This is a genomic window from Pseudomonas sp. NBRC 111124, assembly GCF_001320245.1.
Taxonomy (GTDB): domain Bacteria; phylum Pseudomonadota; class Gammaproteobacteria; order Pseudomonadales; family Pseudomonadaceae; genus Aquipseudomonas.
Genome location: NZ_BCBA01000018.1, coordinates 55,552 through 110,766 on the forward strand (window position 1 = coordinate 55,552; position 55,215 = coordinate 110,766).

The following is a 55,215-nucleotide window of genomic DNA, read 5'->3' on the forward strand; positions in this document are numbered from 1 at the left end:
CTGTCGATGGAGAAGCCCTGCGCACTGCTGGATGCCCAGGGCAAGGCCAGCGGCCTGCTGGTCAGGGACATTTCGTTCAAGGGTGCGTTGCTCGAAGTACGTGACCAAGCCAAGGCCCCGTCACGCTTCGACTTGCATTTCGCCCCGGACGGCATCAGCCCGATCGGCCTGCATGGCCGCCTGCGCCGGCGCATTGGCCCTGACCTGGCCGCCTACGACCTGAGCCGCAGCCCGGCAGGCGAAATTGATCGGCTGCGTGAGTACATCCTCCAAGCCCATCGCCAAGCCCATCCAGAGCTGCACGATCAGGTATCGAGCTGACCGGCCAGGTACTGTCGCAAGCGTCGCCGCATCAACCCAACCTCTGCGCCAAGGCAGGCCACCGGGCTCCCCGCCAGGCCATCCTGGGCACCTTCAGCCGCTTCGCCGGCCAGCAGCAACGGGCACTGAAGGCCTGCCGCCAGGCGCGACAGGCGCTTGCCCAGCCCGCCTCCCGGTGAGTGATTGGCGAACAGCACCAGCGCATCCGGCCTGAGCCGCTCACACACCAAAGGCAACTCATCCAGCACCTGCCCGGGCGTCAGCGTGCGTACGCCAACCTCATCGCTGGCCAACAGCAAGCCGGTCACCAGCAGCTCCAGCTCCAGGCATGGACCGGGCAACGGCGCCAGCAACACGTTGTGGCCACGTGGCAGACGAGAGAGTTGCAAGCGTGCGAACACCCGGCTGCGCAGGAACTGGTCGAGGAACAGCCATTCACTGGCCAGGCCGAACGCCCCCTGCCCTGCTGCAAGGTCATGCCAGACGGGCATGAACACTTCAGCGAACACCTGGTCCTGGGTAAGTGCCGAAAACACCTGGTCGAACAGGCTATCCAAGGCCACGGCATCGAAACGATGCACCGCCTCGCGCACCTGGGCTTGCCAGCGTGCAATGCAATCAGCCAAAACCGCACCTTGAGTGAGCATCTGGCCACGGGCCAGGATGCTGCCGACCTTGCTCACGGCCACGCCGCGCTCAAGCCAACCAAGAATGCGCCGGATGTCGTCGATATCTGATTGGGAATACAGCCGGTGACCGCTGTCGGTGCGCGTGGGCTGGATCAGCCCATAGCGGCGCTCCCAGGCGCGCAAGGTCACGGCGTTGACTCCGGTCAGGCGCGAAACCTCACGGATCGGGAACAAGTCCTGGTGTTGCAGGCCTGCCTCGATATCCGAAATGCGTCCCTGTTTGTTCATCTGCACTGAGTAACCTGTGTGCGGAAGTAGAACGGGCATTGTACTACGACATCATGCGCCCCAAGCCAGCAACCGTTTGCGAACAATTGTGAATGCGACAATGTCATCACGATAATGCTTCGCGCCCGATTCTTGCATACAGATTACCGTTGCCCACCACCCCGGGCCACGCAGACAAGGGGCCGGCTATCCGCCAGCCCCGTCGCCAGGAGATACACGATGTCTACCCCACCCGTCACCCTGATGGTGTCGCGCCGCGCCGCCCATGGCCGCTACCAGGACCTGTTGGCCTGGCTGCACGAAGGCGAACAGCTGGCCACCGACTTCCCCGGCTACCTTGGCTCGGGCATCCTCGCCCCGCCCCGCGACGGCGACGAATTCCAGATCATTTTCCGCTTCAGCGATGAGCCGACGCTGCACGCCTGGGAGCATTCCGCCTCGCGCCGGGCCTGGCTGGTTCGCGGCAACGGCCTGTTCGAGCGCCCCAAAGAGAGGCGCGTCAGCGGTATCGACGACTGGTTTGGCACCAACATGGTGCAAAAACCACCGCGCTGGAAGCAGGCCGTAGCCATCTGGTTAGCGTTCTTCCCGGTCTCGCTGCTATTCAATGCCCTGTTCGGTCATTGGCTCGCGACGCTCGAACTGGTGCCCCGGGTCATGCTCAGCACCCTGGCCCTGACGCCAGTCATGGTCTACCTGTTCATCCCGCTGTCCACCCGCTTGCTGGCCAACTGGCTGCACGCCACACCCTCCCCCTCCCCGGCATTGCGCAGCCGCTGAGGCGAGGTCATACAAGCGGGAACAGTTCGGGTATGCTGGGCGGCAACGACAGGACAGACAAAGTTGACCGCCCGCACATGAACAGCCCTATTCTCGTCACCGGCGCCAGCCAGCGCGTCGGGCTGGCCCTGGCCCTCGAACTGGCTCAGGCCGGCCATACGGTGGTCAGTGCCAGCCGAAGCCTGCAGCCGCAGTGCGCGCACCCGAACATTGTGCAGTTCCAGGCCGACCTCTGCCTCAAGGCCGACCGTGAAGCGTTGATCGACTACCTGCAGCGCAACTACGACGGCTTGCGCGCGATCATCCACAACGCCTCGCTGTGGCTCGACGACGACCTCGACAATCTCGAAACCATGTTCCGCTTGCACGTCGAAGCGCCGTACCACCTCAACTTGGCGCTCGGCGAGCTGCTGAACAAGGTCGAAAAGGCCGACATCATCCACATCTGCGACGAAACCTCCTCGCGCGGCAGCAAAGGCCACATCGGCTACGCCGCGACCAAGGCCGCGCTGCAGAACATGGTGCTGTCGTTCGCCGAAAAATACGCGCCCAAGGTGCACGTCAACGGTATCCTGCCGGGCCTGCTGATCCTCAAGGAAGGCGGTGACGAGGCCTACCGCCAGCAGACCCTGAAAAAGGCCCTGCTGGAATTCGAACCCGGCGCCGGGCCACTGATCGAGACGGTGAAATACCTGCTCGCCAGCCAGTACAGCACCGGCAGCCAGGTGGTCATCAACGGTGGCCGCCACCTGAAGAACCGCATGATCTGAGAGACTGCCATGACTGAGCAACAACAGCTCGAACTTGAAGCCGCCGCGTTCCGGCGCCTGGTCGACCACCTGCAGAAACGCACCGACGTGCAGAACATCGACCTGATGAACCTCTCCGGCTTCTGCCGCAACTGCCTGTCCAAGTGGTACAAGGCCGCCGCCGACGAGCGTCAGGTCGACATCAGCCTGGATGACGCCCGCGAAGCGGTGTACGGCATGCCCTACGCCGAGTGGAAAGCCCAATACCAGAAAGAAGCCAGCGCCGAGCAGCAAGCGGCGTTTGAACAAGGAAAACCTCGTGACTGATCTGAACACCCTGCGCAGCAGCCTGGCCAGCGGCCAACACGTCTTCGCCGACACCCTGGCATTCATCGCCGGCAACTACAGCTACCAGCCCCAGGCCTTCAACAACGGTGGCGTGGAAAATGCCGCCGGGCAGAACGAAGGTTCGTGCAAGACCCTAGGCCTGGCCCTGCTGGAAGGCCTGAGCGATCAGGAAGCGTTGCTGGCATTTGGTGAGCATTACCGTGATGTGCTGGCCACGCCTGAGGGCAGTGACCATGGTAATATCCGTGCGCTGATCAAGCATGGGCTGGCGGGTGTGAAGTTTGCCGAGCTGCCTCTTTCGCGCAACGCTTGAGAATGCCGGGGCTGCAGTGCGGCCCCCGCATTTCAACGGATAGTCGTCCCGGGCACACCCTCCCCCAGCCCGCCTTCCTGCAACCACTGCAACGCAATCGGCCACAGGCTTTGGCGAAACCGGTCATGGAAAAATGCGAAATGGCCAATCTCTTCGACCGAGATATCCACAGGCGCAATGCGCAAATGCCGCCGCTGCGCCGCTGGCAGATACCCCAGTAACCGTTCGGTCGCCGCCACCGTGCCAAATGGATCGTCCGCCAGGCTGATGGCCAAGATCGCGGCCTGCACCTGGGCAAAAGGTAAAGTCGCCAGGCCGCGTCCACTCGGTCGCTGTTCATAACGCGGCGTGCGCGTAGTCCAGTCATGCACCACGCCGGCAGGCGTATCTTCCAGCCAGCCCAGGCGTTTGCCCGGGAAGTAACCAAAGGCACGGGTCAGCAACGGCATCACCACATGCCATTTGCCAAACAGCCGCCAGCGCTGGTCCGCTGCATAGTCACGCCAATAGGCGAATTGCGCGCCGACCATCACCACCCGCCTTAGCTTCCCGGCCGACGGCGCCAGGCCCACGGCGCAACCACCGAAGCTGTGGCCCACCACATCCACCGGCTGACCGGGGAAATGCTCGGCGGCGTGCGCCAGCATGGCTTCGAAATCCAGCCTTCCCCAATCGCTCCACGAAGCCTCGAAGCCGCGCAGCGAATGCGGGCGTGATTCACCGATACCACGATAGTCGTAGGTCAGCACATCGCAGCCGTGGGCGAACAGGTAGTCGGCAAAGCGTGAGTAATAGCGGCAGCGTACCGAGGTGGCCGCATTGATGATCACCAGCGGTCGCTGGGAATCTGACTGGGCGTGGCGCCAGCAGAATCCGCCGAGGCTGTAGCCGTCGGCCGTGGCCTGGCGAAAGGCGGTGGCAGGTTGGGTGAGGCTGCTCATGGCGCACTTCCTGTTGTTGTGCGCCAAAACTAGCAAAAAAAATGGGGGCCTGTATCGGCCCCCATCTTTTTGCCTCGACTTACAGCTCGATGCAGTCGAACTTCACATCGGTCGCCACGTCTTCATCGTAGTTGACGTCAGCGCGCTCGAAGCCGAACAGGTTGAGGAACTGCTTCTTGTAACCGGCATAGTCGGTCAGCTCGAACAGGTTCTCGGTGGTGACCTGCGGCCACATGGCCTTGCACGCGTCCTGCACGTCGTCGCGCAGTTCCCAGTCGTCCAGGCGCAGGCGGGCCTTTTCGTCCACTTCAGCCGGAGCGCCATCGGCACGGTACAGGCGATCACGGAACATGCGGTCCAGCTGGTCCTGGGTGCCTTCGTGCACACCCTTTTCCTGCATGATCTTGAAGACCATCGACAGGTACAGCGGCATCACCGGGATGGCCGAGCTGGCCTGGGTGACCACCGATTTGAGCACCGCCACGTTGGCGCCGCCTTTCACTTCACCGGCCAGCTTCTTGTCCAGGCGCAGTGCGGTTTCGTCCAGATCCTGTTTGGCCTGGCCCAGGGCACCGTGCCAGTAGATCGGCCAGGTGATTTCGGTGCCGATGTAGCTGAAGGCCACGGTACGTGCGCCTTCGGCCAGCACGTCGGCGCCAGCCAGGGCGTCGATCCACAGCTGCCAGTCCTGGCCACCCATGACGGTGACGGTGTCGGCGATTTCCTGCTCGGTGGCCGGCTCGATGCTGGCCTCGATGATGGTGTCCTTGTTGGTGTCGATGGCAGTCGACTTGTACGGCTGGCCGATCGGCTTGAGTGCGGAACGGATCAGTTCACCGGTCTGCGGCAGCTTACGCACGGGCGAGGCCAGCGAGTAGATGACCAGGTCGACCTTGCCGCCCATTTCGTTCTTGATCAGTTCGATGACCTTGGCCCGGGCTTCGTCGGAGAAGGCGTCACCATTGATCGACTTGCTGTACAGGCCCTCGGCCTTGGCGAACTTGTCGAAGGCGGCAGCGTTGTACCAGCCGGCGGTACCGGGCTTGGTCTCGGTACCTGGCTTTTCGAAGAACACGCCCAAGGTGTCGGCCTTGAAGCCGAAGGCCGCGGTGATGCGGGCTGCCAGGCCGTAGCCGCTGGAAGCACCGATAACCAGGACCTTCTTCGGGCCATCCTCGCGCACGCCCAGCTTGCGGGTGGCTTCGATCTGGTCACGGACGTTGAGCTCGCAGCCCTTCGGGTGAGTCGTGGTGCAGATGAAACCGCGAACCTTAGGATGAATGATGGCCAATGTCTGTACCTCGTCAGGTTTATGCCGGGGGAAGCGCCACAGGGGGCGATCCCGATTGATCAGAGGGTGAGACTACCCCCGCAGGTTATCCGACACATATTACGGGGTGTTTGAGGGGATTCAAACGCCGGTCATGCCTGCAATTCACCCCGTAGCCAGTCCAGAAACTGCCGGGCCAGCGGATCATCCTGGCTGTCCCGGTGCACCAGGCAGGCCCAGGCTGGCCCCCGCACCCGCTGTGCAGACAGAGCCTGCAGGCGCCCTTCGCTCACGGCCCGCTGCGCCAGCAACTGGCTGACCAGGGCAACACCCAGCCCTTCGCTTGCGGCATCCAGCAGCAACCCTGGGTCGGAAAAATTCAGCCCCTGGCCCTGCTGCCCCACATTCTCGCCACCTTCCAGCTGCCAATGGCTCCAGTCCATTTCGCGCTCGCCATGCAAAGTGGTGCGCTGTTGTGCTGGGGATTGCAGCAACGCGGGGTGGCAGGCGGGATACAGCGTGTCCTGATGGAGCACGGCAAAGCTGCACTCGGCTTGGGCGCTGAGGTCGTCACGAATGGCCAGGTCGATGGTTTCGCTGGCCATGTCCGGCACTTCGAAACTGGTGAACAGCCAAAGGTCGACCTGCGGGCAGCGCTGATGGAAATCAGCCAGGCGCGGCAGCAGCCAGTGCCGGGCAAAGGCCGGGCTGGTATTGACCACCAGTTGATTCGGCTTGCGGTACTGCTCCAGGCGGCGGATACCGACGGCCAGGTGCTGCAGCATGGACTGGGTGGTGCTGAGCAGATCATGCCCGGCATCGGTCAGGCTGACGCTGCGGCCACTGCGGTGGAACAGCGGCTGTTCCAGGTAGTTTTCCAGGCTGCGGATCTGCTGGCTGATCGCCGACTGGGTGAGGTTCAGGGCCTCGGCGGCCTTATGGAAGCTGCCAAGCCGGGCGGCGGCTTCGAAGCCCCTGAGAGCATTGAGCGGTGGCCAGTGTTTAAGCATGATCGATAAGCTCCGCTAATCAGATATCGGCTAAATCTATCGTTTGTCGTCGCCACTTCATAGCCATAGCATGGACACCAACACCCGCGACGGCGGGCTTCGTTGATAAAAATCCTTAATAGATCGGAGTTCACTATGCACCTTTCCCTCGACAGCGGCTGGCGCATGCCTGCCGAATGGGCCCGCCACGCGGCGACCTGGATGGTCTGGCCACACAACCAGGCACTGTGGGAAAGCGGCTGGCGCGTCAGCCTGGCCGATGTGCAGCGCGACTACGCTCGAGTAGCAGCCGCCATCGCCCGTTTCGAGCCGGTAAAAATGGTCGTTGACCCTTCTGCCCTGCAGAGCGCCCGAGCCCTGTGCGGCGCGAACATCGAACTGATCGAGCTGGCCGTGGACGACAGCTGGTGCCGTGACAGCGGCCCAAGCTTCGTCTGCCACCCACAGCACGGCCTGGCCGGCTTGAGCTGGCGCTTCAATGCCTGGGGCGGCAAATCGCAACACAGCCTGGACCGCAGCCTCGGCCGCCGCATCCTCGACCAGCTGGGCCTGGACGGCTTCAGCACGTCCTTGTGCAACGAAGGTGGCGCGATTCATGTCGATGGCGAAGGCACGCTGATTACCACCGAATCGGTGCTGCTCAACCCCAACCGCAACCCCGGTATCGACAAGGCCGAATTCGAGGCCTGCTTCGCCCGCTACCTGGGCATCAGCAAGACCATCTGGCTGCCCGGCGACCCGCAGTACATCACGGGCGACATGACCGACGGCCATGTCGATGGCGTATGCGCCTTCGCCCGCCCAGGTGTGCTGCTGGTCGATGCGACCCACAATCACGGCTCGGTTTACGCCGAAGTGGTGAAGGAAAACCGCCGCGCCCTGGAGCTCGCCACCGATGCCCAAGGCCGCCACTTCGAACTGCTCGACCTCTATGAAGCCAGCGCCGCAGTCGATCAGGACGCGGAAGTGTTCTGCGCCTCCTACACCAACTTCTACATCGCCAACGGCGCGATCATCATGCCGGCCTACGGCATCGCCGCCGACCAGGACGCCGCCGATCAGCTCGCCCACGCCTTCCCAGGCCGCGAAATCGTGCCAGTGCGCATCGATGCCATCGCCCACGGCGGCGGCGGTATCCACTGCATCACCCAGCAACAACCTGAGGTGCAGCCATGAGCCTGCTGCGTATCGCCACCACCCAGATGCCTTGCAGCTGGAACCTGCCCGACAACCTCGACCGCGCCGAGCAACTGGTACGTCAGGCTGCCGCCGAGGGTGCGCGGGTGATCCTTCTGCAAGAGCTGTTCGCCACCCCCTATTTCTGCATTGAGCAGGACCACAAGCACCAGACGCTGGCCGAACCCTACCCGAGCAGCCCGATCCTCCAGCGTTTCGCCACCCTGGCCGGCGAGCTTGGCGTGGTGTTGCCGCTGAGCTGGTATGAACGGGCCGGCAATGCCTTCTTCAACTCACTGACCGTGGCCGATGCCGATGGCCAACTGCTTGGGGTGTACCGCAAAACCCACATCCCCAACGCCATCGGCTACCAGGAGAAAGAGTACTTCAGCCCCGGCGACACCGGTTTCAAGGTCTGGGACACCGCCGTCGGCCGCCTGGGCATCGGTATCTGCTGGGACCAGTGGTTCCCTGAAACCGCCCGCTGCCTGGCACTGATGGGCGCCGAGGTGCTGCTGTTCCCCACCGCCATCGGCTCCGAGCCCGGCTGCACCGAGCTGGACTCGCGCGACCATTGGCAGGTCGCCATGCGCGGTCATGCCGCCGCTAACCTGCTGCCCGTGGTGGCCGCCAACCGCGTCGGTGTGGAAGTGGCAGACAGCGACCAATCACTGAGCATGCGTTTCTACGGCTCGTCGTTCATCTGCGACCACAAGGGCGCCATGCTCGCCGAAGCCGACCGCGACGGCAGCGGCATCTGGCTGTACGACCTGGACTTGGCACGCATGCGTGAAGACCGCCTGAGCTGGGGCATCTACCGCGACCGCCGCCCAGAGATGTACGCCCCGCTGCTGACCCTGGACGGCAAGCACCCACACCACCTGAGGGCCTGAGCATGAAGCGTCACATGTTTGCCGCACTGGCCCTGGCCCTCTGCGCCAGCCAGGTCCAGGCCGACCAGCCGACCCTGCGTTTGTACAACTGGGCCGACTACTTCGCCGAGGACACACTCAAGCAGTTCACCGCAGAAACCGGTATCCAGGTGATCTACGACGTGATGGACGGCAGCGAGGTACTCGAAGCCAAGCTGATGTCCGGGCGCAGCGGCTATGACCTGGTGTTCCCCGGCGACACCGTGGCTGAACGGCTGATGCGTGCCGGCAGCCTGCAGCCACTCGACCACAGCCGCCTGGAAGCACTTGACGATATCGAACCTGGCCTGCGCAAGCTGCACGCCCAGTACCCCAAAGCCAGCCAGGCAACCGTGCCCTACACCTGGGGCACCATCGGCCTGACCGCGAATGCCGAGAAAGTCCGCCAGCGCATGCCCGATGCGCCACTGGACAACCTTGACCTATTGTTCAAGCCGGAGATGGCGGCCAAGTTCGCCGACTGCGGCATCTCGGTCATCGACTCGCCTGACGAAGTGCTGGCCGTGGTGCTCAATTACCTGGGCCGCGAACCGCGCAGCGCCAAGCGTGAAGATCTGGCCGCCGCCAGCGAACTGCTCAAGGCAGTGCGCCCGTACATCCGCAAGTTCCAGTCGCAACCGGTGACCGAACTGGTCAACGAGAACCTGTGCCTGTCGCTGGGCTACAGCGGCGACGTGATCCAGGCCCAACGCGCCGCCGAGTCTGCCGGCAAGCACCTTGATTTCCAATACCGCGTACCACGCCAAGGCACCACGGTGTGGATGGACACCATGGCCATCCCGGCCGATGCCCAGCACCCGGAATACGCCTATCGTTTCATCAACTTCGTCATGCGCCCGGCGAACATGGCCGCCATCAGCACCTTCACCGGCTACCCGACGGCCAGCGCCAAGGCGCGCGAAGCGGTAGACCCGCGCATGCGCGACAACCCCGACATCTACCTCGACGAAGCCACCTACGCCCGGCTGATCCCGGGCCGGGACATTCCACAAGCCGACATGCGTGCGCGCATGCGCGTGTGGACCCGCTTCAAGACTGCACAGGACTAAGCCATGCCCAGCCGTAGAACCTTCCTGCAACTGTCACTGGTCACGGGCCTCGGTGCCGGCCTCGGCCTGCCAATGGGCCTGGCCCGTGCCGAAGCGCCTGGGCGCTGGTTCATGCCCGACGAAGGCGAGCCGCAGCAGCGGGCGTTCATCGCCTTTGGTGCCCAGAAGGCGATCTGGGAAACCTTCACCGCCGACGTGCAAGCCGCCCTGGGCCGTATCGCCCAGGCCATCGCCCGCTATCAACCGGTAACCGTGTTCTGCCGCGCCAGTGAACGTGAGCTGGCCGAGCAGTACTGCGGTAACCCGAACACCCGCTTCGTCGAATGCGACCTGGACGACATCTGGATGCGCGACATCGGTGCCAACTTCGTCGTCGACGATGACGGTGCCCTGGCAGCGGTCGACTTCAACTTCAATGGCTGGGGCAACAAGCAACGCCACCAGAACGATGCGCAGCTGGCCAAGCGTGTGGCCACTCTGGCTGGCGCCCGCTACCAGCGCAGCGAGCTGGTGGGTGAAGGCGGTGCCATCGAAGTGGACGGCCACGGCACCGGCATCATGACCGAGAGCAGCTGGATCAATGCCAACCGCAACCCGGGCTGGAGCAAGGCCGACGTCGAGGCCGAACTCAAGGCGCGCCTGGGGTTGAGCAAGGTCATCTGGCTGCCGGGTATCGCCGGGGAAGACATCACCGACGGGCATGTGGATTTCTACGCCCGCTTCGTGCGCCCGGGGGTGGTGATCGCCAACCTGGACAACGACCCGGACGCCTACGACCACGCGGTGACCCGCAAGCACCTGGCGATTCTCAAGCAAGCCACCGATGCCGAAGGCAGGCGTTTGCAGGTACATGTGGTATCGCCACCCATGCGCGGGCGACGCAACAGGTTCAGCCAGGGCAATGACGACTTTGCGGCGGGGTACATCAACTACTTCGTGATCAACGGCGCGATCATCGCCCCGCAATTCGGGGATGCGCAGGCCGATGAAAAGGCCCGGGCACTATTGGCCGTGTTGTATCCGGGGCGGGATGTCGTGCAGCTGGATATCGATGCGATTGCGGCGGGCGGCGGCGGGATTCATTGCGTCACTCACCAGTGCCCCGCGGTTTGATCTGCGTTGCCTGCGGGATCGCTCTTGACCGCCTTGCCGGTGATTGATTGGCTTTTCGCATCAATCGCAAAGAAAAACAAACTTAACAAATCAACCGAACCCGTCGATGCTGGCTGCATTACGCCCATTGCACGGAGAACAACAACATGAACGACGTGGTCATCGTCGCCGCAACCCGTACCGCCATCGGCAGCTTCCAGGGCGCCTTGGCCACTGTGCCTGCCGTCGACCTCGGTGCGGCGGTGATCAAGCAACTGCTGGCACAGACCCAGCTGGACCCGGCGCAGGTCGATGAAGTGATCCTCGGCCAGGTACTCACCGCCGGTGCCGGGCAGAACCCCGCGCGCCAGGCGGCGATCAAGGCCGGCCTGCCCTACAGCGTGCCGGCATTGACCCTGAACAAAGTCTGCGGCTCGGGCCTGAAGGCCCTGCACCTGGCGGCCCAGGCGATCCGTTGCGGTGACGCCGAGGTGGTGATTGCCGGTGGCCAGGAGAACATGAGCCTGGCCCCGTACGTGATGCCTTCGGCACGGACCGGCCAGCGTATGGGCCATGGCCAGCTGATCGACAGCATGATCAGCGACGGCCTGTGGGATGCCTTCAACGACTACCACATGGGCATCACCGCCGAGAACCTGGTGGAAAAGTTCAGCCTCAGCCGTGAGCAGCAAGACGCCTTCGCCGCCGAGTCGCAGCGCAAGGCCGTGGCGGCGATCGAAGCAGGCCGCTTCCACGACGAGATCACCCCGATCGTGATGCCGCAGAAAAAGGGCGAGCCGAAAGTCTTCGATCGTGATGAACAACCACGCCCTGACACCACCGCCGAATCGCTGGCCAAACTGCGCCCGGCCTTCAAGAAGGACGGCAGCGTCACCGCCGGCAACGCCTCCAGCCTCAACGACGGTGCCGCCGCCGTGCTGCTGATGAGCGCCAGCAAGGCCCAGGCCCTGGGGTTGCCGGTGCTGGCGAAGATTGCCGGTTATGCCAGCGCGGGCGTGGACCCGGCGATCATGGGCATCGGCCCGGTGTCAGCCACCCAGCGCTGCCTGGACAAAGCCGGCTGGCAGCTGGCTGACCTTGACCTGATCGAAGCCAACGAAGCCTTTGCCGCGCAGGCACTGGCGGTGGGCAAGGCACTGGAGTGGGACGCCAGCAGGGTCAACGTCAACGGCGGCGCGATTGCCCTGGGGCATCCGATCGGTGCTTCCGGGTGCCGGGTGCTGGTGACCCTGCTGCACGAAATGATCAAGCGTGATGCCAAGAAGGGACTGGCCACTTTGTGCATCGGTGGTGGCCAGGGTGTCGCACTGGCGATCGAGCGTTGATCAGGCAGTAGCGCGCACCTCGCGGTCTGCCTCTTCATTGATGACCCTGGCCAGCAGCGCAACTTCCTGACACTTCTGCACGGCCTGGTCCACCGGGCTGTGCAGCAACGAACAGGCTGTCGCCACCCACAACCGCTCCCCCAGGCGATCGTGCGCATCGCGCAGCAGGTCCAAGGTCCTCTCCTGGTCGCAAGGCGAGGCGTTACCGGCGTCGACCAGGCCGAGCGACAGCACCTTGTAAGCCGGCAACCGGTCAAGGAGGGTCTGGTACTGGTCGGGGGCCTGCACCAGGTCGATGTGCAGGCCATCGACCGGCAGGTTGACGGCCAGGCCGAGGTTACCTTCCAGACCACCGTAATAGGTGGCGATCAGCTTCTTCAGCGGTGCACGCTGAAGAATGTTGTAGACACGTTCGAATGCGTTTTTCCAATCCTGTGGCAGCTCCTGGGCCAGGATCGGCTCGTCGATCTGCACCCACTCCGCCCCCAGGGCAGCCAGGCGGTTCAGGCCTTGGTCATACAGCGGCAGCAGGTGTTCGAGTTCGTCGAGGTCGGCGCTGTCTTGACTGGCCTGCCATAGGTAGGTCAACGGGCCGACCACCACCGGTTTGACTGCATGGCCCAAAGCCTTGGCTTCTGTCACTTCGTCGAACAGTTGCTCCCAGCCTTGGGCAAACGGCTGATCGCACCAGGCGAAATCGCCGACTGGCAGCAGCTCGATGCCGGCGTCTTTCTGCACTTGCCAATGGCGGGCACGCAACTCGCGGTCACTGCCAAAGCGTGGAAAGCCCAGGTTGTGTGCCAGTGCCATGTCTTGTCCCTCAGAGTCGAAAAAGAGTACCGAAATGAATAAGGGAATTTTCCAGTCAGCGCGCGCCTGAGACAAACTCATTAAATTTGAGATGAACTCAAGAAATACTCATGATGCCGACGAACCTGAATGTCTTGTTCAGAGCAGCAGCCTACGTATTCAGACATGAGCCCGACCGACAATCTGCCGCACAATGCCAACCTGAAAACGCCAGGTGCCCTCGAGCCATGAGCCTGCTGAAAGCCGCGCTGCGCGAAAACCACTTCGTCTGCGTCATGGAATTTGTCCCCAAGCCCTCGGCGGAACGCTTCGCCGCAATGGAGGCGATCATGGCCCGCGGGCAATTGTGCGGCTGGCCCATGACCGTCGCCATCGGCGACCGCGTGGGCAGCCCGCTGGACATGTCGCCGCTGGACGCCCTCGGCGCTTTCAGCACCCCGCTCCCTGCCCTGCCGCACTTCTCCGGCAAGGATCGCGAGCGCCACCACCTTTTGGCTCAGCTGCAGCGCATGGATGCCGCCGGCCACGACCAGTTGCTGCTGCTGACCGGCGACCGTTTGCCCGGCCACCAGCCCGGTGAACGCCCGGTGCGCTACCTGGAGTCGGTCGCGGCCTTGCTGATTGCGCGCCAGGCCTGCCCGCACTGGTTGCTCGGTGCGGCACTGAACCCGTTCAAGTACCACGAGGAAGAAGGCGGCGCACAGTACTTCAAGGCCGAGAAAAAGCTCGCCGCCGGCGCCGACTTTCTTACCCTGCAGCTAGGCTTCGACGCCAGCAAACACCAGGAAGCCATCCACTGGATGCAGCGCCAGGCAGCGCCCAAACCGATGCTGGCGTGCCTGATGAGCCTGACCCACGGCCGCGCGACGATGCTCGAGCATGTGGCGGGCGTCACCGTCACCCCCTCGATGCACGCGCTGCTCGAAGCCGAAAGCAAGGTGTCCAAGGCCTTTGCCCAGGCGCGCAGCGTCGATCGCCTGGCCCTGCAGATCATCGGTATAAAACTGATGGGTTACGCGGGCGTGCACCTGTCAGGGATTCACGAACTCAAGCCATTGCTTGCTCTGGAGGAGCGCTTGCAGCACTGGCAAGCGCAGATCCGCACCCTGGAGCATTGGGCGCCAGCCTGGGCCGACAGCTGGCAGATGCCGGGCCTGCCCCTCGTCACGTTCCATCCGCCACAGAGCAACTGGCGCCAGGGCGAATCGACCGTCAGTGCCTCAGGCAAGGAGAAAGCCCGCTACCACCTGCTGCACGCCGCCCATTCTTTGCTGTTCAGCCGCAGCAACTGGCTGAGCAAGGCGTTCGGGTGGGCCGTGCGCCAGCCACTTTGGGCAACAACGGGAGGAGCCCGTGTACTGCACGGACTGGAACGGGCGGTCAAACGTCCGCTGCTTGGCTGCGACACCTGCGGCCGCTGCCGTCTGGAAGACACCCTCTACACCTGCCCGGAAACCTGCCCCAAAGGCCTGGCCAACGGCCCTTGCGGTGGCACGTCGCTAAACCGCTGCGAGTTTGGCGACCGCGAGTGTATCCATAGCGTCAAATACCGCACCGCCAAGGCCGTGCGGCAGACCGCCGTGCTCAGCGAGCGACTGATCCCGTGCATCGAGGTCGAAACACGCCACCGCAGCTCTTGGCCGCAGTGGTTCGAGGCCCAGCCGCCACACCGGCTCAACCCGCAGCCAGCGCCTCGAACCCAGCCCGAATCTTAGCCTCGGGCAAGTCATCGGCAATGAACACCATCACGCTTTCACGGCGCTCGTCTGCCGCCCATTCGGCATCCCAGTCGAAGCCGTAAAGCTTGAGCACGCCCTGGAACACCAGGCGACGGTCCTCGCCGGCAATGTTGAGCACGCCCTTGTAGCGCAGCAATTGCTTGCCGTGCTCCTCCAGCAGCTCGTTCATGAAGTCGCTGAGCCGATCGATGTCCAGCGCGGTGTCGGTGCGCAGTACCAGGGTGGAAATGCGGTCCGGTGTGGCCGGCTTGAGCACCGGGCGCAGGCTCGGCTTGAGGTTGGCGCCCAAGTCCGGATTCAAGTTGAAGCCGCGCACATCGAGCAGCTCGGCCAGGTCGATGTGGCCATGCTCGACCACCCGGATGGCCGCCCGGCCATTGATCCGCGCCAAACGTTCTCGCAGGTCCTCAACCGCAGACGGCTCGACCAGGTCGGTCTTGCTCAGCAGTAGACGATCGGCAAAACCGACCTGTGCCTGGGCGATGGTCTGGGTCAGGTGCACCTCGGCGTGGGCGGCATCGACCAGGGTGATGATGCCGTCGAGGATATAGCGATCGCGCAATTCTTCGTCGACGAAAAAGGTCTGCGCTACGGGTGCCGGGTCGGCCAGGCCGGTGCATTCGATCACCAGGCGGTCGAAGGCGATCTCGCCGGCGTCCAGGCGCTCGAGCAGCAGGTACAGGGCACGGGTCAGGTCGCCGTGGATGCTGCAGCACACACAGCCGTTGGCCAGGGTCATGACCTGTACCGGCTCGTCGCCCAGCAGCTGGCTGTCGATACCGGCCTCGCTGAATTCGTTCTCGATCACGGCGATCTTCAGCCCGTGCTCGGCCTTGAGCATGTGCTTGAGCAGCGTGGTCTTGCCGGCACCGAGAAAGCCGGTGAGGACAGTAACGGGTATAGGCGTCTGCACGCAAAAATCTCCTGAAGCTGAAAATGATTGTGGGAGGCCGGTTGCCCGGCCTCCCACAGGTTCACGCACGTTGCAGGTTCAACAGCACTTGGGCCCGGACTTGCCACCGTATCGTGCTTCCTGACGTTCGCGGAAGAATGCCTCGTACGTCATCACCGGCTTGTCCGGGTGCTTGTTGCGCATGTGCTCGACGTAGTTGTCGTAGTCGGGCATGCCGACCATCAGGCGGGCTGCCTGCCCCAGGTATTTACCCAGTCGACCCAGGTCGTTGAACATCACTGCAGTCCTCTCAAGCGTCAGGCAGGGCCTGGAACGGGGTTTCCTTGTCGGTGCGCTCTTTGCGGCCGAGGGCGGCGTAGCCGACCTTGAGGGCGAAGAACAGCACGCTGAACACCACCAGCAGGAACAGAATGGTCAGGCCGGCGTTGGTGTAGGCGTTGAAGATCACGTGCTGCATCTGGTCGATGTTCTTGGCCGGGGCCAATACCTGGCCAGCGTCGAGCGCAGTGCTGTACTTTTTGGCCAGGGCCAGGAAGCCGACAGCCGGGTTCGGGTCGAACAGCTTGATCAGGCCCGCCGCGGTGGTGCAGATCAGCAGCCAGGCAGCCGGCAGCAGGGTGACCCAGATGTAGCGCTCGCGCTTCATCTTGATCAGTACCACGGTGCCGAGCATCAGGGCGATACCGGCCAGCATCTGGTTGGAGATACCGAACAGCGGCCACAGGGTGTTGATGCCGCCCAGCGGGTCGATCACGCCCTGGTACAGCAGGTAGCCCCACAGTGCCACGCAACCGGCGGTGCCGATCAGGTTGGCCGTCCACGACTCGGTGCGTTTGAGGGCCGGCACGAAGCTGCCCAGCAAGTCTTGCAGCATGAAGCGACCGGCACGGGTACCAGCGTCCACCGCAGTGAGGATGAACAGCGCCTCGAACAGGATCGCGAAGTGGTACCAGAAGGCCATGGTGTTCTCGCCCGGCAGCACCTGGTGCAGGATCTGCGCGATACCCACCGCCAGCGTCGGTGCACCACCGGCACGCGCGAGTACGGTGTGCTCGCCGATGTCGCGGGCCACCGCTTCAAGCTGCTCAGGGGTGATCATGAAGCCCCAGCTGCTGACCGTCTGCGCCACCGACGCTACGTCGGCGCCAACAACGGCGGCTGGGCTGTTCATGGCGAAGTACACGCCCGGCTCGATCACCGAGGCGGCAACCATGGCCATGATGGCAACGAACGACTCCATCAGCATGCCGCCGTAACCGATGTAGCGGGCGTTGGCTTCGTTGTCCAGCAGCTTCGGCGTGGTCCCCGAGGAGATCAGCGCATGGAAGCCGGACACCGCGCCGCAGGCGATGGTGATGAACAGGAATGGGAACAGAGTGCCCTTCCACACCGGACCGGTGCCGTCGGTGAACTGGGTCAGCGCCGGCATTTTCAGCTCGGGCATGGTCACCAGGATGCCGATGGCCAAGGCGATGATGGTACCGATCTTGAGGAAGGTCGACAGGTAGTCACGCGGCGCCAGTACCAGCCATACCGGCAGCACGGCTGCGACGAAGCCGTAACCCACCAGCATCCAGGTGATCTGCACGCCCGTGAAGGTGAACGCCGGGCCCCAGACCGGATCGGCAGCAATCTGGCCCCCCAGCCAGATCGACGCCAGCAGCAGCACCACGCCAACCACCGAGATCTCGCCGATGCGGCCCGGACGGATGTATCGCATGTAGACGCCCATGAACATCGCGATCGGGATGGTCGCCATCACCGTGAACATGCCCCATGGGCTCTCGGCCAGGGCCTTGACCACGATCAGCGCCAGCACCGCGAGGATGATGATCATGATCAGGAAGCAGCCAAACAGAGCGATGGTCCCCGGGATGCGGCCCATCTCCTCGCGCACCATGTCGCCCAGCGAGCGACCGTTACGGCGGGTGGAGAGGAACAGGACCATGAAGTCCTGCACCGCACCGGCCAGCACTACGCCGGCGATCAGCCACAGCGTGCCGGGCAGGTAGCCCATCTGCGCGGCGAGTACCGGGCCGACCAAGGGGCCGGCGCCAGCGATGGCGGCGAAGTGGTGACCGAAAAGGATGTGTTTGTTGGTCGGAACATAGTCCAGACCGTCGTTGTTGAGCACCGCTGGGGTGGCTCGGCGAGGATCGAGTTGCATCACCTTGGTGGCGATGAACAGGCTGTAGTAACGGTAGGCGACCAGGTAGATGGCCACCGCAGCGACCACGATCCACAAGGCATTGATCGCCTCGCCGCGACGCAGGGCAACCACACCCAGCGCGCAGGCTCCTATGACTGCCAGCGCCAGCCACGGAATGTGGCGTAGCAGGCTATTATTGTTGTTCATGGTTTGCTTCCAGCTGGTGGATTGGAAAAGACCGCCCATCGAGTCTAGGGCGAGTCATCGCGCATTGCCACACTTGCTTTGGTCTAGAGCCTCTGCGGCCAGATTGCAGTACCTGATGCACGTATCCCACTAACTATAGTCAGGATGTCACCCGAGGGCCCGCCCATGAGCGATCACGACGAACGCCGCCGCTTCCAGCGTATCGATTTCGATGCCCCCACCGAACTGCGCCAGGGCGACCGCCGCTGGCCGGTAAAACTATTGGATGTTTCGCTCAAGGGCATGCTGGTCGAATGCCCCGCCCCTTGGGACGCTGACCTGACCCAGGACTTCGATGCGGTCATCCACCTGAACCCCGGGGTGCGGGTACAGATGCAGGTGGAATTGCGTCACGAGGAGCCCACCCGCCTAGGCTTCATCTGCCTGTATATCGACGTCGAGTCGATGAGCCATTTGCACCGTCTTGTGGAACTGAACCTGGCTGATGGCACCGAAATGATGCGCGAACTGCGAGAACTCATCGAAGAATAGAATGTGTTAGCTCGCTAACAGCCTTCCCACCTTCTGTTTCTTGTCTACCCAGACAGCTTTCTGCCTGGGTAGCAGCGCTTTGTACACACCTCTCTAACACCGAATTTCCTGACTTGGTACGCGTTCTGCATTGAGGTTTTGCACACACCGCAAGGCCGGCTGTTCGCGCTCCAATCAAAAACTTGTATACAATTTATGTAGCAATGTTTTGTAGGAAATGTCTACAGTAGCGGCACAACAATAAACAGAGAGCCTGCTCCATGACTACGTCCCCTAGCACGTCTCCCGCCCAGCGCCCCGAGGACGAAAACCTCGGGCTGGGTGCCAACCTGGCCTATGGTCTGCAGCATGTGCTGACCATGTATGGCGGGATCGTCGCGGTACCGCTGATCCTGGGCCAGGCAGCCGGCCTCAATGGTGCAGAGATTGGCATGCTGATCGCCGCTTCGCTGTTTGCCGGTGGCCTGGCGACCTTGCTGCAAACGCTGGGTATCCCGTTCTTCGGTTGCCAGCTGCCGCTGGTGCAAGGCGTGTCGTTCGCCGGTGTGGCGACCATGGGCGCCATCCTCAGCAGCGAGGGCGGTGGTGGCCTGCCGGGCGTGCTGGGCGCGGTGATGGCAGCGTCGGTGATCGGCTTCCTGATCACCCCGGTGTTCTCGCGGATTACCAAGTTCTTCCCGCCGCTGGTGACCGGTATCGTCATCACCACCATCGGCCTGACCCTGATGCCGGTTGCCGCGCGCTGGGTGATGGGCGGCAACAGCGCTTCGCCGGAGTTCGGCAGCGTGGCCAACATCGGCCTGGCGGCACTGACCTTCGCCATCGTCCTGGTGCTGAGCAAACTCGGTAGCGCGACCATTTCGCGGCTGTCGATCCTGCTGGCCATGGTGGTCGGCACGCTGATCGCCTGGGCGCTGGGCATGACCGACTTCAGCAAGGTCAGCCAAGGCCCGATGTTCGCCTTCCCTACCCCTTTCCACTTCGGCATGCCGGAATTCCACATCGCCGCGATCCTGTCGATGTGCATCGTGATCATGGTGACCCTAGTGGAAACCTCGGCCGATATCCTCGCCGTGGGTGAGATCATCGACACCAAGGTCGACTCCAAGCGCCTGGGCAACGGCCTGCGCGCCGACATGGCGTCGAGCATCCTGGCGCCGATCTTCGGTTCGTTCACCCAGAGCGCCTTTGCCCAGAACGTCGGCCTTGTGGCCGTGACCGGGGTCAGGAGCCGCTACGTGGTGGCCACCGGTGGCGTGATCCTGGTGGTGCTCGGCCTGCTGCCAGTGATGGGCCGGGTCATTGCCGCAGTGCCTACCCCTGTGCTGGGCGGCGCAGGCATCGTGCTGTTCGGCACCGTGGCCGCCAGCGGTATCCGCACCCTGTCGAAGGTCAATTACAAGAACAACGTCAACCTGATCATCGTGGCGGCCTCGCTGGGCTTTGGCATGATCCCGATCGCTGCGCCGACCTTCTACCACAACTTCCCGAACTGGTTCGAGACCATCTTCCACTCGGGGATCAGCTCGGCGGCAATCATGGCCATCCTGCTGAACCTGCTGTTCAACCACTTCAAGACGGGCAACTCGGAGAACCAGTCGGTATTTGCCGCAGCCTACGAGCGCACCATCCAGTATTCGGACATCTCGTGCCTGCGTGATGGTGACTACTTCAAGGACGGCAAGCTGTTCGATGCCGATGGCAACGAAGTGCCGGTGATGGAGATGGACGAGCACGGCAACCAGGCGCCCAGGCGCAGTGCGGTTGCCGAACATTGACCGCTGACTGAGCGGTGAGGTGGGGGGAGTCGATGCGCATCATCGGCTCCCCTTTTTCGTTTACTCGAACAAGGCATCAAGGGCCTGCTCCAGGCGGGTCACGGCAATCACCTGCAACCCCGCTGGCGGCTCCTTCGGCGCATTGCCCTTGGGCACGATGGCGCGCTTGAAGCCATGCTTGGCCGCCTCTTTCAGACGCTCTTGCCCACTGGGCACAGGCCGCACCTCGCCCGACAAGCCGATCTCGCCAAACACCAGCAACCCATGGGCCAGCGGCCGGTTGCGCAGGCTCGACATCACCGCTGCCAGCAATGCCAGGTCCGAGGCTGTTTCGAGTACCTTCACCCCCCCCACCACGTTGAGGAACACGTCCTGGTCATGGGTGGGAATGCCACCATGCCGGTGCAGTACCGCCAGCAGCATGGCCAGGCGGTTCTGGTCCAGGCCCAGGGTGACCCGCCGCGGGTTGGCCAGGTGGCTGTCATCGACCAGCGCCTGCACCTCGACCAGCATCGGCCGGGTACCTTCCCAAGTGGCCATGACTACGCTGCCGGGCACTTCTTCCTGGGTACGGTTGAGGAAGATCGCCGACGGGTTGGACACCTCTTTCAGGCCACGGTCGGTCATGCCGAACACGCCCAGTTCGTTGACCGCGCCAAAGCGGTTCTTCACCGCCCGCAACAGGCGCAGGCGGCCATCGGATTCGCCCTCGAAATACAGCACGGTATCGACCATGTGCTCCAGCACCCGCGGCCCGGCCAGCGAGCCTTCCTTGGTGACGTGGCCGACCAGGAAGATCGCCGTGCCACTCTGCTTGGCATAACGCACCAGCAACGCCGTGCTCTCGCGCACCTGAGCCACGCCACCGGGGGCGGACTGCAACTGCTCGGTGAAGATGGTCTGGATCGAGTCGATCACCATGACCCGCGGCTTTTCCACCCGCGCCGTGGCAATGATGGTTTCGATACAGGTCTCGGTCATCACCTTGAGCTGGTCCTGGGGCAGGCCCAGGCGCCGCGAGCGCATGGCCACCTGCTGCTGCGACTCTTCGCCAGTGACGTACAACGCAGGCATTGCCGTGGCGATGTTGCACAGGGTCTGCAGCAGAATGGTCGACTTGCCAATCCCCGGGTCACCGCCGATCAGCACCACCGAGCCATCGACCAGACCACCACCAAGCACGCGGTCGAGTTCGGTGCTGCTGGTGGTGAAGCGCGGGATCTCTTCGACGCTGACCTCGGCCAGTGTCTTGATCTGCGCCTGCTGCCCGGTCCAGCCGGCGCGGCCGCTGGGGGCCGCCGCGCCGCCGCTTTCGATCATGGTTTCGACCAGGGTATTCCAGGCCCCGCAATCGGCGCACTGGCCGGCCCATTTGGGGAAGGTCGCGCCGCACTCGGTGCAGCCATACAAACGCTTGGCCTTGGCCATGTGCAGGGTCTCCTGGAAAAAAACCGCCATGATAGCTGAGGCCGACGTGTCTCGAACGCGTCGAGATGCGACAAAACTATTCGTTCTAACCGCAGTCACTACACCTTAAGCCAACGCATGAAGCGCTCGGGTGGCTTACACTGCGTTAACCTCACCATTTGTTACAAGGAATCAAACATGGGCATGCTCAGTGAGTTCAAGGCCTTCGCGGTCAAAGGTAATGTCGTCGACATGGCGGTCGGTATCATCATCGGCGCGGCCTTCGGCAAGATCGTCTCCTCGTTCGTCGGGGACGTGGTCATGCCACCACTGGGGCTGCTGATTGGCGGCGTCGACTTCAGCGACCTGGCAATCACCCTGAAGGCTGCCGAAGGCGATGTACCGGCCGTGGTGCTGGCCTACGGCAAGTTCATCCAGACCGTGATCGACTTCATCATCGTCGCCTTCGCCATCTTCATGGGCGTGAAAGCGATCAACAAGCTCAAGCGTGAAGAAGCAGTGGCGCCGAGCACGCCGCCGGTTCCAACGCCGCAGGAAACCCTGCTGACCGAGATCCGCGACCTGCTCAAGGCGCAGAGCCAGAACCGGTTGCCATGAAATAGCGGGGGCCGCATTGCGGCCCCTTGCATCACCAGTAGTTTTCCACCGCCACCTGCCCCGGCCGTTTGCTCAGGCTCAGCTGCAGGTCACGCGCCTTGAGCACCTTGCGCGTCTCGTCGATCATCTCGGGGTTGCCACACAGCATGATCCGCGAATGCTCAGGCGACAGCTCCAGCCCCGCCGTCTTTTCCAGCTCGCCGTTCTCGATGAGCGTAGTGATACGCGCATTCAATGCCCCTGGATGCTGCTCACGTGTCACCACAGGAATGAACTGCAACTTGCCAGCGAACTCAGCCAGGTAGTCACGCTGCTCCAGCCCGGCGATGTCATCTACATACGCCAGCTCTTTCGCCTCGCGCACCGAATACACCAGCTTGATGTTGTCGAAACGCTCCCAGGCTTCGAAGTCCTGCAGGATCGACATGAAGGGCGCAATGCCAGTACCGGTCGCCAGCAACCACAGGTCGCGGCCGCCGACAAAACGGTCGAGGGTCAGGAAGCCGAACGCCTGACGGTCGATCAACAAGGCATCGCCCTCGCCCAGGCGGCTCAACTCGCTGGTGAATTCGCCACCCGGCACCACAATTGAAAAGAAGTCGAGGTATTCATCGTGGGGGGCGCTGACCATCGAATAGGCACGCCACACCACGCTGCCATCGGCCTTGGTCACGCCCAGCCGGGCAAACTGGCCGGCCCGGAAGCGAAACCCTGGATCGCGCGTAACCCGCAGGCTGAACAGGTTCGGCGTCAGCGGCTGAACGTCTAGCAGGGTCTGGCGGGTAAATTTGTCGGCACTGGCGGTCATGACGGGCTCCGTGAATGGCGTGCGCCCAGTGTCGCGCAAAGCGGCCTGGATAAAAACCGCCGGAAAGTAGGGGCACAGCAAGACAAGCGTGTCGGGCTACATGAAAAATGCGGCCTCTATAACAAAAAATCCCAACATGACAGTCGGTCTTTTCCTACAATCATTCCGTTATGCAAACGGATTGGATCGGTAACCGCCGAGGGAGTGAGCCAGATGCTTCAATGGAATCATGAGCATCTCCATCAACTGATCAACGAAAGTACACCACAAAAGGTGTTCGACCTTGCAGTGCACCTGGCGCAAGACCTGGACATGGCGTTTCTCGGGTTGAAGCTTCGTATTCAACTGGCTGCACAGTCGCCCAGGCTGTATCTCTACAGCAACTATCCAGAGGCGTGGATCGAGCGCTACCAGCGCGACGAATTCTACAAACAGGACGCTGCCGCAACCCGCAGCCATAGCTCGACGATGCCGATACTGTGGACCGATGAGCTGTACAAAGAAGTGCCCGAGTTTCGTGAGCAGGCCTGCGCGCACGGCCTGCGCCATGGCTGGACACAGTCCCTGCACGACCTTCAGCACAATGAAAGCCAGGTCAGCGTGTGCAGGCCGAGCAATACGGTAGACATCACCGAGTTGTATGACAAAGCCGGCAAAGTCCAGTGGCTGTGCCACACCCTGCACGCAATTGTCAGCGAGCATCACCTGGCCCTGCTCAGCAAGCCCATGAAAATGAGCGACCGCGAAATCGAAGTGCTCAAATGGTCAGCCGCTGGCAAGACTGCAGCGGACGTGGCCTGCATCCTGTCGCTGTCGCAGAGCACGGTGAACTTTCATATCCGCAGCGTCATCACCAAGACCAACGCCGCCAACAAGGCAGGCGCCATCGCCATTGCCATGATGCGTGGCCTGATCGAAGAATAGCCAGGCCTGCGGCCTCGGGCAAAGCCCTGTAGAATCGCGCAGCTAAGCTCGTGGCGAACCGCCATGGGCAGATCCGTACCCGAGCCAGACGCCATGCCCCTGTTGACCACCCCCTACGCCGAACTCGACCTGATCCGCCAGCCGGACCAGGCCAACGACCCGCTGCAGGCCTTCGATGCCGCCGATGAATACCTGCTCGAGCAGCTGTATGCTCAGGGCCTGCAGCCAGGTAGCCGCGTGCTGGTGCTCAACGACAGCTTCGGCGCCCTGGCTGTCAGCCTGGCCGGGCACCTGCAGGTGGTCAGCAGTGGCGACTCGCACCTGGCGCGCATGGCCCTGGAGAAGAACCTTGCACGCAATGACATGGCCTTCGACAGCGTGCCGTTCGTGCCGGCCAGCGAACACTGGCAAGGCCCGTTCGACCGGGTATTGGTGCGCGTGCCTAAAACCCTGGCACTGCTCGAAGAACAACTGATCCGCCTGCAAGGCCACCTGGCACCTGGCGCCCAGGTGATTGCCGGCGCCATGATCAAACACCTGCCACGCGCGGCCGGCGATCTGCTGGAAAAGTACATCGGCCCGGTACACGCCTCACTGGCACAGAAAAAGGCACGCTTGCTGACCGCGACCGTTACCGAGCGCCCGGTCACTGTTTCGCCCTACCCTAGCCGCTACAAGCTCGATGCTCCAGCGCTCGAACTGGTCAACCATGCCAACGTGTTCTGCCGCGAAGGCCTGGACATCGGCACCCGCGCCTTCCTGCCCCACTTGCCCCGCGACCTGGGCAACGCCCGCGTAGCCGACCTGGGCTGCGGCAACGGGGTGCTGGCCATTGCCAGCGCGCTGGCCAACCCGGACGCGCAGTTCACCCTGGTCGATGAATCGTACATGGCGGTGCAGTCGGCGCTGGAGAACTGGCAGGCTGCCCTGGGGGATCGGCCGGTCACGGTCATGCCGGGGGATGGCTTGGCCGGGGTGGAAAAACAGTCGCTGGATGTGGTGCTGTGCAACCCACCCTTCCATCAACAGCAGGTGGTGGGTGACTTCCTCGCCTGGCGCATGTTCCAGCAGGCGCGCGAGGCGCTGGTGGTGGGCGGCGCACTGTATATCGTCGGCAACCGCCACCTGGGCTACCACAGCAAGCTGGCGCGATTGTTCCGTGGGGTGGAGCAGGTAGCCGCAACGCCGAAGTTCGTGATCCTCAAAGCCCGCAAGTAAAGAAAAGGGGGCGCCAGGCGCCCCCTTTCACTCAATGGGTGGTCAGGCCTGCGGCGCCCATGAACAGCCGCATTACCCAAGCGGCCACACCCAGGGCCGCCACGCTCATCGCCCAGATCAGCACCAGCCAACCCAGCCGCTGCCACAGCGGTTTCTTGTCCTCCAGGCCATGTTTACCGGTCATCATGCGGCCCTCCTAGTGATAGCCGTCTTCATGGGTCACCTTGCCCCGGAACACGTAGTAGCTCCAGAAGGTATACATGAGGATGAACGGCAGGATGAACAACGTGCCCACCAGCATGAAGCCCTGGCTCTGCGGCGGCGCAGCGGCGTCCCAGATCGAGATCGACGGCGGGATGATGTTCGGCCACAGGCTGATGCCCAGCCCGCTGTAACCCAGGAAGATTAGCACCAGGGTCAGCAGGAATGGCGTGTAGTGCGCATTGCGCGCCACCGCCTTGAACAAGCCGTAAAAGGTCACCAGCACCAGCAGCGGCACCGGCATGAACCAGATCAAGTTAGGCATGCTGAACCAGCGGTCGGCAATCTGTGGATAGGCAATCGGGGTCCACAGGCTGACGATGCCGATCACCGCCAGCAGCACCAGCGCCAAGGGCCGGGCGAGGTCGTGCATCCTCACTTGCAGATCGCCCTCGGTCTTCATGATCAACCAGGTACAGCCCAGCAACGTGTAGGCGACGATCAGCCCAAGGCCGCAGAACAGGCTGAACGGTGTCAACCAGTCGAGGGTGCCACCGGCAAAGTGCCGGTCAACGACCTTGAAGCCTTCGAGGAAGGCGCCCAGCGCCACGCCCTGGAAGAAGGTGGCGACCAACGAACCTCCGATGAACGCCTTGTCCCAGATATGACGCTTCTCGGCTGTGGCCTTGAAGCGAAACTCGAAGGCCACACCGCGAAAGATCAAACCGATCAGCATCAGGATCAATGGCAAGTACAGTGCCTCAAGCACCACCGCGTAGGCCATCGGGAATGCCCCGAACAAACCGGCACCGCCCAATACCAGCCAGGTTTCGTTGCCGTCCCACACGGGGGCCACGGTATTCATCATCACGTCACGGTCACGCTCGCCCTTGACGAAGGGGAAAAGCATCCCGATCCCTAGATCGAAGCCATCCATCACCACGTACATCATGACGCCGAAGATGATGATCACGGCCCAGATCAGCGGAAGGTCGATACCCATGGCTCAGTTCCCCTTGCTCAGGTTGGCGGAGATGGCATCACTGCCCTCGTCAGCGGCCGACAACGGCCGTGCCGGGGTACGTTTCTGGCCTGGGCCACCTGGCCGCTGATTATCGCCTTCGCCGGTATGTGGCCCTTTGCGGACCAGGCGCATCATGTAGGCAAAGCCGGTACCGAACAGCGCGAAGTACACCACCACGAACGCGATCAGGGTAAACCCGAGCTGGCTGTAACTGTGGTTGGAGACGCCGTCGGCCGTGCGCATCAGGCCGTAGACCACCCACGGTTGGCGGCCCACCTCAGTGGTGATCCATCCCGCCAGAATGGCCAGCAGGCCAGAGGGCCCCATCCACATCACGAAATACAGGAACGGGCGTGAACTGTAGAGTTTGCCGCCCTTGCGCAACAGCAGGCTCCAAAGCCCTGCGGCGATCATCAACAGCCCCATGGCGACCATGATCCTGAAGGACCAGAAGATAATGGTGGAATTAGGCCTGTCTTCGGCGGGGAATTCCTTCATGGCAGGGACCTGCTTGTCCAGGCTATGGGTGAGAATCAGGCTGCCGAGTACAGGGATCTCGACCTTGAAATGGGTAGTTTCGGCTTTCATGTCGGGAATACCGAACAGAATCAGCGGAGTCGGCTCACCCGGTTCGTTTTCCCAGTGGCCTTCAATGGCAGCGATCTTGACCGGCTGATGCTCGAGCGTGTTCAGGCCATGGAAGTCGCCAATCACAGCCTGGACCGGCGCGACGACCAGTGCCATCCACATGGCCATCGACAACATCTTGCGCACGGCAGGGTTGTCCCGCCCACGCAGCAAGTGCCAGGCCGCCGAGGCGCCGACGAAAAACGCCGTGGCCACGAAAGCGGCAGTGGCCATGTGCATCAGGCGGAAGGGGAATGACGGGTTGAACACAATCGCGAACCAGTCCATCGGCACCACCCTGCCGTCGATGATCGCGTGTCCCTGCGGGGTCTGCATCCAGCTATTGGAAGCGAGGATCCAGAAGGTCGACACCAGCGTGCCCAGCGCCACCATGCAGGTGGAAAAGAAATGCAAGCCACGACCAACACGGTTCCAGCCGAACAGCATCACGCCCAGGAAGCCCGCCTCCAGGAAGAACGCCGTCAGCACTTCGTACGTCAACAAGGGGCCGGTTACCGAACCTGCAAACTCCGAAAAGCGGCTCCAGTTGGTCCCGAACTGATAGGCCATGACCAGGCCAGAGACAACGCCCATGCCGAAGTTGACGGCGAAGATCTTCGACCAGAAGTGATAGAGATCACGGTAGACCTGCTTGTCAGTCCGCAGCCAGAGGCCTTCGAGGACAGCCAGGTAGCTGGCAAGGCCAATGGTGATGGCCGGGAACAGGATATGGAACGACACAGTAAAGGCAAACTGCATTCGGGCGAGCTCTAAGGCCTCTATTCCGAACATGGTGCTTCCTCTTCAGATAATCCGGCGTCCGGGCTTGTGGCCCTGTCGCCCACTGCCCCCACGGTAGTCGAGTGCGGCGTATTGGATTTGTTCTATTCGATCGCAGGGATTCCGGCCCGAGGGCCAATTCGTTGCCTGTTCGTTGCAAAAGCAACGATTGATCCAGATCAACGATTACCAAGAAGCATAGTCCCGAACAGCCCGCTGGGCCGTGTGGTTGTTTGCCGCGTGACCCGTTGCCCCACCCTCTTTCGCAGGCCGTGAAAAAGTGCCAATTACGGCAAACAGTAACCGTTTGTTACAAACAGATGATACGCTGCGGGCCCCTCTACTGCGCCGAGGCCAACAGGTTTCCGATGTCCGATTCCACACCGCAGTTGTTGCGCCACCACCGCCCATTCATCGCCTTCTGGCTGGCCCGGGTGTTCACCGCCAGCGGCTTCCAGATGCTCACCGTGGCCATTGGCTGGCACCTCTACCAGCTGACCGGCAATGTGCTCGACCTGGGCCTGGTCGGCCTGGTCGAATTCGCCCCGCGGGTGCTGTTCATGCTGCACACTGGGCACGTTGCCGACCGCTATGATCGGCGCAAGGTCGCGGCGCTGTGCCAGACCTTGCAAGGGCTGATCGCCCTGGCACTGGCCGTTGGCAGCGCCACCGACAACGTCAGCCGCGAACTGATTTTCGTCCTGGCCTTCCTGCTCGGTGCCACTCGTTCGTTCGAAATGCCGGCGACCCAGGCACTGCTGCCCAATGTGGTGCCGCCGGGGCTGTTCCCGCGGGCGGTGGCGGCCTCGGCTTCGGCGACCCAGGCGGCCACCATCGTCGCCCCGGCGGTGGGTGGCTTCCTGTACGCCTTCGGCAGCATTTGGGTGTACGGCCCAACCGTGGCCCTGTACGCCATCGCCTGCCTGTTGATGCTCAGCCTCGACTCGCGCCAGCAGGTGCCGCAAAAAGGCCGCGCCAGTATCGAATCGCTGATGGCCGGGATCCGCTTCATCCGCAGCCGGCCGGACATCCTGGGGGCTATCTCGCTAGACCTCTTCGCCGTGCTGCTCGGTGGTGCTACCGCCCTGCTGCCCGTGTTCGCCAAGGACATCCTGCTGACCGGCCCGTGGGGCCTGGGCCTGCTGCGCTCGGCGCCAGCAGTGGGAGCATTGCTGATGTCACTGTGGCTGGCCCGGTTCCCGGTCGAGCGCAAGGTTGGGCGGACCATGTTCACTGCCGTCGGGGTGTTCGGCGTGGCGACCATCGCCTTCGGCCTGTCGACCTCGTTCTGGTTCTCGCTGGCGGTGCTGGTGGTGCTTGGCGCGGCAGACATGATCAGCATGGTGATCCGCGGCGCCTTCGTGCAGTTGGAGACGCCGGACGAGATGCGCGGGCGGGTGAGCGCGGTGAACGGGTTGTTCATTGGCGCTTCGAACCAACTGGGTGAGTTCGAGTCCGGCGTCACAGCACACTGGTTTGGCACGGTGCCAGCCGTGGTGCTGGGGGGTGTGGGTACGTTGGTGGTGACCGGGGTGTGGATAAAGTTGTTCCCGACGCTGGCCAAACGCGACCGCTTGCACAACGGTTGATCGCAGGCCTGCTCCCAACGGCGATAGGCCCCCGCCGAGCATGCTGGTATGATGCGCGGCTTTTTTCCGCCCCACACAAACCACGGCATCCGCTACGGTCTGTGCTTTGCTGATGGGGTCGATACATTCACGGCGCGTGGGCGCCCTGGGAGCGGGCATGCTGGAAAGGCTGTTTCAACTGAAAGCACACAACACCAATGTGCGCACCGAGATTCTTGCGGGCGTCACCACCTTCCTGGCCATGGCCTACATCCTGTTCGTCAACCCGAGCATCCTCGGCGAGACCGGCATGGACAAAGGCGCGATCTTCGTCGCCACCTGCCTGGCAGCCGCCATCGGCTCGACCACCATGGGCCTGATCGCCAACTACCCGATCGCCCTGGCGCCGGGCATGGGCCTGAACGCGTTCTTCACCTACACGGTGGTCCTGCACATGGGCCACACCTGGCAGGTGGCACTGGGCGCGGTGTTCCTCTCGGCGGTGATGTTCTTCCTGCTGTCGATCTTCCGCATCCGCGAATGGATCGTGAACAGCATCCCGCTGCCGCTGCGTTCGGCGATTGCTGCAGGTATCGGCTTGTTCCTGGCATTCATCGCGCTCCATAACGCCGGCATCGTCGTCGATAACCCGGCAACCCTGGTGGGCCTGGGCGACCTCAAGCAGCCGGCACCGATCCTCGCCACCTTGGGCTTCTTCCTGATCGTCGGCCTCGAATCGCTGAAAGTCCGTGGCGCGGTGCTGATCGGTATTCTGGCGGTGACAATCGCCGCGATCCTGATGGGCGTGACGCCGTTCGGTGGCGTGGTCTCGATGCCGCCATCGCTGGCCCCGACCTTCCTGCAACTGGACATCAAAGGCGCCCTCGATGTAGGCCTGGTGAGCGTGATCTTCGCCTTCCTGTTCGTCGACCTGTTCGACAACTCCGGCACCCTGATCGGCGTGGCCAAGCGCGCCGGCCTGATGGGCAAGGACGGCCACATGCCGAAAATGGGCCGTGCCCTGATCGCCGACAGCACCGCGGCCATGGCCGGTTCCCTGCTAGGCACCTCGACTACCACCAGCTACATCGAATCCGCAGCTGGCGTGAGCGCCGGGGGCCGTACCGGCCTGACCGCCATCGTGGTTGCCATCCTGTTCCTGCTGGCCCTGTTCTTCGCCCCGCTGGCCGGTAGCGTGCCGGCCTTCGCCACTGCCCCGGCGCTGCTGTTCGTCGCCGTGCTGATGGCCTCGGGCCTGGCGGAAATCAACTGGGACGACGTCACCGAGGCCGCCCCGGTGGTGGTGACTGCCCTGGCCATGCCGCTGACCTACTCGATTGCCAACGGCATCGCCTTCGGCTTCATCTCCTGGACCGCCGTCAAGCTGATCTCTGGCCGCCACCGCGACCTGAACCCGGCCCTGGTGATCCTTTCCATCCTGTTCGTCATCAAGCTGGGCTGGTTCAACGCATGAGTGCTGTTTTCGATCGTTCCGCCTACGACACCCAGCTTGAAGGCAAAGTCGCCCGCTTGCGCGAGCTGTTGGCGCCCTTTGGCGCACCGGAACCGGCCGTGTTCGACTCGCCGCGCGAGCATTATCGCCTGCGCGCCGAGTTCCGCCTGTGGCGCGAAGACGGCCAGCGGCACTATGCGATGTTCGCACCAGGCGACAAGCACAAGGCGATCCTGATCGACGAATTCCCCATCGCCAGCCAGCGCATCAATGAACTGATGCCGCGTTTGAAGGCCGCCTGGCAGGCCAGCGAAGAACTGGGCAATCGCCTGTTCCAGGTCGAGTTCCTCACCACCCTGGCTGGCGACGCGATGGTCACCCTGTGTTACCACCGCCCGCTGGACGAAGCCTGGGAAGTGGCTGCACGCCAGCTCGCCGCCGATCTGGGCGTGAGCGTGATCGGCCGTTCGAAGGGCAAGCGCCTGGTGATCGGCCGCGACTACGCGGTGGAAAAACTTGATGTCGCCGGCCGAGTGTTCAGCTACCGCCAGCCGGAAGGCGCGTTCACCCAGCCCAACGGCGCAGTGAACCAAAAGATGCTGAGCTGGGCCTTCGAGGCCATCGGCGAGCGTGAGGATGATTTGCTGGAGCTGTATTGCGGCAACGGCAACTTCACCCTGCCGCTGGCCACCCGCGTGCGCCAGGTGCTGGCCACCGAGATCAGCAAGACCTCGGTCAATGCCGCGCTGAGCAACCTCGACGAAAACGCTGTGGATAACGTGCGGCTGGTGCGCCTGTCGGCGGAAGAGCTGACCCAGGCGCTGAACGAGGTGCGGCCGTTCCGCCGGCTGGAAGGGATCGACCTGAAAAGCTATGAGTTCGGCACGGTGTTCGTCGACCCGCCGCGTGCGGGGATGGACCCGGACACCTGCGAGCTGACCCGGCGTTTTGAAAGGATTTTGTATATCTCGTGCAATCCCGAAACGCTGGCGGCAAACATTGCCCAGCTGCAGGACACACACCGCATCGAGCGCTGTGCGCTGTTCGACCAGTTCCCCTATACCCACCACATGGAGAGCGGCGTCCTGCTGGTTCGCCGTTAAAGCATTCGCGGGGCAAGCCCGCTCCTACAGAATCTGCACGACTCTGTAGGAGCGGGCTTGCCCCGCGAATGGGCCGCAAAGCGGGCCCAGGGTTCAACTCAGAAGTCGAAGAAGACCGTCTCCCCTTCCCCCTGAATACGGATATCGAAACGATACGCCGTCTTCCCGTCCACCTCACAACGCTTGGCAATCAAGGTCTCGCGGCGCTGCGGCTGCTCGATCAGGTTGAGCACCGGGCACTTGGCGTTGGCCTCGGCCTCGTCATCGAAATACAGGCGCGTGTGCAGGTGGATGTTGATCCCCCGGGCAAACAGGCTGATGTTGATGTGCGGCGCCATCGGCACGCCCGCTGCATTGTTCACCACACCCGGCTTGACCGTGTGCGCGGTCCACTCGCCGGCATCGAAGGTAGTGGCAGTGCGGCCGAAGCTGTTGAAGGCGTTTTCCAGGTTGTAGGCATCCTGATACTGGCCGTTGGCGTCGGCCTGCCACAGTTCCAGGAATGAATCACGCACCAGGTGGCCGTTGCCGTCATACACGTGGCCGATCAGCAGGATGTGCTCGCCCGGGGCATCCGGCTTGGCCAGGCGGTTCCAGATTTCCTGGTCGCGGGTCGGGTTGCCGGCCGCTTCCAGGGCCAGGCCGATGTGCACGTAGGGGCCGGCGGTCTGCGAGGGGGTTTCCGGCAGCAGTTCGATTGGCATGGCGGGGTCCTCAGCAGTTTTCGAAGTGGGTCTTGCGCTGGCCGCGCAGCACGATGTCGAAGCGGTACGCCAGGCAGTCCATCGGGTTGGCGTTGCTCATGTCGAGCTTGGCGATCAACTGCTGCACGGCTTCGGGGTTGGCGATCGACTTGACGATCGGGCACATCGGGATCAGCGGGTCACCTTCGAAATACAGCTGGGTGATCAGCTTGGTGGCGATCGACGGGCCGCTGATGCCAAAGTGGATGTGCGCCGGGCGCCAGTCGTTCGGGCCGTTGCGCCAAGGGTACGGGCCCGGCTTGATGGTGCGGAAGCTGTAGTAACCGTCGCGGTCGGTCAGGCAACGGCCGACGCCACCGAAGTTCGGGTCCAGCGGTGCCAGGTAGCGGTCGTTCTTGTGGCGGTAGCGGCCGCCAGCGTTGGCTTGCCACATTTCCACCAGGGTGTTCGGCACAGGCTTGCCGTACTGGTCGACGACGCGGCCGGCAACGATGATGCGCTCGCCGATCGGCAGGCCACCGTTGTTGAAGTTCAGCAGCAGGTCATGGTCGTGGGCACCGAAGCCCAGGTGGGAAAAGTCCGGGCCGGTGGTTTCGCTGATCGACTGCGGAATGCTGACCAGTGCCTGGCGCGGCGAGCGGGCAATGGACGTCTTGTAGTCGGGCGTCAGGGCCTTGGGGTGCCAGTTGCGATCACGGATCACGAAGCGGCTGTTGTCCTGGGCGGGCATGCCGGATTCCTCTCTTGGAATTATGAAAACGCCTGTCACGGCAGGCGGACTTGCAGTTTCAGATAGGTCGCGTCAGCTGAATATTGAAATCAGCCGCCCCATCCATAACCAAATGGTTATGCATTAGTGCCTTTGCCCGGGGTGGACTAATATTTATCCCCATGTTTCACGCTTTGGAGAGCATTTCATGGAATGGCGAAAAGGCCGGCGCAGCGACAACGTGGTCGATGCCCGTGGCGAAGGTGGCGGTGGCGGCGGTATGCGCTTTGGCGGCGGCAAAGGCCTGGGGCTTGGCGCGATACTGCTGATCGTCGGCATTGGCTGGCTCACCGGGCAGGACCCCCTGCAGATCCTCGGCCAGCTCGCCGGGCAGATGGATCAGCAGCAACAGCAGGCTGCGCCGAGTGGCGCTGGTGGCAAGGCGCCGCCGGCCAATGACGAACAGGCGCAGTTCGTCGCCTCAATCCTGGGTGATACCGAAGACACCTGGAAGGCCCTGTTCGCCCAGGGTGGCAAGCAATACCGCGATCCCAAGCTGGTGCTGTTCAATGGCCAGGTGAATTCGGCCTGCGGCTTTGCCTCTGCGGCGGTCGGGCCGTTCTACTGCCCGGCGGACCAGCGGGTCTACCTGGACATGTCGTTCTTCCGCGAGATGGAAACCCGCTTTGCCGCAGCGGGTGATTTTGCCCAGGCCTACGTGATCGCACATGAGATCGGCCACCACGTGCAGACCTTGCTAGGTGTGTCGGCCAAGGTCGATGCCGCGCGGCGCAGCGGCCAGCGCATGGAAGGCGACAATGGCCTGCTGGTGCGCCAGGAGCTGCAGGCGGACTGCCTGGCCGGCGTGTGGGCCTATCAGGCGCAGAAGCGGCTGAACTGGCTTGAGCCTGGCGACGTTGAAGAGGCGCTGAATGCGGCCAATGCCATTGGTGACGACCGGCTGCAACAGCAAGGCCAGGGGCGCGTGGTGCCCGACTCGTTCACCCATGGCACCTCGGCGCAGCGAGTGCGCTGGTTCAAGGCTGGGTTTGCCCAAGGCAATGTGAACAGTTGCGATACCTTCAGCGCGCGTAGCCTTTGAGCGTTTGGGGCCGCTCTGCGGCCCCTGCAATTACAAATCAGTTGAAAAAGCGATTCAGCTTTCCCTCCTCGTGCCGATAACACCTGCACGAATCAGCAGGCCCCAGAACAACAACGCCCTGCGATCGACGATCAAGTGAGCGAATGAATTTCTGGAGAGCGTGCATGAACAGCTGGTTTGCCAATATCAGCGTCAACCTCAAACTCGGCCTGGGCTTCGGCCTGGTGCTGTTTCTAACCGGCCTGCTGGCCTTGACCGGCTGGACCAGCCTGGGCAGCCTGATTGACCGCAGCAACTGGATGGGCGACATCGGCCAGCTCAACAAGGACCTGACCGACCTGCGCATCGCGCGCCTGCAGTACATGATCGCCAACGGCGATGATGCCGCCGCTGCCAACACCCAGGCCAAGCTCGACGCTTTCGGCAAGCAGCAGGAATACCTGGTCACCACCTTCACCAGCCCGGCCAACGTCGTGCTGCTCAAGGAGCTGGGGCAGACCATCAGTGAGTACAAGGTGTCGCTGAACAAGATGCGCGCCGGCTACAAGAGCTCGCTGGCCGCCCGTGACGCCATGAATGTGTCAGCGGCCAAGGCCGATGACGCCATGGAGTCGCTCAGCCAGGACGTCATGTCCCGCCCCGAGACCGACAGCGTGCGCCTGGCTCAGTATCAGCTGATCAGCAAGGCGCGCCAGCAACTGCTGCAGGTACGCATCGATGTGCGCGGCTACATTGCCGACAACACTGCCGCTAACGAGCAGGCCGCCCTGCGCCAGCTGGAAGGTGCGCTGGGCGACATCGACAACCTCAAGCGCCAGCTGCCAGCCGAAGCCACCCGCGTGCAGCAGTTCGAGCAATCGGTCCAGGCCTACCGCGATGCCGTGCGCCAGTTCCGCGATGCAGTGGCTGCCATCACCGTGGCCCGTGCGGAAATGACCGTACAGGGTGCCGACATCGTCAAACGCAGCGACGCGCTGTACAACATCCAGATCGAGCGCCGCGACGCCGAGAGCGCCCAAGCGCGTAGCCTGCAAATCATCGCCACGCTGCTGGCGCTGCTCGCGGGCGTGATTGCCGCCGTGGTCATCACCCGGCAGATCACCCGCCCACTGCGCGAGACCCTGCAGGCCGTGGAGCGCATCGCCGCTGGCGACCTGACCCACGACCTGCGCGTGACCCGCCGCGACGAAATTGGCGTGCTGCAGCAAGGCATCGCGCGCATGGGCACCACCCTGCGCGAGCTGATCAGCGGCATCCGTGACGGCGTTACCCAGATCGCCAGCGCCGCCGAAGAACTGTCGGCAGTGACCGAGCAGACCAGCGCCGGCGCCAACAGCCAGAAGGTCGAAACCGACCAGGTGGCCACCGCCATGCACGAAATGGCCGCCACCGTTCAGGAAGTGGCGCGTAACGCCGAACAGGCTTCGCACGCGGCCACCGGAGCCGACGACGAGGCCCGTGCCGGTGACCGTGTGGTGGGTGAGGCGATCAGCCAGATCGAACGCCTGGCCGAGGAAGTGCACCGCTCCACCGAGGCCATGAACCTGCTGCAGCAGGAAAGCCAGAAGATCGGCAGCGTGATGGACGTGATCAAGTCGGTGGCCGAGCAGACCAACCTGCTGGCGCTCAACGCCGCGATCGAGGCGGCCCGCGCCGGTGAAGCCGGCCGTGGTTTTGCCGTGGTCGCAGACGAAGTGCGTGGCCTGGCCCAGCGTACGCAGAAGTCCACCGAAGAGATCGAAGAACTGGTGGCCAGCCTGCAGCACGGTACCCAGCAGGTGGCCAACGCCATGCAGGGCAGCCGCACGCTGACCGACAGCAGTGTCGAGTTGGCGCGCAAGGCCGGTGCTTCGCTGGAGAACATCACCGGTACGGTGTCGAGCATCCAGTCGATGAACCAGCAGATTGCTGCGGCGGCCGAGCAGCAGAGCGCGGTGGCTGAAGAGATCAGCCGCAGCATCCTGAATGTGCGGGATGTGTCGGAGCAGACGGCGGCAGCCAGTGATGAGACGGCGGCGTCCAGCGTAGAGCTGGCGCGCCTGGGTGGTCACTTGCAGATGCTGGTCAGCCAGTTCCGCGTCTGACCTCAAGATCGCTTTCGCGGGGCAAGCCCGCTCCTACAGATCAATGCGGGACCTGTAGGAGCGGGCTTGCCCCGCGAATGGAGGGCAACGCCCTCCTGCGGTTTACTTGACGATCATCCCCACCCCGCGCCCACGCGGATCCGAAGCGGTCTCCAGCTGCGCTCCGTTCACCCGGATCGCCTGGATATCGCCCATCTCCCAGCCCTGATCCTCCAGCACATAGCCCATCTTCTTCAGCTCATCGGCCACCGGCCCGGTCAGCGGCGCGTAGGCGTCAAAGAAGATGGTGTCCTTGGGCAGCAACTGATGGTGCACCCGTTGCGCCGCCACGGCCTTCTCCAGCGGCATGCCGTAGTCGTACAGGTTGTTCATCACCTGGAAGATCGAGGTGAAAATCCGCGAACCGCCCGGGGTACCGATCACCAGCTCCACCTTGCCATCGCGGGTCATCAGGCTCGGGCTCATCGACGACAGCATGCGCTTGCCCGGTTCGATCGCGTTGGCATCACCGCCGACCACACCGAATGCATTGGCGGCGCCCGGCTTGGCGCTGAAGTCGTCCATCTCGTCGTTGAGCAGGAAGCCCGCGCCCTTGACCACCACACCGCTGCCGTAATCGAGGTTGAGGGTGTAGGTGTTGCTGACCGCGTTACCCTGCTTGTCGACGATCGAGAAGTGCGTGGTCTGGTGCGGCTCCAGGCCTGGCTTGACTTTGTCGGTCGCGGAAATGGCTTTCGGGTTGACCTGGGCGGCGCGCTTGGCCAGGTAGTCCTTGGCCACCAGCTGGTCGACCGGCACCTTGGTGAACGCCGGGTCGCCGAGGTAGTCGGCACGGTCCGCGAATACGCGCTTTTCAATCTCTGCCAGCAGATGGATGTATTGCGCCGAGTTGTGCGCCACGCCCTTGAAGTCCGCCGCGCGATCCTCCTTGATGCCCAGCAGCTGGGCCAGGGCCACGCCACCGGAGCTTGGCGGCGGCGCGGTATAGACCACATTGCCGCGCCAGCTCAGGGCCATCGGCTCGCGCCACACGGCTTTGTAATCCTTGAGGTCCTCTTTGGTGATCAGGCCCTTGTCGGCCTGCATCTGCGCCACCAGCAGGTCGGCGGTCTTGCCCTGATAGAACTCGCTCACGCCCTTGTCGGCAATGCGTTCGAGGGTCTGGGCCATTTCCGGCTGCTTGAACAGTTCACCGACCTTCATGTTGCCGAAATAGTCGTTGAAGTTGGTCGCAGTCTTGAACATGCCCTGGGCATCGTTGCGGTACTGATACTGCTTCTCGGCGACCTTGAAGCCATTTTTCGCATAGCCGATGGCCGGGGTCAGCAATTCGCTCCAGGGCAACTTGCCGAACTTCTGGTGGGCTTCCCACAGGCCCATCACCGTGCCAGGTACGCCTGCGGCGCGCACGCCGACCAGGCTCAGGTTCTCGATGACCTCACCCTTGTCGTCCAGGTACATATTGCGCGAGGCAGCCTTGGGCGCCACTTCGCGGTAATCGAGGAAATACGGCTTGCCGTCGACGAACAGGGTCATGAAGCCACCGCCACCGATGTTGCCTGCCTCGGGGTAGGTCACCGCCAGCGTGAAGGCCGTGGCTACAGCTGCGTCCACCGCATTGCCGCCCTTCTTGAGAATGTCGGCCGCTACCTGTGCACCATATTGATCGGGGGCCGCTACAGCGCCGCCTTCCAACGTGGCGGCATATGTCGAGGAACAGCTCAGGAGCGCGGCTGCCAGAGCCAGGTACTGGAACGGGACAATACGCATGACACTTCCTTGGTGTTGTTTTTGTTGAGCAGTCAGTAAGGCCGAAGCGCTCTGACTGTGCAATCAAACCAAGGAAGTTTCGCCGCCTGTGGACAGGAACTGTCGCGTTCAGGCAACTCAGCAGGCGTACATGGCCAACTTGCGCTGGATGAAATCAAGGAAGCACTGGATACGCAGGGCCAGCTGCGTGTTGCGGTAGTACACCGCGTGGATCGGCTGGCGATAGCCGTTGTTGGCCTCGCTCAGCAGCACCTTGAGGCGGCCGGCGCGGATGTCTTCGTGGGTCATGAAGTGCGACAAGGCGACGATACCCTCCCCGGCCAGCGCCAGCTGACGCAGGGTCTCGCCGCTGGAGGCGATCAAGGCCGGGCGGATGCCCCAGCGGTCGCCCTGGGCGTGGCGCAACGGCCAATGGTTGAGCGACTCGGGTTGGCTGAAGCCGAGCAGGCAATGGTTGTTCAGGTCTTCGACCTTTTCCGGCGTGCCGTGTTGCGCCAGATAGTCGGGGCTGGCCAGTACCTGGACCGGGCTGCAGCCGAGCGATCGGGCATGCAGGCTGGAATCGGCAAGGTCACCGATGCGGATGGCCACGTCGGTGCTCTGCTCCAGCAGGTCGATGATCAGGTCGTCGGTGTTGAGTTCCAGCTCGATGCCAGGGTACTGACGGCGGAACTCGCCGATCCACGGCAGGATGGCATGCAGCATGAACGGCGCCGCGGCGTTGATGCGCAGGCGCCCGGACGGGGTCTGGCGGTTCATCGACAGGCGCTCTTCCATCTCGTCCATCTGCTCCAGCACCAGGCGCGCTCGTTCAAGGAAGAAGCGGCCTTCTTCGGTGAGGTCCATGCGCCGGGTGGTGCGGTTGACCAGAGTAGTACCGAGCTTGGCCTCCAGGCGCGACAGTGTGCGGCTGACGGCCGACGGGGTCTGGCCCATCTGCTCGGCAGCGGCGGAAATTGAGCCGCAGTCGATGACGGCAACGAATACCTGAAGTTCTTCGGATCGGGTTTTCACGTGAGCGCCTGTGCTTGGTCCGTGCAGTGATTAGATAGCCTTGCCGAACACCTTGTCCAGATGAGCTTCATAAGCCGCCAACGCCGCCGGTACATCCGGGCGCTTCATCACATCCACCGCGAGGAAGGTCGGCAGACCGGTCATGCCAAGGAACTGGTTGGCCTTGTGGAACGGGAAGTACACAGCATCCACACCTTTACCTTCGAAGAAGTCGCTCGGGTCATCGAACGCTTGCTGTGGCGCGTTCCAGGTCAACGACAGCATGTACTGCTTGCCGTGCACCAGGCCACCGCTGCCGTACTTCTGCGAGTGGTCGGAACGGGTACGGCCATCGTTGGCGTAGAGGCTGCCGTGGCCAGCAGTGAAGACATCGTCGATGTACTTTTTCACGGTCCACGGCGCGCCCATCCACCAGCCCGGCATCTGATAGATGATCACATCGGCCCAGAGGAATTTCTCGACCTCAGCCTGAGCATCGTAGCCACCGTCGATGAAGGTCTGCTGCACATCGAAACCGGCACGGTCCAGGTGGGCCAGGGCGGCATCGTGCAAGGTTTGGTTGAGACGGCCATCGGAGTGGGCGAACTGCTTGCCGCCATTGAGCAGAAGGATCTTTTTCATGCTGGGCCTCGGGTCATAATTGAATGACCGGCACAGTAATGGCTCGCGGGCGCGGGATACAGCAGCTACCGGGCAAAATACAATTGACCTGAAGTCACGAATTCGCACTGTATTATTGCCGTAGAATCGATTCACCCTTCATCTATGAGTAATGATCAATGAGCGAGCAGCACGCATTCATCCTCAAGGCCAAGACCCGTCCGGAAATGGCTGAAGCCTTCGAAACCCTGTTCCGCGCCTACGTTGAGCCAAGCCGCCAGGAACCGGGCTGCATCGAATACCACATGCTGCGCGACCAGCAAGACCCGAGCCTGTTCGTGTTCTACGAGGTGTGGGCCGACAAGGCAGCGCTGGACGTGCACTCGGCACTGCCGCACATGGTCGAGTTCTTCGAAAAGCGCATGGACTACCTGCAGCGCGACTTCGACATCCAGCCGATCGTGATGCTCAGCGCCTCGTCCGCTAACCGTTGATCAGCAGATGGCCGCCCAGCGCGGCCAGGCCGATGAAGAAGCAGCGCTTGAACAGCGCAGCACTGATGCGCTGGCGCAGCCACTGCCCGGCGAGCATGCCCAGCAGCGCCGGCGCCAGCATCAGCAACGAAGCACCCAAAGCTTGCCCACCCAGGGCATCCTGCCCGGCCAGGCCAACGGCCAGCGCCAGGGTCGAGACCGTGAACGACAGGCCCAGCGCCTGAATCATCTCGTCGCGGCCAAGGCCCAGGCTCTGCAGGTAAGGCACCGCTGGCATCACGAACACCCCAGTGGCCGCCGTGACCACACCGGTCACCAACCCGCAGACCGGCCCCAACCACCCTTCCCGCTCCGGCGCCACGCGCAAGGCAGGGCCTGCCAGCCCATACAGCGCATAGATCACCAACGCCGCCCCCAGCGCGTGCACTGCCCACTGCCCGCTGTTGATGCCCAACCAGGCACTGCCGAGCAAGGTCCCGAAAAAAATCATCGTCAGCATCGGCCCAAGCCTGCGCAGCAACGCCGGCAGATGCCCACCGGCTGCGAGCTGCCATAGGTTGGTGAGCGTCGAAGGCACGATCAATAGCGCCGCAGCCTGCGCTGGAGGCATAGCCAGCCCCAGCAGTCCCATGGCAATGGTTGGCAGGCCGAGGCCAATCACACCTTTGACGGCACCGGCCAGCAGAAAGGTGATGACCACCAGCAGCGTCAATGCCGGGCCGATGTTCTGGTAGAAAGCAATCAAGGTATTCATGGGCGCCATCATGGCGCGCAGCGGCTGGGCTGAAAATCTGCCATATACTCAGCCAGACTCTCGCCAGGACAGAGGCAGATGCATTTCGACCTGATCGACCTCAGGCTTTTCCAGCACACCGCCGATTGCGGCAACATCACCGCCGGCGCCCGCCGCAGCCATCTGTCGCTGCCAGCGGCCAGCGCACGTATCCGCGCCATGGAGGCCTCGCTTGGCACACCTTTGCTCGAGCGCAATCGCCGCGGCGTGCAGCTAACACTCGCCGGGCAGGCGCTGTTGCAGCATGCGCGGCTGATTGGCCAGCAGGTGGAACGGCTGCAATTCGACCTGGCCCTTTATGCACGTGGCCAACAAGGGCAGGTGCGGCTGCTGTGCAACACGGCGGCGCTGACCGAATACCTGCCGGAACTGCTGGCCAGTTACCTCGCCGACAACCCTGGCATCAGTGTCGATGTGCAGGAACTGCCGAGTCTGCGCATCGTGCAAGCGATCACCCAGGGCATGGCTGACCTGGGCATCATTTCCACCGCAGCGCCCAGCGCGCACCTGCAGACCCTGCCGTTTCGCGAAGACCCGCTGGTGCTGGTGACACCGCTGGATCATCCCCTCGCCACAGAACCCGCCCCGAGCTTTGTCGACTGCCTTGCCCATGGCCATGTCGGGCTGGGGCCGAACAGCGCCCTGGCGCTTTACCTGGAGGAACAGGCCCTGCGCGAAGGCCATCGCATGCAGGTAAGGGTGCGGGCCGAAGGGTTTGACGGGGTGATCCGCATGGTCGCCGGAGGCGCCGGTATCGGCGTGGTGCCGCTGGCGTCGGTGCAGCGCTGGAAGGGCGTGTTGCCGATGCACTGGGTGGCGCTGCGAGAGGATTGGGCCAACCGGCGTTTGCTGTTGTGCGCGCGGGACTTTGCCGGGTTACCCGGCTATGCGGCGGGGTTGGTTGAGCGGTTGATTCAGGCCTGAACGTTCATCGTTGCCTGAAGGACCGCACTGACCTTGAGCCTTGAATACTCAGTTCGCGAGCGCCAGTTCTCGCAGAGCGGCCGACGCGAGAAACCCGGAACGAGAGGCGTAACGATGGTCACGCTTCACTTTTTCGTCGATCCGCTGCAGCAGGTTTTCAGGCAGTGTTGCATTGAACCGCACGGCCTTCCCCAAATACGGTGTGACATCAAAATCTACGACAGCCCAGACCCCACCTGCATAATCGGGATTCGTCACATGGACGTCGACTTCCTGCGCTTGAGGAAGCGCTTCGTTATCAGCAACCAAGCCTTCGAAATGAAGCGCCAGCGCCTCCTGAACGTTCTCCAGCGCTTGAGCGACATTCGCACCGGCAGAGAAGCAACCTGGCACATCGGGAACGGTCACACCGTAGTCCGAATCGGCGTCCTTGTGCAATACGACCGGAAATTTCATTGTGCGTCTCCACTGATGTTCGAGCTGTCGAAGCCACTGGACTGCTTCAAGCCAGCTTGCTTCAGGATGCTGTGTAGGGTGCCTTTAGGCAGATCGCTCTTGGGGTGAGGAACTGTCACCCTCCCCTTCTTGAACGGATGCCTGAACTGGTGATGACTGCCCTTCACCTCAACTTCGTACCACCCATCCGCCTCAATGAGCTGGATCACTTCACGACTGCGCATTCACCTTTCCTTCGGCAGTCGATGTGTATGATACACACCGAATTAACCAAAACGAAGCGCAGTACACACTATGCACACTTCCGGCGACCAGCGGATGGTTCAGATCGCCATGTAGGATTTGACTTACAGCCCCGTGGGAAATCTACAGTCCCACAGCATACCCCCCGGGGGTATCACTTCAGATAGGACCGCAACAACGCCGCCACCTTGTCCGCCTCATCCTGCCGTTCTTCAGCGCTCAGCCCTTCTGCCACAAGGTGTTCGCGGATGTGCCCTTCCATCACCTCGGTCATCAGCCCGTTCACCGCGCCGCGCACGGCGGCGATCTGCTGGAGGATCGCCAGGCAGTCCTTGTCCTGCTCCAGCGCGGTTTCCAGGGCGGCGGCCTGGCCTTTGATCTTGCGCACGCGGGTGAGCAGTTGTTTCTTGCTCTTGATCGTATGTGCCATTCGCTTTCACACCATGCTAGGTATACTGGGGTATAGTATATTTCTCGACTTTCCGGGAGCATGATAAACCATGGCGACACAAACCTCAGGCCGCTGGCAGCACAGCCACCAGTTCCACACCAGCAACCTCGGCGCCGAGCGCAAGACACGCCTGGCCGTGTGGCTGACGGCGATCATGATGGTGGCGGAAATCGCCGGTGGCTGGTTCTTCAACTCCATGGCGCTGCTCGCTGACGGTTGGCACATGAGCTCGCATGCCCTGGCGCTGGGCCTGTCGCTGCTGGCCTACGCTGCCGCACGTCGTTATGCCAAGGACCAGCGTTTCGCCTTCGGCACCTGGAAGATCGAGATTCTCGGCGGCTACTCCAGCGCCTTGTTGCTGCTCGGCGTGGCCGGGCTGATGGCCTTCCAGTCGGCCGAGCGCCTGCTGACACCGGGGCCGATCCACTATGACGAGGCGATCTTCATTGCCGTGATCGGCCTGGCCGTGAACCTGGTCTGCGCCTGGCTGCTGCGCGATGATCACGACCATCATCACCATGACCATCATCACCATGACCATCATCACGACCACGGCCATCATCACCACGACTTGAACCTGCGCTCGGCCTACCTGCACGTGATCGCCGACGCTGCTACCTCGGTGCTGGCGATCGTCGCCCTGCTGGCCGGCAAGTTCTGGGGCGCAAGCTGGCTCGACCCGGTAATGGGCCTGGTCGGTGCGGTGCTGGTGGCGCTCTGGGCCCGCGGCCTGCTGCGCGATACCGGCCGCGTTTTGCTGGATGCCGAGATGGATGCGCCAGTGGTCGAGGAAATCCGCGAGGTAGTCGCTGAACTGCCGGTGCCCGCCACCATCACCGACCTGCACGTGTGGCGCGTGGGCAAGGACCAGTACGCCTGCATCCTCAGCCTGGCCACCCAGGCCGTATTGAGCGCCGACAGCGTGCGCCAGGCCTTGAGCGTGCACGAGGAGCTGGCCCACATCACCGTCGAGGTCAATGCCCTGGGATAGCGCGGGCAGGCACCTGGACGTCGAGCCCAGGCAACTGCAGCTTGGCGGATGGCCCTATGGTGACGGGTCATTCAGCCAGTCACCAGGAGTTGTGCCATGTCCGATTTCATCACCGTCCTGCGCGAAACCTGCCCGACGCCGGTCGTGGACGCCACCAAGTGGAAGCGCATCGGCGGCGATCCGCACACCGTCAACCTCAACGCCTACCTGTCGGCCGACGGCAGCAAGATCATGGGCACCTGGATCTGCACCCCGGGCAAGTTCGAGGTCAACTACGAGAAGTGGGAGTTCTGCCACTTCCTCGATGGCTACTGCATCATCACCCCGGAAGGCGAAGAGCCGAAGCACCTGAAAGCGGGTGATGTGTTCGTGATCGAACCGGGGATGAAAGGTACCTGGGAAGTGGTCGAGACAGTGCGCAAGTACTTCGTCTTCGCCTGATAAAAAACATCGCGGGGCAAGTGGCCCTCCCTCTGGTGCGCAGTTACAGAGGGAAGGCCGCCCGGCCCGCGATGAAGTCCTCGCTCGTCAATCCTTCTTGCGGTACCCCTCGACGATCGCCGAGAAGTCCTTTCCGCCTTCACCGCGCAGGCTCATCGCCTGATACAGCTGCTGGGCCACGGCACCGAGGATCACCGGCTGGTGCGCCTGGCGTGCGGCTTCAGTAGCCAGCCCTAGATCCTTGAGCATCAGTTCGGCGCCAAACCCCCCGGTATACCCCCGCGAGGCAGGTGCAGTCTCGATGATGCCCGGCCACGGGTTGTAGGTATCGGAGCTCCAGCAACGCCCGGTCGAGCTGTTGATGATCCCCGCCAGCACCTTGGTGTCGATGCCCAGCGCGTTGCCCAGAGCCATGGCCTCGGACACGCCGATCATCGAGATGCCCAGCAGCAGGTTGTTGCAGATCTTGGCGATCTGCCCGGTACCCACTTCACCGCAGTGCACGATGTTGCGGCCCATCTGCTCCAGCACCGGCTTGAAGGTGGCAAACAGCTCGTCGCTGGCACCGACCATGAAGGTCAGTGTGCCCGCCGCTGCGCCGCCGGTACCACCGGACACTGGCGCATCGCCCATGTCCACACCCTTGGCCGCAGCGGCCTTGGACACTTCACGCGCGGTCTGCGGGTCGATGGTGCTGCAGTCCAGTGTCGGCGTGCCTGGTCGGATACCGGCCAGCACACCCTCGTCTTCGTTGAGGTACACGGCGCGCACATGAGCCGCCGCCGGTAGCATGGTGATCACCAGTTCGCTACTGGCGGCCGCGTCCTTTGGCGAGGCGCTGACCTGGCCGCCCAGTTCGGCGAGCTCGGCCAGCACGGTCTTGTTCAGGTCGAACAGGTTCAGCTGGTGCCCGGCCTTGATCAGGTTGCGGGCCATGGGCGCGCCCATGTTGCCGAGACCGATGAATGCGATACGCATGATTTCTCCTTAGCGCAGGCTGATGGTGGTGTTCACACCGTCGTTGACGCTGTCGTCATCGAACCAACGGGCGGTGACGGTCTTGGTCTGAGTGTAGAACTGCACCACTTGCTTGCCGTACGGACCGAGGTCGCCGAGCTTGGAGCCGCGCGAGCCGGTGAAGCTGAAGAACGGTACCGGTACCGGGATCGGGATGTTGATGCCCACCTGGCCGACGTCGATCTCGCTCTGGAACTTGCGTGCCGCTGCGCCGCTCTGGGTGAACAGGCCAGTGCCGTTGCCGAACGGGTTGGCGTTGACCAAGGCAATGGCTTCGTCGAGGGTGTCGACTTCGAGGGTCACCAGCACCGGGCCGAAGATTTCCTGGGTGTACACCTGCATGTCGGTCTTTACCCCGGAGAACAGGGTCGGGCCGACGAAGTTGCCTTGCTCGTAGCCTGGCACCGTCACGCCACGGCCATCAAGTTCGAGTTTGGCGCCTTCCTTGATGCCGCTTTCGATCAGGCCCAGCACTCGCTCCTTGGCGCGCTTGGAAACCACCGGGCCGACATCGGTACCTGGCTCGCAACCGGCGTTGACCTTGAGCTTGCTGGCCGCCTCCTTGATGTCCGGCAGCCAGTCACGTGCCTTGCCCACCAGCACCGCCACCGAGGTGGCCATGCAGCGCTGGCCTGCCGCGCCGAAGGCAGCACCGACCAAGGCATTGACGGTTTGCGTGCGGTTGGCGTCAGGCAGCACCACGGCGTGGTTCTTGGCCCCCATCATCGACTGCACGCGCTTGCCGTGCTGGCTGGCCAGGTTGTACACGTGGGTGCCCACCTCAGTGGAGCCGACGAAGGAAATCGCCTTGATGTCCTGGTGGGTGCAGATCGCATCCACCACCTGCTTGCCGCCATGCACCACGTTGAGCACACCCGCCGGCACACCGGCTTCCAGCGCCAGCTCGACCAACAGCATGGTCGACAGCGGGTCCTGCTCGGAAGGCTTGAGGACGAAGGTGTTGCCGCAGACGATGGCCATCGGGAACATCCACAGCGGGATCATCGCCGGGAAGTTGAACGGGGTGATGCCGGCGCACACGCCGATCGGCTGACGCAGGGTATAGGTGTCCACCCCACCGGCGACGTTCTCGGCAAACTCGCCCATTTGCAGGGTACCGATGGAGGCCGCATGCTCGACCACTTCCAGGCCGCGGAAGATATCGCCTTCGGCGTCGGCAAGGGTCTTGCCCTGCTCAGCGCTGAGCACCTGGGCGATGCGCTTGGTGTGTTCGCGGATCAGCGCCTGCAGCTTGAGCATGATGCGCATGCGTGCACCGATCGGGGTGTCACGCCAGGTCTTGAAGGCGCGCTGGCCCGCAGCTACGGCGGCATCCACTTCTTCGACGGTAGCGAACGGTACCCGCGCCAGCACCTCTTGGGTGGCCGGGTTGACGATGTCGCGCCATTCGCTGGTTTTCGACTCGACCCACTGGCCGTCGATCAGCAGCTTGACCTGTTCGACCTTGGTCTTGTCAGGGGATTGTGGTGCGTTCATCTGCGTTCTCCTTGGAATTATTGTCAGGACGAGATCGCCAGCGCCGGGCAAACGCGGGGTGGCGCCTTGGGGCTTTTTTCGAGTATAGATGTGCAAACATCCAACAAGAACGCACAAAAAAACCGGATCAACATGCAAAAAGACCTGACCTCCCTCAGTTCGCTGAACTGGGACGACCTGAAGTTCTTCCTTGAAGTTGCGCGCACGCGCAAGGCCAGCAGCGCGGCCAAACGCCTGGCCGTCGACTACACCACGGTGTCGCGGCGCATCAGTTCGCTGGAGGGGGCACTGGGCACGCTGCTGTTCGAGAAGTCACGCACCAACGGCTTCGTCCTGACTGCCGAGGGGCAACGCCTGCTGGGCTACGCGGAGTCGATCGAGAGCACCTTGCACATGGCTTGCGAACAGGTCTCAGGCTCCGGCGTAGCGCTGTCGGGGCATGTGCGCATGGGTTGCACCGAGGGCTTTGGCAGCTTTTTCGTCACCCCGCAGCTGAGCCATTTCGTCGATGCCTACCCGGCGATTTCGGTGGATATCCTGCCGTTGCCGCACTTCATCAGCCTGTCCAAGCGCGAGGCAGACATCGTCATCGCCCTGGAGCGACCGGAGCATGGGCCTTACGTATGCTGCAAGCTGTGCGACTACCGGCTGCGGCTGTATGCGACCCAGGACTACCTCGACAGCCATGCGCCAATCCGCCAAGTCAGCGACCTGGTGAGCCACCCGTTTATCAGCTATGTGGACGACTTGGCATTCAGTTCGGAGCTGCTGTACCTGGCCAACCTGATACCCAATGCCAATGCGCATTTGCGCAGCACCAGCGTGATTGCGCAGTACACAGCGGCGTTGCAGGGGCGTGGGTTGGCGATACTGCCGTGCTTTCTGGCGGCGCAGGATGCGCGACTGGTGACGGTGCTGCCGGAGGAGATCGAAGTGACGCGGCAATTCTGGATGTATTGCCGGGAGGACTTGAGGAAGTTGAAGCGGATTACCCTGTTGTGGGACTACATCCGCGGAGTGACAGAGGCGAATGCGCCATTGTTGATGGGAGCGACGCGGGAGGTGCGCTTTACTCAGGATTGATGGGGGCGCATCGCGCCCCAAACGCATCACACTCAGTAAGACGCCACCACAATCGACACCCGCCGGTTTTCGGTCCGCCCAGCACTGGTGCGGTTGTCTGCGACCGGTTGCGTGCTGCCCAGCCCACGGGTACGAATGTTCTGCGCCAGCATGCCAACGTCCGTCAACGCCTTGGCCACACTCTGTGCACGCCGCTCGGACAACTGCTGGTTGTACGCCGCCTTGCCCGAAGCATCGGCATGGCCATCGATCCGCACGCCCTGAATGCCCACGCTCAGCAACGCCTTGCCGATCCGCTCGACAATCGCCTGGCTCTCGCCATTGAGGCTGTCCAGGTCGCTGCCGAACAGTACCTTGCCCGACAGGTCGAACGACCAACCCTCGTCGGTGGGGGCAAAGCCTTCACGCTCGAGCACGGCAATCTGCTCGGCGGTCAGCCCCTTGGGCGGTGTGCTCTGGCATCCTGCCAACGCCAGCAAGGCCAGCAATATCACGACGAATGAAAAACGCAAACGCTGTATCACGGTTCAACTCCTGTTCCTGAAATCGGCGGCGGACCGCTCCGTCTGCGCCGCTTGCCACTGGCCACGGCGCTTGCGCTTGGCCTGGTACATCGCCGCATCCGCGGCATTGAGGAGGCTGGCAGGGTCACTGCCGTCATCCGGGTAATAGGCAATGCCGACGCTCAACGACGTGGTGAGGCTCTCGCCGCCATCGAGCAACATCGGCAGCTGCATGCTGGCAATGATCTTCTCGGCGATGCGCTCGGCGTCTTCGCGCGAATGCAGCGGGGTCAGCAGCACGGCGAACTCGTCACCGCCCAGGCGGGCCACCAGGTCGTGCTCGCGCAGCTGCGCACGCACACGGTCGGCGACGTTGATCAGCACTTCGTCGCCCACGGCATGGCCGCGGCTGTCGTTGATCTGCTTGAAGTGGTCACTGTCGAGGAACAGCAACGCCAAGTGGTCCTGCTGCCGTGCGGCATTGCGCAGGCTGCGGCTGAGGCGGCCCTCGAAAAACGCGCGGTTGGGCAGGCCGGTGAGGCTGTCATGGCTGGCCTGGTGCGCCAGGGTGGCGTTCTCGCTCTGCAGGTGGCTGTGCCAGACCTCCAGTTCGTCGAGCAATGCGTTGAAGTCATTGCCCAACTCGTTGAGCTCGGCAATAGCTGCTTCCGGCACTCGGCGGTCGAAGCTGCGTTCGCGACGGGCAGCGTGGGCGACGCTGGCCAGGGCGCGCAGTGGGCGGACGATGTCGACGAGCAGGCGCCGCGACAGGTACAAGGCGACGAAGGCACTGAGGATCATGCAGAACAGGATGCCAGCCAAACCGCTGAGCAGGAACAGCAGCAGGCTGCGGCCCTGGCCGATCAGCTCGATATGCCCGACCTTCTGTTGCTGGTGCATGATCGGCAGATTGATCGGCTCATCCAGCAAGGCCGTCGCCACCTGTGACTCCAGGTGCCCAAGCACGCCCTCATCGTTGCGCCGCCAATGCGCCAGCTGTTCGCCATCGTTGTTGAAGACCTTGGCATCAGCCACTTCTTCGGTCCCGGCGATCAGCTCCAGCGCCTCATTGGCCGCAGCGCTGTCATCGAACACCACGGCGGCTTCCACGGTGTAGTTGATCGAGCGAGCAATCAGATGCAGGTTGTGGTTGGCATAGACGCGCAAGGCCAGCACGCCGAGCAGAGTCAGCGAGATACCGACCAGGCCCACCGCCAGCAGGGCCACGCTAAGGTGGCCGCGGCCTAGCACCGAGCGCAGGGTCGGGCGCACGTCGCGCTTCTTGCCGGCCTTCATGGCACCGCTCCGCGACGCCGTGACAGCTGCAACACGCTTGGGTGGATTCGCACGCCTGAGCGCGTCACCGAGTCCAGGTTGACCTCGAAGGCGACCTGCTGATCGCTAACACGCAGGCAGAACAGGCTACCGACCGTGCACGGGTCGTCTGCTTCGCTGATGCTCAGTACGGGGTGGCCACTGACAGCCTGAAACAGACGGTCACGCTGGGCGTCGTCGAGCTTGCCGATGTACACGGCGTCACAGGCTTGTGCGACGCGCCGGTCGTCGGCCAGCAGGCGACGTACCTGCAAGGGCTGCCCGGAATTCTGCATGTTGCCTTTGATCAGGTCGTCGGCGTATTCGGTGGGGCCTACCAGGCACAGGCGCAAAGGCACAGGCTCGGTCGGCCAGCGAGCATAGCTGAGGATACCCAGCACCACCTGGGTCACCGCCTTGGCGCGCTGCTGAGCCTGTGCGGAGGTGGCCGAACCGTCCGCCTGGGCAGGGCTGGCCAACAGCGACAGGGCAACTAGCAGCAGCGAAAGCGCAAAGCCTGTCAACCGCTCCCTGGCCGCTGTCATGTGAGAATTCTCTCAAAATCCTGTCTGAAGTCGGCGCAACGATAGCACAACGCTGGCTCTCTGTAGGAGCGGCCTTGCGTCGCGAAAGGGCTGCGAAGCGGCCCCAGGGTTTCAGCTTCGCAGCAGAAATTGCCGGGGCCGCCTTGCGGCCCTTTCGCGACGCAAGGCCGCTCCTACAACAACTGCGTCAGACCTGCTCGAGCATCAGGCCGGAAATACGCCGTACCTTGCGCAGCACCGCTTCCTCGAAAATCCCCTGGCGTGGCTCGACCAGGCTGAAGCAATGCTTGGCCCGGGTGATGCCGGTATACACCAGCTCCTTGGTCAGCACCGGGTTGAGCGCATCCGGCAGCACCAGCGCGGTGTGGCTGAACTCGGAGCCTTGGGACTTGTGCACGGTCATGGCGTAGACGGTTTGCACCTCGTTGAGACGGCTGGGCAGGACAAAGCGCACCCCACCACTGCCATCGTTACGCGGGAAGGCCACACGCAGCAGCGCTTCGCCGTGCTCGTCCGGTAGGCGCAGGGCGATGCCGATGTCGCCGTTCATCAAGCCAAGCCCGTAGTCGTTGCGCGTCACCAGCACCGGGCGACCTTCATACCAGGGCTGTTGGCTGTCGATCAGCCCGGCATTATGCAGCACACGCGCCACCCGCTCGTTTAGGCCTTCCACCCCCCAGGCCCCCTTGCGCACGGCGCACAGCAGCTGGAAGTCCTCAAAACTGTGCAGCACCTTGGCGGCCCACTGCTCCCAACGCGGATCGTCGAATGCGCTGCCCGGTGCCGGGCGATAGCGGCCAATGGCACGCAGGTAGCTGCGATACCCCTGAGGCCCTTCGTTACCACGGTTGAGGCCGTCGAGGATCAGGCGATCGAAGGCCCGGTCCTGTTCACCGCGCAGCGCCAGGCCAAACACGTCCGCTGGCGGCAGGCTCAGCAGGTCACGTGCCGCCTGGGCTTCCTGGCGGTTGACCAGGCGCGCCAGCTGGCCGATGCCGCTGCCTTCGCCAAAGCGCCGCGAGAAACGCAGCATCACCACCTGCTGGGCCAACGGATTGCGTTGCGCATCGCCGGGTTTCAGGCCGCTGGCCGCCAGCGACTGGCCGCCGATCTGCTCCAGCCAGGCTTGGGTCGCAGGCGAGTAGCAGCCTTCTTCAGCATCCCGGCACAGGTCGCCGAGCACCGCGCCGGCCTCGACCGAGGCCAGTTGGTCCTTGTCCCCCAGCAGAATCAGGCGCGCCTTGGGCGGCAAGGCCTCGAGCAGGTTGGCCATCATCTCCAGGTCGATCATCGATGCCTCGTCGACCACCAGCACATCCAGGGGCAGCGGATTGCCGGCGTGGTGGCGGAAGTGCCGCGAGCCCGGGCGACTGCCGAGCAGGCGGTGCACGGTGCTGACGTCGGTGGGGATCTGCGCGCGCACATCGGCGCTCACCTGCAACCGTTCAACCTGCTGGCCGATCGACTCGGTCAGCCGCGCGGCAGCCTTGCCGGTCGGTGCTGCCAGGCGAATGCGCAACGGCCTGCCCTGCTCCACCGCAGGCGCCTGCAGCAGCGCCAGCAAGCGCACCACGGTGGTGGTCTTGCCGGTACCAGGGCCACCAGTGATGATGCTGAAGCCTGCACGGGTGGCCAGGGCGCAGGCCAGTTTCTGCCAGTCCACTTGACCGGCCATGGCGCCTTCGTCGAACAGCTGCGCCAGGCGCGCCGGCAGGTCGGCGGGGGCCGCTTCGTGCTGGCTCAGGCGCTGGCGCAGGGTCTGGTCGATCTGCCGTTCGTAACTCCAGTAGCGGCGCAGGTACAGGCGCTGGCCGCTGAACACCAGTGGGCGTGATTCCTGGCCCGGCGTATTGCCTGCTGCCACCAGCGGGCTGGCGGCAATGCGTTGCAGCCAGGTCGGCAAGTCGAGGTTGGCCAGCAGTTGCGAGGGCAGGAGCAACGGGCCGGTCAGGGCATCGCCTTCCGGCGGCAGCGACAGCGCGAAATCCGGCTCGGCGAGGGTCTGTTGCAGATCGAGGCATACATGCCCGTGGCCCAGCTGGTGGCTGGCCAGTGCCGCCGCCAGCAATAGCAACGGGTCACTGCCTGGGGCACGCTCTTCTAGAAAGCTGACGAATGCCCGGTCGAGCGCACGCAGCCAGCCACGCTCCACCCAGCGATCGAGCAACTGCAGCAGGTCTGCACTGTTGTGCTGCGGGGCCAGGGCCAGCAGATGCTCGGCGTGCAGCGGCGTAGGCAAGAGATCGTCGAGGGTGCGGCTCATGTCACGGCTCCGGCAAACAGGTCCTGCTGCTCGGGTGCGTGCACGCCACGGAACAGCGCATCGAGGGCCTCGATCAGCTCGCGTGGCGGCTTGGCGAAGTACACACCGTGGCCACTGCTGCTGGCACCGCGCAGGAAGATGAACAAGGCACCGCCGACATGGCGGTCGTAATCGTAATCAGGCAGCCGTGCGCGCAGCTGGCGGTGCAGCGCCAGCAGGTAAAGCACGTACTGCAGGTCGTAGCGGTGCTCGAGGATGGCTTTTTCCATGGCCTGGGTGTCGTAGGCCTGGATATCCGGGCCAAGCCAGTTGGACTTGTAATCCGCCACGTAATAGCGCCCGTCGAGCTCGTAGGCCAGGTCGATGAAACCTTTGAACATGCCATTGAGCAAGGTCGGTTGCGCGGCCGGGCGACCAATGCCTGGGTGGGTATGCCGGGCCACCAGGCGGTCGAGTTGCTCGGCGTCGACATTGTGGCTGGCGAACCAGAACTCCATTTCGATCTGGTAATGCTGCAACTGCGCGAGCGTCAGCTGGGCAGCGCCGGCCGGCAGGGGCTCGTTGAGCAAACGCTGCAGCCACTGGCTGAGTGTCGGAATCCAGCCGGCCCAGTCGCGGCGGTTGCAACGCTGGCCGACGGTACGCTCGATGAGCTTGGCGTTGCCGGCAACTTCGCCAAAGCCTTCGCGACCGGCCCACTCCAGCAACCCGTGCAGGAAGGTGCCCGGGTTGGGGCCGCGGGGGAAGCGATGGATGTCGCCGCCGTCGGCGGGTACCTCACGGATCAGTTGGGTATCGGCCACTTCGTCATCGAACAGCTGCTGAGCTTGTGAACTGTCAGCGCCAAGGGTCTGCTCGCCGACGCGCAGGGCACTGTAGGACGCGATCCACCAATGCTCGGCGGCAGCCCGGCGTGGCTTGCGCGCGGGTAACAGCTCGCGCTCGGCCTGGGACGCACGATAGTGCTCATCGCCAGCTTCCGGCAGTGCCGGGCAGGCAATATCCGCGCAACCTTGCAGCAAACCCTGCAGCCACGCCTTCAAGTGCTCCGAGCTCGGCAGTGCCAGGCCGCCACCGAGCAGGTAGCCGAGCGCCGAGCGGTGCAGCTGCGAGCTCTTCTGATTGCCGCGTTTGAGGTCGGCGACCCCCAGCCAGCAGGCGTGCTGGGCACGGGTCAGGGCTACATAGAGCAGGCGCAGGTCTTCAGCCAACCGCTCTTCGTCAGCAAGGGCAATTTGCGCTGCGTCGGGGCTCAGTGTGAGTTGTGCGTTGCCCAGACTGTCGTGCCAGGCCAGCGGCAGGCGGCTGCCGTCCACTGGCTTGCTGGTGCAGATGAACGGCAGGTAGACCAAGGGGTATTCCAGGCCCTTGGACTTGTGGATCGTCACCACCTTGACTAACTGCTCATCGCTCTCCAGGCGCAGGATCTGCTCCTCACCCGCTTGCCCGGAGGTGGCCAGGTGCTCGGCCAGGTGGCGAATCAGCGCCTGTTCTCCGTCCAGCTCGGCGGCCGCCTGCTGCAGCAGCTCGGCCAGGTGCAGCAGGTTGGTCAGCACACGTTCGCCGTCGGTTCGGCCAAGCAGCGTGCGCGGCAGCTCGAAGTCATGCAACAGGTGCCGCAACATCGGCAGCACACCCTGACGCTGCCAGATTTCGCGGTAGCGACGAAAGCGCATGACCCAGCCTTCCCATACCCGCTCGTCCTGGTTCAGTTGATCAAGCGCTGGCAGCGACAGTTCCAGGGTCAGGCTGGCCAGTGCGGCCTTGAGCAAGCGCTCGGAGTCCGGTTCGGCGCAGGCTTTGAGCCAGGCCAGCAAGTCATGCGCCTCTTGGGCGGCGAAGACCGAATCCTTGTCGGAAAGGTACACGCTGCGCACATTGCGGGCGGCCAGCTCACTGCGCACCAGCTGCGCTTCATGGCCATCACGCACCAGGATGGCGATGTCAGAAGGCAGGCACGGGCGCAGCTCGCCTTGGCCATCACTGAAGCCGGTGACACCGCGCTGGCCACCATTCAACACGGCAACGATATGGCTCGCGCAACTGGCGGCCAACTGCTGCCGGTAGAGCGTGCTGGATACCGGTTCTTCGCTTTCCAGCTGCCAGCACTGCAGC

Annotated in this window: 55 protein-coding genes (2 of these 55 cut by a window edge); 26 read left to right on the top strand and 29 right to left on the bottom strand. The window is 63.2% G+C overall.

Features of this window, described 5'->3' with window-relative positions:
- Positions 1-321 carry the 3' portion of a PilZ domain-containing protein gene (locus tag APH28_RS09275; protein ID WP_060508662.1) on the top strand. The gene continues 300 nt to the left of window position 1, outside the view, so the window shows 321 of its 621 coding nt (coding positions 301-621); the start codon falls outside the window, past its left edge; its stop codon occupies positions 319-321.
- Here the strand turns inward: APH28_RS09275 and APH28_RS09280 are convergent.
- Entirely contained in the window at positions 306-1,238 is a 933-nt protein-coding gene (locus tag APH28_RS09280) for a MerR family transcriptional regulator (RefSeq protein ID WP_060508664.1), read from the bottom strand. The two genes, APH28_RS09275 and APH28_RS09280, sit on opposite strands and share 16 nt — an antisense overlap.
- A 219-nt stretch (positions 1,239-1,457) precedes the next feature.
- On the opposite strand from APH28_RS09280, the gene APH28_RS09285 reads away from it, so the two are divergent.
- Genes APH28_RS09285 through APH28_RS09300 form a run of 4 tightly spaced genes read left to right on the top strand, consistent with a single transcriptional unit; the run spans position 1,458 to position 3,428 of the window.
- The gene (locus tag APH28_RS09285) at positions 1,458-2,018 is read left to right on the top strand and encodes a hypothetical protein (protein WP_060508666.1); all 561 of its coding nucleotides are present in this window, start codon (positions 1,458-1,460) and stop codon (positions 2,016-2,018) included.
- Positions 2,019-2,050: 32 nt separating this feature from the next.
- A complete protein-coding gene (folM, locus tag APH28_RS09290; protein ID WP_082432283.1) occupies positions 2,051-2,788 on the top strand; it encodes a dihydromonapterin reductase in 738 nt (245 codons plus the stop codon).
- 9 nt (positions 2,789-2,797) lie between these two features.
- Positions 2,798-3,094: a DUF1244 domain-containing protein gene (locus APH28_RS09295; RefSeq protein ID WP_060508668.1), complete on the top strand. Its 297-nt coding sequence runs from the start codon at positions 2,798-2,800 to the stop codon at positions 3,092-3,094.
- Complete coding sequence (locus APH28_RS09300; protein WP_060508669.1) at positions 3,087-3,428, top strand: HopJ type III effector protein; 342 nt, start codon at positions 3,087-3,089, stop codon at positions 3,426-3,428. Before APH28_RS09295 ends, APH28_RS09300 begins: the two co-directional genes overlap by 8 nt.
- Positions 3,429-3,460: 32 nt before the next feature.
- On the opposite strand, the gene APH28_RS09305 is transcribed toward APH28_RS09300, so the two are convergent.
- From APH28_RS09305 to APH28_RS09315, 3 genes are all read right to left on the bottom strand, one after another.
- Positions 3,461-4,369 carry an alpha/beta fold hydrolase gene (locus APH28_RS09305; RefSeq protein ID WP_060508671.1) on the bottom strand — a complete coding sequence of 303 codons (909 nt, stop codon included), beginning with the start codon at positions 4,367-4,369 and terminating at the stop codon, positions 3,461-3,463.
- Between the two features lie 79 nt (positions 4,370-4,448).
- Positions 4,449-5,660 carry an enoyl-ACP reductase FabV gene (gene fabV, locus APH28_RS09310; protein ID WP_060508673.1) on the bottom strand — a complete coding sequence of 404 codons (1,212 nt, stop codon included), beginning with the start codon at positions 5,658-5,660 and terminating at the stop codon, positions 4,449-4,451.
- Between the two features lie 131 nt (positions 5,661-5,791).
- Positions 5,792-6,649 carry a LysR substrate-binding domain-containing protein gene (locus tag APH28_RS09315; protein ID WP_060508675.1) on the bottom strand — a complete coding sequence of 286 codons (858 nt, stop codon included), beginning with the start codon at positions 6,647-6,649 and terminating at the stop codon, positions 5,792-5,794.
- A gap of 135 nt (positions 6,650-6,784) precedes the next feature.
- On the opposite strand from APH28_RS09315, the gene APH28_RS09320 reads away from it, so the two are divergent.
- The 5 genes from APH28_RS09320 (at position 6,785) to APH28_RS09340 (ending at position 12,244) form a co-directional block, all read left to right on the top strand.
- On the top strand, positions 6,785-7,825 hold the full coding sequence (locus APH28_RS09320) for an agmatine/peptidylarginine deiminase (protein WP_060508677.1): 1,041 nt from the start codon (positions 6,785-6,787) through the stop codon (positions 7,823-7,825).
- Positions 7,822-8,718: an N-carbamoylputrescine amidase gene (aguB, locus tag APH28_RS09325; protein WP_060508679.1), complete on the top strand. Its 897-nt coding sequence runs from the start codon at positions 7,822-7,824 to the stop codon at positions 8,716-8,718. The genes APH28_RS09320 and aguB overlap by 4 nt, the downstream gene beginning before the upstream one ends.
- Positions 8,719-8,720: 2 nt before the next feature.
- The gene (locus APH28_RS09330) at positions 8,721-9,806 is read left to right on the top strand and encodes an extracellular solute-binding protein (protein ID WP_060508681.1); all 1,086 of its coding nucleotides are present in this window, start codon (positions 8,721-8,723) and stop codon (positions 9,804-9,806) included.
- A gap of 3 nt (positions 9,807-9,809) precedes the next feature.
- A complete protein-coding gene (locus APH28_RS09335; RefSeq protein WP_060508683.1) occupies positions 9,810-10,919 on the top strand; it encodes an agmatine/peptidylarginine deiminase in 1,110 nt (369 codons plus the stop codon).
- A gap of 146 nt (positions 10,920-11,065) precedes the next feature.
- The gene (locus APH28_RS09340) at positions 11,066-12,244 is read left to right on the top strand and encodes an acetyl-CoA C-acetyltransferase (RefSeq protein WP_060508685.1); all 1,179 of its coding nucleotides are present in this window, start codon (positions 11,066-11,068) and stop codon (positions 12,242-12,244) included.
- Here APH28_RS09340 and APH28_RS09345 read toward each other — a convergent pair whose 3' ends face one another.
- Positions 12,245-13,054, bottom strand: coding sequence for a 5-methyltetrahydropteroyltriglutamate--homocysteine methyltransferase (locus APH28_RS09345; protein WP_060508687.1), 810 nt, complete (start codon positions 13,052-13,054; stop codon positions 12,245-12,247).
- A 227-nt stretch (positions 13,055-13,281) separates the two neighbouring features.
- Here APH28_RS09345 and APH28_RS09350 point away from each other — a divergent pair, with 227 nt between their 5' ends.
- On the top strand, positions 13,282-14,769 hold the full coding sequence (locus tag APH28_RS09350; RefSeq protein ID WP_060508689.1) for a methylenetetrahydrofolate reductase C-terminal domain-containing protein: 1,488 nt from the start codon (positions 13,282-13,284) through the stop codon (positions 14,767-14,769).
- Here the strand turns inward: APH28_RS09350 and yjiA are convergent.
- The 3 genes from yjiA to APH28_RS09365 all read right to left on the bottom strand — a co-directional run bounded on the left by yjiA (position 14,729) and on the right by APH28_RS09365 (position 18,062).
- Positions 14,729-15,706, bottom strand: a complete 978-nt coding sequence (yjiA, locus tag APH28_RS09355) for a GTPase (protein WP_060508691.1) — start codon at positions 15,704-15,706, stop codon at positions 14,729-14,731. The genes APH28_RS09350 and yjiA overlap by 41 nt on opposite strands.
- A gap of 78 nt (positions 15,707-15,784) precedes the next feature.
- Positions 15,785-15,982, bottom strand: coding sequence for a YbdD/YjiX family protein (locus tag APH28_RS09360; RefSeq protein ID WP_054887128.1), 198 nt, complete (start codon positions 15,980-15,982; stop codon positions 15,785-15,787).
- Positions 15,983-15,995: 13 nt separating this feature from the next.
- Positions 15,996-18,062 carry a carbon starvation CstA family protein gene (locus tag APH28_RS09365; protein WP_060508693.1) on the bottom strand — a complete coding sequence of 689 codons (2,067 nt, stop codon included), beginning with the start codon at positions 18,060-18,062 and terminating at the stop codon, positions 15,996-15,998.
- A gap of 165 nt (positions 18,063-18,227) precedes the next feature.
- On the opposite strand from APH28_RS09365, the gene APH28_RS09370 reads away from it, so the two are divergent.
- Together APH28_RS09370 and APH28_RS09375 are read left to right on the top strand one after the other, a co-directional pair.
- The gene (locus tag APH28_RS09370) at positions 18,228-18,593 is read left to right on the top strand and encodes a PilZ domain-containing protein (RefSeq protein WP_060508695.1); all 366 of its coding nucleotides are present in this window, start codon (positions 18,228-18,230) and stop codon (positions 18,591-18,593) included.
- 260 nt (positions 18,594-18,853) lie between these two features.
- Entirely contained in the window at positions 18,854-20,371 is a 1,518-nt protein-coding gene (locus APH28_RS09375) for a nucleobase:cation symporter-2 family protein (protein WP_060508697.1), read from the top strand.
- A gap of 60 nt (positions 20,372-20,431) precedes the next feature.
- Here APH28_RS09375 and radA read toward each other — a convergent pair whose 3' ends face one another.
- The gene (gene radA, locus APH28_RS09380; RefSeq protein ID WP_060508699.1) at positions 20,432-21,799 is read right to left on the bottom strand and encodes a DNA repair protein RadA; all 1,368 of its coding nucleotides are present in this window, start codon (positions 21,797-21,799) and stop codon (positions 20,432-20,434) included.
- 177 nt (positions 21,800-21,976) lie between these two features.
- Here radA and mscL point away from each other — a divergent pair, with 177 nt between their 5' ends.
- Entirely contained in the window at positions 21,977-22,396 is a 420-nt protein-coding gene (gene mscL, locus APH28_RS09385; protein WP_060508700.1) for a large-conductance mechanosensitive channel protein MscL, read from the top strand.
- Positions 22,397-22,427: 31 nt separating this feature from the next.
- Here mscL and APH28_RS09390 read toward each other — a convergent pair whose 3' ends face one another.
- Entirely contained in the window at positions 22,428-23,204 is a 777-nt protein-coding gene (locus APH28_RS09390) for a ferredoxin--NADP reductase (RefSeq protein ID WP_060508702.1), read from the bottom strand.
- 213 nt (positions 23,205-23,417) lie between these two features.
- Here APH28_RS09390 and APH28_RS09395 point away from each other — a divergent pair, with 213 nt between their 5' ends.
- Both APH28_RS09395 and APH28_RS09400 read left to right on the top strand, forming a co-directional pair.
- A complete protein-coding gene (locus tag APH28_RS09395) occupies positions 23,418-24,128 on the top strand; it encodes an autoinducer binding domain-containing protein (protein ID WP_060508704.1) in 711 nt (236 codons plus the stop codon).
- A 93-nt stretch (positions 24,129-24,221) separates the two neighbouring features.
- The gene (locus tag APH28_RS09400; RefSeq protein ID WP_060508706.1) at positions 24,222-25,346 is read left to right on the top strand and encodes a methyltransferase; all 1,125 of its coding nucleotides are present in this window, start codon (positions 24,222-24,224) and stop codon (positions 25,344-25,346) included.
- Between the two features lie 31 nt (positions 25,347-25,377).
- Here the strand turns inward: APH28_RS09400 and APH28_RS09405 are convergent, their stop codons facing one another.
- From APH28_RS09405 to APH28_RS09415, 3 genes are read right to left on the bottom strand one after another with little or no spacing between them, the layout of a single operon-like run.
- Positions 25,378-25,533, bottom strand: coding sequence for a DUF2474 domain-containing protein (locus APH28_RS09405; RefSeq protein ID WP_060508707.1), 156 nt, complete (start codon positions 25,531-25,533; stop codon positions 25,378-25,380).
- 9 nt (positions 25,534-25,542) lie between these two features.
- A complete protein-coding gene (cydB, locus tag APH28_RS09410) occupies positions 25,543-26,550 on the bottom strand; it encodes a cytochrome d ubiquinol oxidase subunit II (protein ID WP_060508709.1) in 1,008 nt (335 codons plus the stop codon).
- Between the two features lie 3 nt (positions 26,551-26,553).
- Positions 26,554-27,990 (bottom strand): cytochrome ubiquinol oxidase subunit I, encoded by a 1,437-nt coding sequence (locus tag APH28_RS09415; RefSeq protein ID WP_060508711.1) that lies wholly within the window; start codon positions 27,988-27,990, stop codon positions 26,554-26,556.
- A 356-nt stretch (positions 27,991-28,346) separates the two neighbouring features.
- Between APH28_RS09415 and APH28_RS09420 the strand changes: the two genes are divergently transcribed.
- From APH28_RS09420 to trmA, 3 genes are all read left to right on the top strand, one after another.
- Positions 28,347-29,567 (top strand): MFS transporter, encoded by a 1,221-nt coding sequence (locus APH28_RS09420; RefSeq protein ID WP_060508714.1) that lies wholly within the window; start codon positions 28,347-28,349, stop codon positions 29,565-29,567.
- 157 nt (positions 29,568-29,724) lie between these two features.
- Positions 29,725-31,020: an NCS2 family permease gene (locus APH28_RS09425; protein ID WP_060508716.1), complete on the top strand. Its 1,296-nt coding sequence runs from the start codon at positions 29,725-29,727 to the stop codon at positions 31,018-31,020.
- The gene (gene trmA, locus APH28_RS09430) at positions 31,017-32,102 is read left to right on the top strand and encodes a tRNA (uridine(54)-C5)-methyltransferase TrmA (protein WP_060508718.1); all 1,086 of its coding nucleotides are present in this window, start codon (positions 31,017-31,019) and stop codon (positions 32,100-32,102) included. The genes APH28_RS09425 and trmA overlap by 4 nt, the downstream gene beginning before the upstream one ends.
- Positions 32,103-32,200: 98 nt before the next feature.
- Here the strand turns inward: trmA and pcaG are convergent, their stop codons facing one another.
- Positions 32,201-32,806: a protocatechuate 3,4-dioxygenase subunit alpha gene (pcaG, locus tag APH28_RS09435; RefSeq protein WP_060508719.1), complete on the bottom strand. Its 606-nt coding sequence runs from the start codon at positions 32,804-32,806 to the stop codon at positions 32,201-32,203.
- 10 nt (positions 32,807-32,816) lie between these two features.
- Positions 32,817-33,536, bottom strand: coding sequence for a protocatechuate 3,4-dioxygenase subunit beta (gene pcaH / locus APH28_RS09440; RefSeq protein WP_060508721.1), 720 nt, complete (start codon positions 33,534-33,536; stop codon positions 32,817-32,819).
- A gap of 187 nt (positions 33,537-33,723) precedes the next feature.
- Between pcaH and APH28_RS09445 the strand changes: the two genes are divergently transcribed.
- Together APH28_RS09445 and APH28_RS09450 are read left to right on the top strand one after the other, a co-directional pair.
- On the top strand, positions 33,724-34,617 hold the full coding sequence (locus APH28_RS09445) for a neutral zinc metallopeptidase (protein ID WP_060508723.1): 894 nt from the start codon (positions 33,724-33,726) through the stop codon (positions 34,615-34,617).
- 164 nt (positions 34,618-34,781) lie between these two features.
- A complete protein-coding gene (locus APH28_RS09450; protein ID WP_060508724.1) occupies positions 34,782-36,701 on the top strand; it encodes a methyl-accepting chemotaxis protein in 1,920 nt (639 codons plus the stop codon).
- Positions 36,702-36,803: 102 nt separating this feature from the next.
- Here APH28_RS09450 and ggt read toward each other — a convergent pair whose 3' ends face one another.
- The 3 genes from ggt to APH28_RS09465 form a co-directional block, all read right to left on the bottom strand.
- Complete coding sequence (ggt, locus tag APH28_RS09455) at positions 36,804-38,471, bottom strand: gamma-glutamyltransferase (protein ID WP_060508726.1); 1,668 nt, start codon at positions 38,469-38,471, stop codon at positions 36,804-36,806.
- Between the two features lie 117 nt (positions 38,472-38,588).
- Positions 38,589-39,485, bottom strand: a complete 897-nt coding sequence (locus tag APH28_RS09460; protein WP_060508728.1) for a LysR family transcriptional regulator — start codon at positions 39,483-39,485, stop codon at positions 38,589-38,591.
- Between the two features lie 30 nt (positions 39,486-39,515).
- Positions 39,516-40,106: an NAD(P)H-dependent oxidoreductase gene (locus APH28_RS09465; protein ID WP_060508731.1), complete on the bottom strand. Its 591-nt coding sequence runs from the start codon at positions 40,104-40,106 to the stop codon at positions 39,516-39,518.
- 158 nt (positions 40,107-40,264) lie between these two features.
- Here APH28_RS09465 and APH28_RS09470 point away from each other — a divergent pair, with 158 nt between their 5' ends.
- Positions 40,265-40,579 carry a putative quinol monooxygenase gene (locus APH28_RS09470; protein ID WP_060508732.1) on the top strand — a complete coding sequence of 105 codons (315 nt, stop codon included), beginning with the start codon at positions 40,265-40,267 and terminating at the stop codon, positions 40,577-40,579.
- Here APH28_RS09470 and APH28_RS09475 read toward each other — a convergent pair.
- A complete protein-coding gene (locus APH28_RS09475; protein WP_060508734.1) occupies positions 40,569-41,333 on the bottom strand; it encodes a sulfite exporter TauE/SafE family protein in 765 nt (254 codons plus the stop codon). The two genes, APH28_RS09470 and APH28_RS09475, sit on opposite strands and share 11 nt — an antisense overlap.
- Before the next feature lie 78 nt (positions 41,334-41,411).
- Here APH28_RS09475 and APH28_RS09480 point away from each other — a divergent pair, with 78 nt between their 5' ends.
- Positions 41,412-42,296 (top strand): LysR substrate-binding domain-containing protein, encoded by an 885-nt coding sequence (locus APH28_RS09480; RefSeq protein ID WP_060508736.1) that lies wholly within the window; start codon positions 41,412-41,414, stop codon positions 42,294-42,296.
- 48 nt (positions 42,297-42,344) lie between these two features.
- On the opposite strand, the gene APH28_RS09485 is transcribed toward APH28_RS09480, so the two are convergent.
- The 3 genes from APH28_RS09485 to APH28_RS09495 all read right to left on the bottom strand — a co-directional run bounded on the left by APH28_RS09485 (position 42,345) and on the right by APH28_RS09495 (position 43,425).
- The gene (locus APH28_RS09485; protein WP_060508738.1) at positions 42,345-42,752 is read right to left on the bottom strand and encodes a type II toxin-antitoxin system HicB family antitoxin; all 408 of its coding nucleotides are present in this window, start codon (positions 42,750-42,752) and stop codon (positions 42,345-42,347) included.
- On the bottom strand, positions 42,749-42,976 hold the full coding sequence (locus tag APH28_RS09490) for a type II toxin-antitoxin system HicA family toxin (RefSeq protein ID WP_060508739.1): 228 nt from the start codon (positions 42,974-42,976) through the stop codon (positions 42,749-42,751). Before APH28_RS09490 ends, APH28_RS09485 begins: the two co-directional genes overlap by 4 nt.
- A 173-nt stretch (positions 42,977-43,149) precedes the next feature.
- Positions 43,150-43,425, bottom strand: a complete 276-nt coding sequence (locus APH28_RS09495) for a metal/formaldehyde-sensitive transcriptional repressor (RefSeq protein ID WP_060508741.1) — start codon at positions 43,423-43,425, stop codon at positions 43,150-43,152.
- A 70-nt stretch (positions 43,426-43,495) separates the two neighbouring features.
- Here APH28_RS09495 and dmeF point away from each other — a divergent pair, with 70 nt between their 5' ends.
- Together dmeF and APH28_RS09505 are read left to right on the top strand one after the other, a co-directional pair.
- Positions 43,496-44,437 carry a CDF family Co(II)/Ni(II) efflux transporter DmeF gene (gene dmeF, locus APH28_RS09500; protein ID WP_060508744.1) on the top strand — a complete coding sequence of 314 codons (942 nt, stop codon included), beginning with the start codon at positions 43,496-43,498 and terminating at the stop codon, positions 44,435-44,437.
- A 96-nt stretch (positions 44,438-44,533) separates the two neighbouring features.
- A complete protein-coding gene (locus APH28_RS09505) occupies positions 44,534-44,878 on the top strand; it encodes a cupin domain-containing protein (protein ID WP_003258412.1) in 345 nt (114 codons plus the stop codon).
- An 87-nt stretch (positions 44,879-44,965) separates the two neighbouring features.
- On the opposite strand, the gene mmsB is transcribed toward APH28_RS09505, so the two are convergent.
- Both mmsB and APH28_RS09515 read right to left on the bottom strand, forming a co-directional pair.
- The gene (mmsB, locus tag APH28_RS09510) at positions 44,966-45,856 is read right to left on the bottom strand and encodes a 3-hydroxyisobutyrate dehydrogenase (RefSeq protein WP_060508746.1); all 891 of its coding nucleotides are present in this window, start codon (positions 45,854-45,856) and stop codon (positions 44,966-44,968) included.
- A gap of 9 nt (positions 45,857-45,865) precedes the next feature.
- Positions 45,866-47,392 (bottom strand): CoA-acylating methylmalonate-semialdehyde dehydrogenase, encoded by a 1,527-nt coding sequence (locus APH28_RS09515; protein ID WP_060508748.1) that lies wholly within the window; start codon positions 47,390-47,392, stop codon positions 45,866-45,868.
- 132 nt (positions 47,393-47,524) lie between these two features.
- Here APH28_RS09515 and APH28_RS09520 point away from each other — a divergent pair, with 132 nt between their 5' ends.
- Complete coding sequence (locus APH28_RS09520; protein ID WP_060508750.1) at positions 47,525-48,475, top strand: LysR family transcriptional regulator; 951 nt, start codon at positions 47,525-47,527, stop codon at positions 48,473-48,475.
- 32 nt (positions 48,476-48,507) lie between these two features.
- Here APH28_RS09520 and APH28_RS09525 read toward each other — a convergent pair whose 3' ends face one another.
- The 5 genes from APH28_RS09525 to recB form a co-directional block, all read right to left on the bottom strand.
- Positions 48,508-48,999: an OmpA family protein gene (locus tag APH28_RS09525; protein ID WP_060508752.1), complete on the bottom strand. Its 492-nt coding sequence runs from the start codon at positions 48,997-48,999 to the stop codon at positions 48,508-48,510.
- 3 nt (positions 49,000-49,002) lie between these two features.
- Positions 49,003-50,274 (bottom strand): diguanylate cyclase domain-containing protein, encoded by a 1,272-nt coding sequence (locus tag APH28_RS09530; RefSeq protein ID WP_060508754.1) that lies wholly within the window; start codon positions 50,272-50,274, stop codon positions 49,003-49,005.
- A complete protein-coding gene (locus tag APH28_RS09535) occupies positions 50,271-50,837 on the bottom strand; it encodes a YfiR family protein (RefSeq protein ID WP_060508757.1) in 567 nt (188 codons plus the stop codon). The genes APH28_RS09530 and APH28_RS09535 overlap by 4 nt, the downstream gene beginning before the upstream one ends.
- A 187-nt stretch (positions 50,838-51,024) precedes the next feature.
- Positions 51,025-53,100, bottom strand: a complete 2,076-nt coding sequence (gene recD, locus APH28_RS09540; protein WP_060508759.1) for an exodeoxyribonuclease V subunit alpha — start codon at positions 53,098-53,100, stop codon at positions 51,025-51,027.
- On the bottom strand, positions 53,097-55,215 hold the 3' portion of the coding sequence (gene recB, locus APH28_RS09545) for an exodeoxyribonuclease V subunit beta (protein WP_060508761.1). 1,553 nt of this gene lie beyond the right edge of the window; the window shows 2,119 of its 3,672 coding nt (coding positions 1,554-3,672); its start codon lies off the right edge, out of view — the gene reads right to left on this strand; the stop codon is at positions 53,097-53,099. Before recB ends, recD begins: the two co-directional genes overlap by 4 nt.

What these genes read in the sequence shown, in the direction of transcription:
- APH28_RS09280 (WP_060508664.1), bottom strand. Translation starts at nt 1,238, where the DNA reads ATGAACAAACAGGGACGCATTTCGGATATCGAGGCAGGCCTGCAACAC.
- recD (WP_060508759.1), bottom strand. Translation starts at nt 53,100, where the DNA reads ATGAGCCGCACCCTCGACGATCTCTTGCCTACGCCGCTGCACGCCGAG.
- APH28_RS09320 (WP_060508677.1), top strand. Translation starts at nt 6,785, where the DNA reads ATGCACCTTTCCCTCGACAGCGGCTGGCGCATGCCTGCCGAATGGGCC.
- APH28_RS09505 (WP_003258412.1), top strand. Translation starts at nt 44,534, where the DNA reads ATGTCCGATTTCATCACCGTCCTGCGCGAAACCTGCCCGACGCCGGTC.
- APH28_RS09425 (WP_060508716.1), top strand. Translation starts at nt 29,725, where the DNA reads ATGCTGGAAAGGCTGTTTCAACTGAAAGCACACAACACCAATGTGCGC.
- APH28_RS09395 (WP_060508704.1), top strand. Translation starts at nt 23,418, where the DNA reads ATGCTTCAATGGAATCATGAGCATCTCCATCAACTGATCAACGAAAGT.
- APH28_RS09365 (WP_060508693.1), bottom strand. Translation starts at nt 18,062, where the DNA reads ATGAACAACAATAATAGCCTGCTACGCCACATTCCGTGGCTGGCGCTG.
- APH28_RS09390 (WP_060508702.1), bottom strand. Translation starts at nt 23,204, where the DNA reads ATGACCGCCAGTGCCGACAAATTTACCCGCCAGACCCTGCTAGACGTT.
- APH28_RS09490 (WP_060508739.1), bottom strand. Translation starts at nt 42,976, where the DNA reads ATGCGCAGTCGTGAAGTGATCCAGCTCATTGAGGCGGATGGGTGGTAC.
- APH28_RS09315 (WP_060508675.1), bottom strand. Translation starts at nt 6,649, where the DNA reads ATGCTTAAACACTGGCCACCGCTCAATGCTCTCAGGGGCTTCGAAGCC.
- APH28_RS09530 (WP_060508754.1), bottom strand. Translation starts at nt 50,274, where the DNA reads ATGAAGGCCGGCAAGAAGCGCGACGTGCGCCCGACCCTGCGCTCGGTG.
- trmA (WP_060508718.1), top strand. Translation starts at nt 31,017, where the DNA reads ATGAGTGCTGTTTTCGATCGTTCCGCCTACGACACCCAGCTTGAAGGC.
- APH28_RS09445 (WP_060508723.1), top strand. Translation starts at nt 33,724, where the DNA reads ATGGAATGGCGAAAAGGCCGGCGCAGCGACAACGTGGTCGATGCCCGT.
- APH28_RS09370 (WP_060508695.1), top strand. Translation starts at nt 18,228, where the DNA reads ATGAGCGATCACGACGAACGCCGCCGCTTCCAGCGTATCGATTTCGAT.
- mscL (WP_060508700.1), top strand. Translation starts at nt 21,977, where the DNA reads ATGGGCATGCTCAGTGAGTTCAAGGCCTTCGCGGTCAAAGGTAATGTC.
- APH28_RS09535 (WP_060508757.1), bottom strand. Translation starts at nt 50,837, where the DNA reads ATGACAGCGGCCAGGGAGCGGTTGACAGGCTTTGCGCTTTCGCTGCTG.
- pcaG (WP_060508719.1), bottom strand. Translation starts at nt 32,806, where the DNA reads ATGCCAATCGAACTGCTGCCGGAAACCCCCTCGCAGACCGCCGGCCCC.
- APH28_RS09350 (WP_060508689.1), top strand. Translation starts at nt 13,282, where the DNA reads ATGAGCCTGCTGAAAGCCGCGCTGCGCGAAAACCACTTCGTCTGCGTC.
- APH28_RS09495 (WP_060508741.1), bottom strand. Translation starts at nt 43,425, where the DNA reads ATGGCACATACGATCAAGAGCAAGAAACAACTGCTCACCCGCGTGCGC.
- APH28_RS09465 (WP_060508731.1), bottom strand. Translation starts at nt 40,106, where the DNA reads ATGAAAAAGATCCTTCTGCTCAATGGCGGCAAGCAGTTCGCCCACTCC.
- APH28_RS09360 (WP_054887128.1), bottom strand. Translation starts at nt 15,982, where the DNA reads ATGTTCAACGACCTGGGTCGACTGGGTAAATACCTGGGGCAGGCAGCC.
- mmsB (WP_060508746.1), bottom strand. Translation starts at nt 45,856, where the DNA reads ATGCGTATCGCATTCATCGGTCTCGGCAACATGGGCGCGCCCATGGCC.
- APH28_RS09305 (WP_060508671.1), bottom strand. Translation starts at nt 4,369, where the DNA reads ATGAGCAGCCTCACCCAACCTGCCACCGCCTTTCGCCAGGCCACGGCC.
- APH28_RS09420 (WP_060508714.1), top strand. Translation starts at nt 28,347, where the DNA reads ATGTCCGATTCCACACCGCAGTTGTTGCGCCACCACCGCCCATTCATC.
- APH28_RS09515 (WP_060508748.1), bottom strand. Translation starts at nt 47,392, where the DNA reads ATGAACGCACCACAATCCCCTGACAAGACCAAGGTCGAACAGGTCAAG.
- APH28_RS09415 (WP_060508711.1), bottom strand. Translation starts at nt 27,990, where the DNA reads ATGTTCGGAATAGAGGCCTTAGAGCTCGCCCGAATGCAGTTTGCCTTT.
- APH28_RS09295 (WP_060508668.1), top strand. Translation starts at nt 2,798, where the DNA reads ATGACTGAGCAACAACAGCTCGAACTTGAAGCCGCCGCGTTCCGGCGC.
- APH28_RS09330 (WP_060508681.1), top strand. Translation starts at nt 8,721, where the DNA reads ATGAAGCGTCACATGTTTGCCGCACTGGCCCTGGCCCTCTGCGCCAGC.
- dmeF (WP_060508744.1), top strand. Translation starts at nt 43,496, where the DNA reads ATGGCGACACAAACCTCAGGCCGCTGGCAGCACAGCCACCAGTTCCAC.
- pcaH (WP_060508721.1), bottom strand. Translation starts at nt 33,536, where the DNA reads ATGCCCGCCCAGGACAACAGCCGCTTCGTGATCCGTGATCGCAACTGG.
- aguB (WP_060508679.1), top strand. Translation starts at nt 7,822, where the DNA reads ATGAGCCTGCTGCGTATCGCCACCACCCAGATGCCTTGCAGCTGGAAC.
- folM (WP_082432283.1), top strand. Translation starts at nt 2,051, where the DNA reads ATGCTGGGCGGCAACGACAGGACAGACAAAGTTGACCGCCCGCACATG.
- ggt (WP_060508726.1), bottom strand. Translation starts at nt 38,471, where the DNA reads ATGCGTATTGTCCCGTTCCAGTACCTGGCTCTGGCAGCCGCGCTCCTG.
- APH28_RS09480 (WP_060508736.1), top strand. Translation starts at nt 41,412, where the DNA reads ATGCATTTCGACCTGATCGACCTCAGGCTTTTCCAGCACACCGCCGAT.
- APH28_RS09450 (WP_060508724.1), top strand. Translation starts at nt 34,782, where the DNA reads ATGAACAGCTGGTTTGCCAATATCAGCGTCAACCTCAAACTCGGCCTG.
- APH28_RS09405 (WP_060508707.1), bottom strand. Translation starts at nt 25,533, where the DNA reads ATGATGACCGGTAAACATGGCCTGGAGGACAAGAAACCGCTGTGGCAG.
- cydB (WP_060508709.1), bottom strand. Translation starts at nt 26,550, where the DNA reads ATGGGTATCGACCTTCCGCTGATCTGGGCCGTGATCATCATCTTCGGC.
- APH28_RS09475 (WP_060508734.1), bottom strand. Translation starts at nt 41,333, where the DNA reads ATGAATACCTTGATTGCTTTCTACCAGAACATCGGCCCGGCATTGACG.
- APH28_RS09485 (WP_060508738.1), bottom strand. Translation starts at nt 42,752, where the DNA reads ATGAAATTTCCGGTCGTATTGCACAAGGACGCCGATTCGGACTACGGT.
- radA (WP_060508699.1), bottom strand. Translation starts at nt 21,799, where the DNA reads ATGGCCAAGGCCAAGCGTTTGTATGGCTGCACCGAGTGCGGCGCGACC.
- APH28_RS09375 (WP_060508697.1), top strand. Translation starts at nt 18,854, where the DNA reads ATGACTACGTCCCCTAGCACGTCTCCCGCCCAGCGCCCCGAGGACGAA.
- APH28_RS09400 (WP_060508706.1), top strand. Translation starts at nt 24,222, where the DNA reads ATGCCCCTGTTGACCACCCCCTACGCCGAACTCGACCTGATCCGCCAG.
- APH28_RS09520 (WP_060508750.1), top strand. Translation starts at nt 47,525, where the DNA reads ATGCAAAAAGACCTGACCTCCCTCAGTTCGCTGAACTGGGACGACCTG.
- APH28_RS09345 (WP_060508687.1), bottom strand. Translation starts at nt 13,054, where the DNA reads ATGGCACTGGCACACAACCTGGGCTTTCCACGCTTTGGCAGTGACCGC.
- APH28_RS09335 (WP_060508683.1), top strand. Translation starts at nt 9,810, where the DNA reads ATGCCCAGCCGTAGAACCTTCCTGCAACTGTCACTGGTCACGGGCCTC.
- APH28_RS09285 (WP_060508666.1), top strand. Translation starts at nt 1,458, where the DNA reads ATGTCTACCCCACCCGTCACCCTGATGGTGTCGCGCCGCGCCGCCCAT.
- APH28_RS09470 (WP_060508732.1), top strand. Translation starts at nt 40,265, where the DNA reads ATGAGCGAGCAGCACGCATTCATCCTCAAGGCCAAGACCCGTCCGGAA.
- APH28_RS09340 (WP_060508685.1), top strand. Translation starts at nt 11,066, where the DNA reads ATGAACGACGTGGTCATCGTCGCCGCAACCCGTACCGCCATCGGCAGC.